At 62.7% G+C, this 57,671-nt stretch carries 40 protein-coding genes (1 of these 40 running past the window's edge); 27 read left to right on the forward strand and 13 right to left on the reverse strand.

What is annotated here, in order from left to right:
* The 3 genes from IDH44_RS12125 to IDH44_RS27380 all read left to right on the forward strand — a co-directional run.
* Positions 1 to 875: hypothetical protein (locus IDH44_RS12125; RefSeq protein ID WP_190917999.1), on the forward strand; the 875-nt coding region annotated here is incomplete at its 5' end.
* 98 nt (positions 876 to 973) lie between these two features.
* Positions 974 to 1,897 (forward strand): hypothetical protein, encoded by a 924-nt coding sequence (locus IDH44_RS12130; RefSeq protein ID WP_190918001.1) that lies wholly within the window; start codon positions 974 to 976, stop codon positions 1,895 to 1,897.
* 86 nt (positions 1,898 to 1,983) lie between these two features.
* Complete coding sequence (locus tag IDH44_RS27380; RefSeq protein WP_190918003.1) at positions 1,984 to 2,610, forward strand: copper amine oxidase N-terminal domain-containing protein; 627 nt, start codon at positions 1,984 to 1,986, stop codon at positions 2,608 to 2,610.
* Between the two features lie 79 nt (positions 2,611 to 2,689).
* Here the strand turns inward: IDH44_RS27380 and IDH44_RS12140 are convergent, their stop codons facing one another.
* Positions 2,690 to 3,775 (reverse strand): Gfo/Idh/MocA family protein, encoded by a 1,086-nt coding sequence (locus IDH44_RS12140; RefSeq protein WP_190918006.1) that lies wholly within the window; start codon positions 3,773 to 3,775, stop codon positions 2,690 to 2,692.
* Between the two features lie 265 nt (positions 3,776 to 4,040).
* Here IDH44_RS12140 and IDH44_RS12145 point away from each other — a divergent pair, with 265 nt between their 5' ends.
* Positions 4,041 to 4,919 carry a VOC family protein gene (locus tag IDH44_RS12145; protein ID WP_317890167.1) on the forward strand — a complete coding sequence of 293 codons (879 nt, stop codon included), beginning with the start codon at positions 4,041 to 4,043 and terminating at the stop codon, positions 4,917 to 4,919.
* Positions 4,920 to 5,952: 1,033 nt separating this feature from the next.
* On the opposite strand, the gene IDH44_RS12150 is transcribed toward IDH44_RS12145, so the two are convergent.
* Positions 5,953 to 7,392, reverse strand: a complete 1,440-nt coding sequence (locus IDH44_RS12150; protein ID WP_190918008.1) for a sulfatase family protein — start codon at positions 7,390 to 7,392, stop codon at positions 5,953 to 5,955.
* Entirely contained in the window at positions 7,389 to 8,486 is a 1,098-nt protein-coding gene (locus IDH44_RS12155; protein WP_190918010.1) for a zinc-dependent alcohol dehydrogenase, read from the reverse strand. The genes IDH44_RS12150 and IDH44_RS12155 overlap by 4 nt, the downstream gene beginning before the upstream one ends.
* A gap of 185 nt (positions 8,487 to 8,671) precedes the next feature.
* Between IDH44_RS12155 and IDH44_RS12160 the strand changes: the two genes are divergently transcribed.
* Positions 8,672 to 9,265, forward strand: coding sequence for an AAA family ATPase (locus IDH44_RS12160; protein WP_190918012.1), 594 nt, complete (start codon positions 8,672 to 8,674; stop codon positions 9,263 to 9,265).
* A gap of 96 nt (positions 9,266 to 9,361) precedes the next feature.
* Positions 9,362 to 9,724, forward strand: a complete 363-nt coding sequence (locus tag IDH44_RS12165; RefSeq protein WP_190918014.1) for a DUF423 domain-containing protein — start codon at positions 9,362 to 9,364, stop codon at positions 9,722 to 9,724.
* Between the two features lie 441 nt (positions 9,725 to 10,165).
* Here the strand turns inward: IDH44_RS12165 and IDH44_RS12170 are convergent, their stop codons facing one another.
* The 6 genes from IDH44_RS12170 to IDH44_RS12195 all read right to left on the reverse strand — a co-directional run bounded on the left by IDH44_RS12170 (position 10,166) and on the right by IDH44_RS12195 (position 17,682).
* On the reverse strand, positions 10,166 to 11,701 hold the full coding sequence (locus tag IDH44_RS12170) for an extracellular solute-binding protein (protein ID WP_190918015.1): 1,536 nt from the start codon (positions 11,699 to 11,701) through the stop codon (positions 10,166 to 10,168).
* A gap of 118 nt (positions 11,702 to 11,819) precedes the next feature.
* The gene (locus IDH44_RS12175; RefSeq protein ID WP_317890168.1) at positions 11,820 to 12,695 is read right to left on the reverse strand and encodes a carbohydrate ABC transporter permease; all 876 of its coding nucleotides are present in this window, start codon (positions 12,693 to 12,695) and stop codon (positions 11,820 to 11,822) included.
* A 13-nt stretch (positions 12,696 to 12,708) separates the two neighbouring features.
* Complete coding sequence (locus IDH44_RS12180; protein ID WP_190918017.1) at positions 12,709 to 13,647, reverse strand: ABC transporter permease; 939 nt, start codon at positions 13,645 to 13,647, stop codon at positions 12,709 to 12,711.
* Between the two features lie 160 nt (positions 13,648 to 13,807).
* Positions 13,808 to 16,009: a helix-turn-helix domain-containing protein gene (locus tag IDH44_RS27175; RefSeq protein WP_190918018.1), complete on the reverse strand. Its 2,202-nt coding sequence runs from the start codon at positions 16,007 to 16,009 to the stop codon at positions 13,808 to 13,810.
* Positions 16,010 to 16,168: 159 nt separating this feature from the next.
* Entirely contained in the window at positions 16,169 to 16,552 is a 384-nt protein-coding gene (locus IDH44_RS12190) for a Rieske (2Fe-2S) protein (protein WP_190918020.1), read from the reverse strand.
* Positions 16,549 to 17,682, reverse strand: coding sequence for an amidohydrolase family protein (locus IDH44_RS12195; protein WP_190918021.1), 1,134 nt, complete (start codon positions 17,680 to 17,682; stop codon positions 16,549 to 16,551). Before IDH44_RS12195 ends, IDH44_RS12190 begins: the two co-directional genes overlap by 4 nt.
* Before the next feature lie 264 nt (positions 17,683 to 17,946).
* On the opposite strand from IDH44_RS12195, the gene IDH44_RS12200 reads away from it, so the two are divergent.
* From IDH44_RS12200 to IDH44_RS12230, 7 genes are all read left to right on the forward strand, one after another.
* Positions 17,947 to 18,768, forward strand: a complete 822-nt coding sequence (locus IDH44_RS12200) for an AraC family transcriptional regulator (RefSeq protein WP_190918023.1) — start codon at positions 17,947 to 17,949, stop codon at positions 18,766 to 18,768.
* A 537-nt stretch (positions 18,769 to 19,305) separates the two neighbouring features.
* Positions 19,306 to 19,845 carry an MgtC/SapB family protein gene (locus tag IDH44_RS12205; protein ID WP_190918025.1) on the forward strand — a complete coding sequence of 180 codons (540 nt, stop codon included), beginning with the start codon at positions 19,306 to 19,308 and terminating at the stop codon, positions 19,843 to 19,845.
* Between the two features lie 523 nt (positions 19,846 to 20,368).
* Complete coding sequence (locus tag IDH44_RS12210) at positions 20,369 to 22,690, forward strand: AraC family transcriptional regulator (RefSeq protein ID WP_190918027.1); 2,322 nt, start codon at positions 20,369 to 20,371, stop codon at positions 22,688 to 22,690.
* Between the two features lie 308 nt (positions 22,691 to 22,998).
* Entirely contained in the window at positions 22,999 to 23,970 is a 972-nt protein-coding gene (locus tag IDH44_RS12215; RefSeq protein ID WP_397326768.1) for an ABC transporter permease, read from the forward strand.
* 13 nt (positions 23,971 to 23,983) lie between these two features.
* A complete protein-coding gene (locus IDH44_RS12220; protein WP_190918029.1) occupies positions 23,984 to 24,880 on the forward strand; it encodes a carbohydrate ABC transporter permease in 897 nt (298 codons plus the stop codon).
* Positions 24,881 to 24,984: 104 nt separating this feature from the next.
* On the forward strand, positions 24,985 to 26,664 hold the full coding sequence (locus tag IDH44_RS12225) for an extracellular solute-binding protein (protein ID WP_190918031.1): 1,680 nt from the start codon (positions 24,985 to 24,987) through the stop codon (positions 26,662 to 26,664).
* 19 nt (positions 26,665 to 26,683) lie between these two features.
* Positions 26,684 to 27,760, forward strand: a complete 1,077-nt coding sequence (locus tag IDH44_RS12230; protein ID WP_190918033.1) for a Gfo/Idh/MocA family protein — start codon at positions 26,684 to 26,686, stop codon at positions 27,758 to 27,760.
* 386 nt (positions 27,761 to 28,146) lie between these two features.
* Here IDH44_RS12230 and IDH44_RS12235 read toward each other — a convergent pair whose 3' ends face one another.
* Positions 28,147 to 29,022, reverse strand: a complete 876-nt coding sequence (locus IDH44_RS12235; RefSeq protein ID WP_190918035.1) for a carbohydrate ABC transporter permease — start codon at positions 29,020 to 29,022, stop codon at positions 28,147 to 28,149.
* Between the two features lie 18 nt (positions 29,023 to 29,040).
* Positions 29,041 to 29,973: an ABC transporter permease gene (locus IDH44_RS12240; RefSeq protein ID WP_190918037.1), complete on the reverse strand. Its 933-nt coding sequence runs from the start codon at positions 29,971 to 29,973 to the stop codon at positions 29,041 to 29,043.
* Between the two features lie 284 nt (positions 29,974 to 30,257).
* On the opposite strand from IDH44_RS12240, the gene IDH44_RS12245 reads away from it, so the two are divergent.
* The 13 genes from IDH44_RS12245 (at position 30,258) to IDH44_RS12305 (ending at position 55,009) form a co-directional block, all read left to right on the forward strand.
* Positions 30,258 to 32,552, forward strand: coding sequence for a helix-turn-helix domain-containing protein (locus IDH44_RS12245; protein WP_190918039.1), 2,295 nt, complete (start codon positions 30,258 to 30,260; stop codon positions 32,550 to 32,552).
* 134 nt (positions 32,553 to 32,686) lie between these two features.
* Positions 32,687 to 34,234, forward strand: a complete 1,548-nt coding sequence (locus IDH44_RS12250; RefSeq protein ID WP_190918041.1) for an extracellular solute-binding protein — start codon at positions 32,687 to 32,689, stop codon at positions 34,232 to 34,234.
* Between the two features lie 136 nt (positions 34,235 to 34,370).
* Positions 34,371 to 36,683 carry a glycoside hydrolase family 3 N-terminal domain-containing protein gene (locus tag IDH44_RS12255; protein ID WP_190918043.1) on the forward strand — a complete coding sequence of 771 codons (2,313 nt, stop codon included), beginning with the start codon at positions 34,371 to 34,373 and terminating at the stop codon, positions 36,681 to 36,683.
* Positions 36,684 to 36,736: 53 nt separating this feature from the next.
* Positions 36,737 to 38,077: a glycoside hydrolase family 125 protein gene (locus tag IDH44_RS12260; protein ID WP_190918046.1), complete on the forward strand. Its 1,341-nt coding sequence runs from the start codon at positions 36,737 to 36,739 to the stop codon at positions 38,075 to 38,077.
* A gap of 3 nt (positions 38,078 to 38,080) precedes the next feature.
* Positions 38,081 to 41,578 carry a beta-galactosidase gene (locus IDH44_RS12265; RefSeq protein WP_223869617.1) on the forward strand — a complete coding sequence of 1,166 codons (3,498 nt, stop codon included), beginning with the start codon at positions 38,081 to 38,083 and terminating at the stop codon, positions 41,576 to 41,578.
* Positions 41,579 to 42,527: 949 nt separating this feature from the next.
* A complete protein-coding gene (locus tag IDH44_RS12270; protein WP_190918048.1) occupies positions 42,528 to 43,619 on the forward strand; it encodes an alanine racemase in 1,092 nt (363 codons plus the stop codon).
* A 29-nt stretch (positions 43,620 to 43,648) separates the two neighbouring features.
* Positions 43,649 to 45,280 (forward strand): N-acyl-D-amino-acid deacylase family protein, encoded by a 1,632-nt coding sequence (locus tag IDH44_RS12275; protein WP_190918050.1) that lies wholly within the window; start codon positions 43,649 to 43,651, stop codon positions 45,278 to 45,280.
* A gap of 216 nt (positions 45,281 to 45,496) precedes the next feature.
* On the forward strand, positions 45,497 to 46,777 hold the full coding sequence (locus IDH44_RS12280) for a M20 family metallopeptidase (RefSeq protein WP_190918052.1): 1,281 nt from the start codon (positions 45,497 to 45,499) through the stop codon (positions 46,775 to 46,777).
* 808 nt (positions 46,778 to 47,585) lie between these two features.
* Positions 47,586 to 51,044 (forward strand): PAS domain S-box protein, encoded by a 3,459-nt coding sequence (locus IDH44_RS12285; RefSeq protein WP_190918054.1) that lies wholly within the window; start codon positions 47,586 to 47,588, stop codon positions 51,042 to 51,044.
* A 60-nt stretch (positions 51,045 to 51,104) separates the two neighbouring features.
* Positions 51,105 to 52,457: a sensor histidine kinase gene (locus IDH44_RS12290; RefSeq protein ID WP_190918056.1), complete on the forward strand. Its 1,353-nt coding sequence runs from the start codon at positions 51,105 to 51,107 to the stop codon at positions 52,455 to 52,457.
* A 19-nt stretch (positions 52,458 to 52,476) separates the two neighbouring features.
* Positions 52,477 to 53,079, forward strand: a complete 603-nt coding sequence (locus tag IDH44_RS12295; RefSeq protein WP_317890177.1) for a response regulator transcription factor — start codon at positions 52,477 to 52,479, stop codon at positions 53,077 to 53,079.
* 242 nt (positions 53,080 to 53,321) lie between these two features.
* Positions 53,322 to 54,335: a DoxX-like family protein gene (locus tag IDH44_RS12300; protein WP_190918057.1), complete on the forward strand. Its 1,014-nt coding sequence runs from the start codon at positions 53,322 to 53,324 to the stop codon at positions 54,333 to 54,335.
* Complete coding sequence (locus tag IDH44_RS12305) at positions 54,332 to 55,009, forward strand: DUF4166 domain-containing protein (protein WP_190918059.1); 678 nt, start codon at positions 54,332 to 54,334, stop codon at positions 55,007 to 55,009. Before IDH44_RS12300 ends, IDH44_RS12305 begins: the two co-directional genes overlap by 4 nt.
* Before the next feature lie 481 nt (positions 55,010 to 55,490).
* Here IDH44_RS12305 and IDH44_RS12310 read toward each other — a convergent pair whose 3' ends face one another.
* Both IDH44_RS12310 and IDH44_RS12315 read right to left on the reverse strand, forming a co-directional pair.
* Positions 55,491 to 56,600, reverse strand: a complete 1,110-nt coding sequence (locus tag IDH44_RS12310) for a toxic anion resistance protein (protein ID WP_190918060.1) — start codon at positions 56,598 to 56,600, stop codon at positions 55,491 to 55,493.
* Entirely contained in the window at positions 56,597 to 57,250 is a 654-nt protein-coding gene (locus IDH44_RS12315) for a 5-bromo-4-chloroindolyl phosphate hydrolysis family protein (RefSeq protein ID WP_190918062.1), read from the reverse strand. The genes IDH44_RS12310 and IDH44_RS12315 overlap by 4 nt, the downstream gene beginning before the upstream one ends.
* Before the next feature lie 256 nt (positions 57,251 to 57,506).
* On the opposite strand from IDH44_RS12315, the gene IDH44_RS12320 reads away from it, so the two are divergent.
* On the forward strand, positions 57,507 to 57,671 hold the 5' portion of the coding sequence (locus IDH44_RS12320) for a hypothetical protein (RefSeq protein ID WP_190918063.1). The gene runs 42 nt beyond the window's last position; the window shows 165 of its 207 coding nt (coding positions 1-165); its start codon is at positions 57,507 to 57,509; its stop codon lies beyond the right edge, outside the window.

Below are 57,671 nucleotides of genomic sequence, written 5' to 3' on the forward strand. Positions count from 1 at the left end.
TGGTGGAGCGCGGCGCGATGCTCGGCTGGGAGCTCACGCGGGCGCGCCGCATGTTCGTCGACCTGCCCGCGCTGGCGAGCGGCGAGACCGCGCGCGCAGCCGCCCAAGCGCTGCTGCGCGCGCTGGAGCCGCTGCGCGGCGCCGAGGCCGGCACAATCGATCCGGCCGCAGCCGCGCTCGGGCTAGATCGCTGGATGGAGGAGGCTGGCGTGGACGTCTATTTCAAGAGCTGGCCGGTCGCGCTGCGCACCGCGCCGGATCCGGCTGCGAACGGGCTGCGCACCTGCGGACTCAATGCAGCGGCCAAGTCCGGGCGCTTCGCACTGGCCGCTCCAGTCGTCGTCGACACGGATGCAGCCGCGCGGATCTCGCGGCAGTGGCTGACCGCCGCGACGCAGCCGGCAGGCGAGGAGCGAGCGGTGCATGTCATGCTATGGAGCGGGACGACGCTGGATGCGCCGACAACTGTCCGGCTGGAGCTGGGCGAGCTGAGCTGCGAGGTGCGGCTGCGGCCGACCACTTGGCCGGGGGAGGCGCATGCGGATGTAGAGCTTCGCGCGCAGGACGACGGTTCAGGCCGCGCCTGCACCGACGAGGCGGCGTTTGCGCCGCATGCGTTTGCCATCGCGGAGGCGCTGCGGCAGGCATGTCCGCCGCTGGCGGACGGCTTCGTGTCGCATCTCGGCGACGCGAGCTGGGGCGCGCCGCCGTTTGCGCTCGACCCGGTTGGAAGCGACTTGCCGCCAGGCTTCGTGCCAGCCGGGCCGTGGCTCGCGGGCGCCGGCATCCCGTATGACGACGACCATGCGGCGATTGGCGAGCTGCTGGCAGCGGGCGAGCGCGCCGCGCGCCGGGCCCTTGCTTTTGCCCCATGATTGGCCCTATCCCTGGACGGCCCGCGTTTTGGCGGCGGGTATTTGTTCTTTCCCTATGCGTTTCGCACGGACAAGATGCGGACGTCCTGACTCTGGTCATGCATCTGCGTTCGGATCACGATCTGGCGACGCGCGAGGGGGACCGGGTGTATCACGAGCTCAACACAGACTCGGCCGCGAGCGCTTACCCGATCCAGCGGCTGGGCAGGGAACGCACTGCCGGCAATGTGATCATCGACCAGGCCTACACGGAGCCGCGGATCGGCTGGTCGGCAGCCGCCCAGGCCCCGGATTATGCCTATGGCAGTCTGGTCGTGCTGTACCCGGAGGTGCGGAATTCGACGTTCTTCCAGCCCTGGTACAGCCAGCACGGGACGTATGAGGACGTATGGTTCCCGGTCAGTCAGGAGAACGGACGCTGGAACAAGACGGCGGCCCTGCAGCAGCTCCGGTTTTTCCCGCAAGGGGACAACAACGGCACAGGCGAGAATTACCTGGCCGGCTCGCGCATCGGCCTGTATCTGAACAATGCGCTTGGCGTGCGCGAGGTGATCGGTCCGGAAGGCGCGTCCTCGGTCACGCTGCAGGTGCCGGCCGGCGCGGCCGGTCTGCGTGTGCTCGTCACGGCTCGCACGAATGCCGATCGGCTTGAGGATGAGCTGCTGGTGGAGGCCAATGGCGATGCGGATGACAGTCATTATGCCGTCAGACGCGCCACGGCGCTCGATTCCACGCACGAGACGAGCGCGACCGCCGGCCGGGCATTCGGCTTGCTGCCGGGGGGCCACGGCTCCGCAATCGGTGTATGGGTGCGGCGCATTGGCCCTGCCGCAGCATGCCGCGACGGATCGGCACAAGCACATCCTGTCCGCTGTCGGCGCTTCCGGCGGCCGGATCGCAATCTGCGGCGGGGAGTGGCAGAGTACCGCAGCCGTGACACAGCTCACCTTCAAGCCCAAGTACGGCACGCGCTTCGAGCCGGGCACGGCGTTCGAATTGCTTATCGCCCGCGTGCCTGTTGATCAAGAGGATTAAAATAAGTGGTCACGCCTGACTACTTCTACTATAATAGAGATGTTTATTTATTCCTTTATAGTGGAGGTCAGGAATGATTGTGAAGAATTTACTCCCCCTTATTGTGCTAGTTGTATGTGTGCTCAGTGTAGCAAGTGTGCCGGCGGAGGCCCATCCAGGGAGGACCGATTCCAAGGGCGGGCATACATGCAGGACCAATTGTGAGAAGTGGGGGTTGGAGTACGGAGAATATCATTATCATAACAAAAACAAACAGTCGAGCTCTTCAAGCGGCGCCGCGGCCTCCAGTGGCTCAAGCTCGTCAGGAAAATCCCTATCGTCCAGCAAGCCCAAAGCGCCGGAATATACTTCTTCCGATTTAAAGGTGTATTTGGATGGTGAACGGTTGTCTCTCACGAATGGGCCTGTGCTGAAGAACGGCAGTAATTTAATTCCGTTGCGTGAGCTGGCGGAGGCGCTGGATGCCAAGGTCACCTGGTATCAAAAAACGAGCACGATCAAGGTGGAACGGGAGGAGCGGCGTGTCACGCTGACGATGTCGAGCACCACCGTCTTCTACAATGGCGAGTCCGAGACCGCGAGTGCCGCGCCGGTCATGCTTCACAATGTGACGTATATTCCCGCACAGGTCATGTTGCGCGGATTGGGTATTGCGATGACGTATGATGCAACGGCCAATGCCCTATACCTCACCACTTGATGCAGAGCACTAGAAGCCCCGCCCCTGTTACCGCAGGAGCGGGGCTTCTTCGTACTACTGCGCGCTATTAATTTAGAAACTATTCGTTCAGATAGACCGCTTGGCCCGTGCGTGCCGATTCGTAGAGCGCCTCGAGAATTTGCGAGACGACGTAGGCTTGCTTCGGCGTGACGACCGGATCGGTGTTTTGCTCGATCGCTTGATACCACAGGCGCATTTCCACGTCAGGCGCATTCTCGGAGTTGCCCTCATAGAAAGCGACGCCGCCGCCTTTGAGATCGACGTCAGTCGTGTACAAACGGCTGTGCTGCTCGCCGTTGATGCGCAGGCCGCCTTTCATGTCAGCGCCGGCTTCGGTGCCGCTCAGCGAGCATTTAGCTTCATCGATGTCCAGCGAGTTGAGCGCCCAGCTCGACTCGAGCATGATCGTTGCGCCGTTCTCCATGACGATCATGCCGAAGGCCGAGTCCTCGACGGTGAATTTCGCCGGGTCCCACGGGCCCCATGCGTTGGCCGCGTTTTCTTTTTTGGACAGCTCGTGATAAGCGGTGCCCAGCACCACCTTCGGCTTGTAGTTGTCCATCATCCACAGCGTCAGGTCGAGGGCGTGGGTGCCGATGTCGATCAGCGGGCCTCCGCCTTGCTTCTCGCCGTCCAGGAAGACGCCCCAGGTCGGTACGGCGCGGCGCCGGATCGCGTGCGCTTTGGCGTAATAGATGTGGCCCAGATCGCCGTCCTCGCACACTTTTTTCAGGTGCTGGCTGTCCGGACGGAAGCGGTTGTTGTAGCCGATCGTCAGCTTTTTGCCGGTGCGCTCGGCCGTTTCCATCATGCGCTTTGCGTCGGCGGCCGTTTTGGCCATCGGCTTCTCGCACATGACGTGCTTGTCCGATTCCAGCGCTGCGATTGCGATCTCCGCATGGGAGTCGTTCGGCGTGCAGACATGAATGACCTCGATCGAGCCGTCCTTGAGCAGCTCGCGATAATCGGTATACACCGTTGCGCCTTCGGCGCCGTATTCGGACGCGGCCTTTTGGGCGCGTTCTTCGATGATGTCGCAGAATGCCACGAGTTGGACATTCGCCAGTTTTTTCAGGCTGGGCAGATGCTTGCCGTTGGCAATGCCGCCACAGCCGATAATGCCGACACGATGAGTTTGCGTCATTTGATTTTTGCCTCCCGATTCCATTTTCATACTACCTCTTCAAATGTACCATAAGCGCTTGCAGGAAAGCACTCTAAAATGGTGAATTCCGACTGCGATTTTGCGACATGTGTCCAATTTGACTTAATAATATTAAGTAACTTGACAATTATATGTTTTCGTATATGATGAAGAGACCAAGATCCATGCATCCGGATCGATCATAAAATGACTACGATTACCGGTTGTAGTGACTAAGATTACGTGTTGTCAAGGAGGAATCGCAATGAGCTATCGGATGACATCCGAACTGAAGCTGGGCGAAGTAAAGCTGCGTGTGCGCGACCTGAAGCGTTCGCTGGCGTTCTATGAACAGGTGCTGGGCATGCAATGCGCCGCCCGCACGGCGACGACCGCCGAGCTGACGGCCGCCGGGCGCGGTGCGATGCTGGTCGTGCTGGAGGAAGTGCCCGGCGCAGTAGAGACCGATCCGCGCAGCGTCAGCGGGCTCTATCATTATGCGCTGCTCGTGCCGAGCCGACGCGATCTCGGATTGGTGCTGCGACAGCTGCTGGATCACGGCGTCCACGTCGGGCAGGGCGACCACCACGTCAGCGAGGCGCTCTATCTATCCGATCCCGACAACAACGGCATCGAAATCTATCGCGACCGGCCGCGCGAGGAGTGGACGTATGCGCCGGACGGCAGCATTCGCATGACGACCGATCCGCTCGACATCCCGGGCATTCTCGGGGCTGCGGAGGGCGAGGCTTGGCGGGGCATGCCTGCAGGTACCCGGATGGGGCATGTGCACTTTCACGTGCGCGGTCTGGCCGAGGCCAAGCGCTTCTACACCGAGACGCTCGGCTTCGACACGATGGTCGATTATGCGGCGCAGATGGGCGCGGTCTTCGTATCAGCGGGCGGCTATCACCATCATATCGGGCTCAATATCTGGGCCGGAGCGGGAGCTCCGCCCGCATCGAGTCAGGCGACCGGGCTCGCCTATTATACGATGCGGCTGCCGGGGGCCGAGCTCGAGCGGCTGCGCGCCCACCTGGAGCGCAGCGGCGTGACGCTGCGGCAGCAGGACGGCGCCTGGCTGGCGGCTGATCCGTCCGGCATCGTCATGCGCTTGCTCCAGGCCGAGCCCGTTCCGATCTGACGCCGCCGCCGCGGACCGGACGCTTGCCCGGCTTCCCTGAGCGCATGGGCCTGACTGGACCGGTCGGCTTGTCCGGACCGTTCCCTTTTTTACGAACGCATGCGCATCGAGCGATTGAATCGCCCGCTGCGCATGCGTTTTTGGCTTTTATGCTACGTCGTCCGGCAAGGCTGGCCTGCAAAAGTACAGTTGATTGAGCAGTATGTAGGCTGCAGATTAAGATGAAATGTAAAAGTACAGTTATTTTATGGCCTAGTGAGGCATTTCGGCCCGAGAGGCTTAGTTTAACTGTATTTTTGCAGTTCAAAGGCGAAAAAGCGGGCTTTCACGAATTTTAAACTGCACTTTTGCAGTTGAGCCTGGTTGCCGGCACGGAAGAGAGGGAGCGAGGGGACGCGATGGACTAAGGATCCTTCACGAAATAACCAAAGACAGCTCATCCATCAGGCGGGAAAACGGACTCACCTCAGCCAACGGTTGCCAGCGCGCTTATTTCGATCAATTTCAGGCGATTTCCAGGCTAGCGGTTGCCACAGCGCTTATTTGGCCTCAATCGCGTTTTTTCAATGGATTTCAAGAAAATAAGACCTGTGGCAACCGTTACAATTCAATCGGCGCTTTTTTGGGCGTAATAGCCGCTGTGGCAACCGTTAGGTTCGTTGGCGGATGGTGAAGGGATAATGACGGTTTCAATCGCACCGGGTTATTCTGTAATGGACACTTAGCGCCGATGTACCCGCTCAGCGGTAATGAATTCGCTCCAGACCGTCGAGGCCAAAAAGCCAGTCGCATCCCAATCCGGGAACCGACTGGCTTTTTGGCCTTGACTAAACGAAACGACTCACGCCGTCCTTCGGCGACGAGGCGAGTGCCACACGCAGTAGCGTTACTTTCTCACTCTATTGCCTTTCGGCCTCCAGCTTTCCGGTGTCGTAGCGTTACTTTTTCGCTCTATTGCAATCTCGCCTGCAATCTCGCCGTTCCACGCCGCCTGGTCCAGTCCGCGCCGTCCATGTCGGCCCGCCATGAGGGTTCACGCGCCATAGCGCTGGACGAAGGTCTCGTACGCCGCTTCCGGGAGGTGCAGCAGATCGCCCGTAGCGGCCATGTGTTCGCGCAGCTCGGCCAGCATGAGCTCGATGATCGGCCCTTTGTCCGGTTCGAGGCTGAGGTTGGTCATCTCCTGCGGGTCGCCGCCGGACGCATCGTAGAGCTCGATGTAGAGCTCGTCCTTGAACAGGTCGACGATCAGCTTGTAGCGCTCGTCCAGGATGCAGCGTTGAAAATTGCCGCGCGCGCCGTTGCCGTCGTACTGGATGAAAATATCGCGCGCCTCGGCCGGCTCGCCGCGCAGCAGCGGCATCAGCGAATGGCCGTCGAGACCTGCGGGAGCCGGGACCCCGGCGTAATCGCAGATCGTCGGCAGCACGTCGATCGCGCTTGCCGGCTGCGCGACCCGCCGCGGCGCAAGGCCCGCAGAAGCGGGGAATTTGAACCACAGCGGCGTCCGCACCGATTCCTCGTACATGCACATCTTCTGCCAAAGGCCGTGCGAGCCGAGCATCTCGCCATGATCGCTGGTGAAGACGATCAGCGTCTCGTCGTAGATGCCCTGGCGCTTCAGCTCCTCGATAATCATGCCGACGCAGTCGTCGAGCAGCGAGACGAGGCCGAGATAGACGGGCCAGATGCGTGCCCAGTCCTCGCGCGTATAGCGGCTGCCGACGAAGCCGGGCAAGTTGTACAGCTGCAGCGGCGACTGCCCCTCGGCCCACACGCCGACGTTGTCTGGCAGCCGCGCCTCGCGCACGCGCGAGTACCACGGCTCGGGCACCTCGAGCGGCGGATGCGGCGCGACGAACATGGCATTGAGCAGCAGCGGCTTGCTCGTATCGCGGTCGCGCAGCGCCTCAATAGTCCGATTGGCGATGTAGCCGTCGAAGAAATGCGCGAAGCCCTCTTCGTATATCCCGGTCATCGGGATCGAATAGCGCATGGCGCGCGTCCGGGTGCCGCGTGCCATCTCCGGCACGATACCTTGGAAGGCAGGTCCGCCGGGCTTGCGCTTGCCGTGCTCGCGCAGATGCCGATCGTAGTTGCCTGCGAGCGACAGCCAGTGGGTACGCGCATCGTCCCGCTTGTCCGGACGATCCTCGAGCAGCAGGTGCTGCTTGCCGGTGTGCCAGCTGTCCCAGTCCCCCTCTAGCAGACTGTACAGGCTGGGCGTGCCCGCCCGTACGTGCCCGTGGCGCTGCTCACTCGGTTCCCATGGGTTGATCAGGCAGCCGGTGGCGCTCGGGTAGCGGCCCGTGAAGAATGCGCCGCGCGCCGGCAAGCACAGCGGCGAGGCGCAGTACGCCCGATCCAGCGTGACGCTCTGTGCGGCGAGCGCAGACAGGTGCGGCGTATGCGCGCCGAGCGCGTCGTAGCGCAATTGATCGGCCATGATGACGACGATATGCGGCTTGCTCATACGTCCCCTCCGTCGCGCGTCTGTTCGTTCGCCGGGTTGGTTACCACGCCGCTCGCCTCGTGGTCTGTCTCCTCGCAGTCCACCATGACGTGGATCGTGCCGCCGTCATGGGCGTTGCGCAGCTCGAAGGCGCGTTTGACCTCGCGCAGTGGCACGATATGGGTGATCATTTCCTTCGTATTGACGAGGCCGTCCATGACCAGGCGCAGCCCTTCCTCGAAGAAGCGCCGGTTGTCGATATCGCGCTTGGGCTCGGTGGAGAGAATGTCGAGCCGTTTTTTGTGCACCTTGAAAAAGTCGACCGGCTCGTTGCAGGTGCCGATGCAGCCGTACATGACGATCCGGCCGTTCTGGGCGGCGGCGTCAATCGCGTCGACCATGCCCGCGCCCTCCAGCAGGCAGGGGATGACGACGTCGAACCCGTCCGGGAAGTCGGCGCCGACCGTGTCCATCGTACGGGCGCCGGCGTGCGGCAGCCTGTAGGTGTGCGTCGCCCCGTACTTGCGGGCCAGCGCCAGCTTCTCGTCATAGAGATCGGTCACGACGAGCCGGCGCGGACTGAACAGTCGGATCACCTGCGTCATGACCAGTCCGCTGACGCCCTGGCCGGTGATCAGCACGTCCTTGTGCGGGGCGAGCTCGGCCAGCTCCGCCGCATGCAGGATGCCCGGCAGCACCTCGATCAGCGAGCCCTCGATGAGCGGCAGCGATTTTGGCAGCGTTTTCAGCGAGAAGGGCGCGCAGCAGACGTATTCGGCGAAGGCGCCCCATACGTAACGCAACGCGACTTGATCGCCCGCGCGGATGCCGATGACGCCCTCGCCGACCTTGTCCACGATGCCCGCCACCTCGTGGCCCAGACGCGTCGGATAGCTGATGAATTCGGGCGAGCGCGCCCCGCGGTACACCTCGACGTCGCTGCCGCAGATGCCGACCCACTTGATCCGCACGCGCACCTCGCCTTCGCGCGGCTCGGGGATGCGAGCCCGCGCCAGCTCGATCCGGCCCACGGCCGGCAGCACGGCGCAGAGCTGCGTATCGGGTCCGTCCTCGTCCACGAGCTCCATCGGCGGGACAGTCATTTTGGTTACCATGCGTATCACTCCATTTGTCGGGATATGACTCCAGTGTAGGCCAAGTCGGCTGCGCCCACAATGCCCGATCGTCAGCAATCTCTGTCCGATACTCAGATGCCGCGGTGCGGAAGACGCCTGCGGGAGAGGACAGGCGCGCTGTCGATGAGGTATAATGCATACGAGCAATCGGAAGGAGGGAGCGCGTGGGAACACTCTTATTTGTGCTCGGACCGGCCGGCGCAGGCAAAACAACGATTGCCGCCGCACTCGCTCAGCGCCGCAAGATGGCGGTGCTGGATATGGATACGCTGTTGCGGCCGGCGGCGGAGGCGATCATGCGCGCGGCCGGGCTCGATCCCGAGGATCGCGATTCGGAGGCGTACAAGACACGCTGCCGGGACCTCGGCTATCGCATCACGATGGACGCGACGCTGGACAATCTGGCGCTCGGGCTCGACGCCTGCGTCATCGGCCCCTTCACGCAGGAGACATCGGATGCGGACTGGCTGGAGCGCGAGCTCGCGCCGCTCGGCGCCGCGCGCGGGCAGGTGCAGGTGCGGGTGCTGATGGTGCATCTGAGCGATCTGGACGCCTACCGGTCCCGGATCGAGGCGCGCGCCTCGCGCCTGGACCGCTGGAAGCTGGAGCATTGGGAGACGTTCAGCCGCTCGCTTGCCCGCCGCGAGGTGCGGTGGCCGCTGGCGCCGGGCGACGTGCTGCACTACGACAACGCGCGCCCGCTCACTGCGGACAGGGTGGCGGAGCTGGAGCGATTCCTCGGCGGAGCGTCGCAATGAACACGGTTGTTTCATTAAAGGTCGGCTGTCCCATAAGCGTCGGCTGTCCCCTAAACGTCGGTTGTCCCATTCCCAGTTAGGAGGGTTACTCGTATCATGCAGACCTTATTGCTGCTCGGCAGCATCAACATGGCACTGGCCGTGATCCTCGGCGCTTTTGGCGCGCATGCGCTCAAGAAGAGACTAACGCCGGAGCAGCTCGCCATCTACCAGACCGGCGTCCAGTACCACATCGCCCATGCGCTTGGCCTGCTGCTGCTCGGCGCGATCGCCGGCGGACCGGTCACGGTCCAAGGGGCCATGACGTCCGGCTGGCTGCTGCTGGCCGGGATCGTGCTGTTCAGCGGCAGCCTGTACGCGCTCAGCCTGAGCGGCGTGCGCAAGCTCGGCGCGATCACGCCGCTGGGCGGGCTGGCGTTCATCGCCGGCTGGCTCGCGCTCGTCTGGGCGCTGGTCTGAGCCGGGGCGGATATAAGCGTAAAAAGTGAGCTTGCACGGCGAAATCTGCTCGGAATGCTGAAATAAGCGTAAAAAGTGAGCTTGCACGGCGGAATCTGCTTGGGATGCTGAAATAAGCGTAAAAAGTGAGCTTGCACGGCGGAATCTGCTCGGAATGCTGAAATAAGCGTAAAAAGTGAGCTTGCACGGCGAAATCTGCTTGGGATACTGAAATAAGCGTAAAAAGTGAGCTTGCACGGCGAAATCTGCTTGGGATACTGAAATAAGCGTAAAAAGTGAGCTTGCACGGCGGAATCTGCTCGGAATGCTGAAATAAGCGTAAAAAGTGAGGCTGCACGGCGGAATCCCCGTGTTTGGTTTGACAAGATGAAGAAGGGGCGTCCCGAGGTCATTTATGACTTTTGGGAAAGCCCCTTCTAGCGAATCGGGCTCTTGCTCGCGCTAGCGGCTGAGCGCTTCTTGCTCGGCCGCGTAGATGGCGGTCGCCTGCTCGATCCAGTCGTCGCCGCCTTCGGCGAGATACTTGGCCTTGAAGTCTGCGTACAGGGCGTCCAGATCGCCGGTCGAGGTGATGGCGAGCGTGCGGAATTCCTTCTCCATATCGGCCAGTATCGTGCCGCGCTCCTGCTGCACCGCAGGCAGGCCGAACAGATACGCGTCCTCGATCGTCTCCTCCATCGCCATCTGCCGCGCGCCGCGCGTGAGGTCGTTGAACAACTGGTCGCGCAGGCCGCCGATGCGGTAGACGATCGTCGAATACATATAGCCGCCCGCGTCCCGCAGCTGCACGGCATCGTCGTACGGCGGGATCCATTCGAATGCGCCGTCCGCGTTCCAGCGGTGATGGACGTCCTCCAGCCCGGCCCAGGTGAGCGTATAGCCTTCGTCGCTGATGAGGTAGTCGAGCAATTGCATGGCCGCCTCGGGATGCTTTGCCTTGCTGGAGATGACGGTGAAGCTGCTGCTGTCCTCCAGCACCGGCCGCAGATGGCCGCCCTGGCCGTCCGGTCCCTTGATGACCGTATAGACGAATTCCGGCTTCGGCTCCTCGACGTAGCGGCTCAGCCAGTTCTGCGTCGTCCCGTCGGCCGCGAAGTTGTAGGCGCCGACCGTACCGTTCCACAGCTTCTCGAACGATTGCAGCGTCGGCACGGTGGCGAATTCCGGATCGATCAAGCCTTCGTGATACAGGCCGTTCATATACTTGACGGCGTCGAGATAGCCCGGCGCGAGCATCCAGGGGATAAGCTGGCCGTCGATCTCTACCTGGCGGCCCTGGGGCACGCCGAATGCGGCGAACAGATGCTCCCAGGTCTGATTCACCTCGATCGCCACGCCGAGTCCGATCGTGTCGTTGACGCCGTTGCCGTTGGGGTCGTCGCGGACGAAGGCGCGCAGTACGTCGGTATAGGCGTCCAGTGTGGTCGGCACCTCGAGGCCGAGCTTGTCGAGCCAATCCTTGCGCAGCGCCAGCGCATTGCCGGCGAACCAGCCGTCCGGCAGGCCGTAGGTCTTGCCGTCGATATAGGCGGGGCCCTTGAGATAGTCGCCCTTGTTCTCCAGGGTGTTTGGGCCATGGGAGGCGAGCAGGTCGTCGAGCGGCAGGATGACGCCGTTGTCGACCAGCTCCGGCAGCTTTGCCTTCGACACCTTGAAGATATCCGGCGTTTTGCCGCTGACGATCATCGTGTTGAGCCGGTTCTCGTAGTCCTCGCCGACGACCGATTCGACCTGCGCATCGACGCCGGATTGCTTGCGGATCTCTTGGATGACCGGATTGTCCTCGGGAAAATTGGTGGCGCGCGACATCAGCACCGTCACGGTCTGCATGTCGCCGCCGTCTGCGCCGCTCGCCGAATTGCCGGCTACCGGTGCGGGGCCGGAATTGCCGCCGCTGCAGGCGGACAAGCTCAGTGCGGCGAGCAGGATCGCTATGCCGCCGAACGCTGTTTTCGGTCGTTTATTCAGATTCACCATCGATAGACCTCCTCGTATGTCCTTCGTGTGTCCTTCATATGTCCTTCGTATGAATCGAGTCTTCGCTAAAAGTTGAGCCTGCGGGATGCGTCGATCGTGTGGCCGATCAGCGCATCAATCAGCCCTTCACCGAGCCGATCATGACGCCCTTGACGTAATACTTCTGCAGGAACGGGTAGATCATCAGCATCGGCAGCATCGAGGCGACGATCGTCGCCATCTTGACCGATTCCTCCGAGACATTGGCCATCGCCGCCGTATCCTCAAAGCCGCGCGCCGATTCCATCGCGCTGAAGTTGAGCATGCTGCGCAGGAACACCGGCAGCACCTCGCGCTCCTGCGAATGGATATAGAGCACCGCATCGAAGTACGAGTTCCAGTGGTGCACGCCGTAGAACAGCGCGATCGCCGCCAGCACCGGCAGCGAGACCGGCAGGATGATCGAGACGAGCGTGCGCATCGGCGTGGCGCCGTCGATGTTCGCCGACTCCTCGAGCTCGGGCGGCACGCTCTGGAAGTAATTTTTCATGATGAAGAAATTCCAGGCGCTGATCGCCTGCGGCACGATGAGCGCCCACAGCGAGTCGACGAGCCCGAGGCTGTTCACGAGCAGATACGTCGGGATCATGCCGCCGCCGAACAGCATCGTGAAGAAGATCAGCAGCGTCAGCGGCGTGCGCCAGAGGAAGCGGCGAATCGAGAGCGGGTACGCGAGCATCGCCGTCATGAAGACGTTGACGAACGTGCCGACCAGCAGGCGAAACAGCGAGTTGCCGTAGGCGTTCCAGATGCCCGAATTGCGGAACATCATGCCGTAGGAATCGAGCGATAGGCCCTTGGGCAGCAGGAACAGGCCGCCGCCCATCGCCTGGCGCGGATCGCTCAGCGAGTACATCAGCACATGCCAGAACGGATACAGCGTGACGACGGTGAGCAGCAGGAGCAGCAGCGTGAGGGCCCACTGGCCGGGCGTGCTTTTGCGGAGCAGGGTCACTTGCGGGCACCTCCTAGATGAGACCGCTGTCGCGGTCGATTTTTTTGGCGACGGCGTTCGTCAGCAGCACGAGCGCGAGACCGACGGTTGACTTGAACAAGCCCGAGGCGGTGGCGAGGTCGTACTTCGCTTCCTCGAAGGCGAGCTTGTAGAGGTACGTATCGAGAATTTCGGATACCTCGTACACGACCGGATTGTAGAGCGCATAGACCTGCTCGAGTCCGGCGTTGAGGAAGCTGCCGACATGGAAGATGAGCAGGATGACGATCGTCGTGCGCAGGCCGGGCAATGTCACATGCCAGAGCTGCCGCCATTTGCGGGCGCCGTCGACCGTCGCCGCCTCGTACAGATGCGGATCGATCGTGGCGATCGTCGCCAGATAGAGCACCGTGCCGAAGCCGGCCTCCTTCCAGATCGAGGAGACGATCAGCAGGCCGCGGAAGGTCTCGCGGTCACCCATGATGTTCATGACAGCGCCTTCATGACCGAACAGCGCGGCGATGTCGCGGACGATGCCCGTGGAGGGCGACAGGATGGCATACAGGATGCCGCCGATGACGACCCAGGACACGAAGTGGGGCAGATAGACGCTCGTTTGTACGAATTTTTTGAACAGCGTATGCCGCACTTCGTTGATCAGCAGCGCCAGGATGATCGGCGCGGGGAAGACGAATACGAGCTGATACAGGCTGATCACGATCGTGTTGCGCAGCGCCCGGCGAAAGCCGGACATGCCGAACAGCGTCTGAAAGTTGTCCCAGCCGGCCCAATCGCTGGCGAAGATGCCCTGGTACAGATTGTAATGCTTGAAGGCGATGACGATGCCGTACATCGGGCCGTATTGAAAGACCAGAAAAAACAGGATGCCCGGCAAGGCCATCAGATACAGCCATTTGTCCTTGCGCAGGGTGCGGATAATCGCGCCGCGCCGGGGACGTATGCTAGATTCCATGGCGATGCTCCTTTCGAATGGCTCGCTCCTTCCGTGCTATCGTTGCGCGCGCTGCAACCGCATTCACTATAGCGCGGCCTGAACCAGCCGGGCAACCTGCATCTTTCCCCGCACCCTACAGGATTCGCAAGAACCGCGCCGGGCCTGGCACGACGGCGGCTCAAGCGCGCCGGTAGTCCGCCGGCGTCACCCCGACGCTGCGCTTGAAGGCGCGCGTGAACGACAGCGCATTGGGGTAGCCGACCTGGCCGGCGATGTGGCCGATCGGCTCTGCGGACTGCTCGAGCAGCCGCTTCGCCGCTTCGAGACGGCGCTGCATGACGTAGTCGAGGAAGCCGACGCCGAAGCGGGACTTGAACTGGCGGCTGAGCGCCTTGTCGCTGAAGCCGTAGGCGTCGCCGAGCGCGGCGAGCGACAGCTCGGGATCGGCGTAGTGGCGGTCGATGTGGGCGCGCACCTCGTCCAGCGCGGTCGAGTCGCCGGCAGGCAGTCGGCTCGCGACGAGCTGCTGCGCGGCCGCGATCAAGGCGGTGCGCAGCTCGCGGCACAGCGCCTCCAGCGTCCGCTCGCCATGCAGCAGCCGCTCCACAGACGGCGCGCAGCGCTCCCTCCACTCGCGCAGCAGCGGCTCGGGCAAGCGCTGCAGCTCCAGGCCGATATGATACAGCAGACCGCGTACCAGCAGCTCGATCTCCTCGGCCGGGATGAGCAGGCCGCGCAGCCGTGTCAGCCACTCCTCGCATTGCGGATTCCAGCCGGGCCCGGCCATGCGATAGGCGGCGGCCGCCTCCGGGGTGCGGACCAGCACCGCCAGCGCGGCGGTGTCGTCGGCCAGCGCGAGCTGCTCGCTGCCGAGCACGCCGCCGATGCCCAGCGCGCGCTTGTAGCGCAGCAGCCGTTGCGCCTGGCGATAGGCGGCGTCGAGGGCGCACGGATCGATCGCGGAGGGCGCGACCGCGATCGTGACGCTGAGCCTCAGATGGGCGCCGATCCATGCTGCGGCCCGGCGCAATGCGGCGGGATCCGATGAGCCGGGCCGGGCGCCTGCATCGCCGTGCAGCACGGCAATCCGGCTAGGCGATACCCATTCCATCCACGGCTCGCCGAGCGGGGTGCCGCGGGTCGTCTCGAGCACCACGTTGTAGATCGCGAACTTGAGCAGCGCCTGATCGCGCTTGCCGTACCGCGCGACGAAGCCGTCGTAGTCGTCGATCTCCGCGAGCGCCAGCACGCAGGCGCCGTCCGGCCAGCGCCAGCCATGCGCGCGCAGCTCGCGTCTCGCCTCCTCCGGGCTGCCGGCATAGTCGCCGGCCAGCAGCGCCTCGCATAGCGAGCGGCGGCGAATCGCGGCATGCTCGCGGTGCTGCTGCTCGTACGCGGTCGCCCGCTCGATCATGCGCTCGAGCTCCTGCTCGAGGAAGCCGAATTGCTCGCGCGGGGCATGCCCGCTGCCGCGCGCGCCGGTCATGCGCTCGAGCCGCGAGAGGATCGACTGAATCGGCTCGTAGTGCCGCTTGGTCGAGCGGATCATCCACAGTGCGCCGAGCGCGGTCAGCACGCAGCCCGCTGCCACATACAGCGCGGTCAAGGTGCCGAGCAGCTCGTGCAGGATGCCCTCGCGGTACCCGAGCTGCACCGTGTACCCGGTGTGTGCCGAGGCGAAGGCGGCGTCGGTGCCGATGCCTTCCGGGCCGGAGGCGAGCAGCGGCGAGCCGTCGCCGTCGCGGATCGTGACCCGCGTACTGGAGGGATCGGACAGCCGGCCGACCAGCTCCGTCAGCGCCGCTGTGCTGACATTGAGCACGACTGCGCCGCCGGATTGCTGCAGCATCGGCAGCTCGAGCGCGATGGAGACGACGGAGGCGGGGGATTGGCCTTCGAACTCGCGGTACGCGCGCGCGGCGCTCCATTGCTGTCCGGCTGCCGGTTCGCTGAGCACGGCCTGGAGGTAAGCTGCGTCGCCGAACCGCTCCAGCGTGGAGGCGACATTGCGCGTCTGGATCGTCCGGTCGGCCTGACGGTAGACGTAGATCGAATCGATCAGCGGATGGCGCTGGGCGAGCTCCCGCAGCATCACCGAGAGCTCGTAGGTGCTGTAATAGGAATTGTGGGTCGGATTGAGACGCGCGAGCAGGAGGAAGCGGGTCTTGTCGAGCAGCTCGTGACGGACGACGCGCTCGGCCGCCGCGAGCTCGCGGTCGAGGGCCGAGCTGATGAATGTCGCCATGATCAGGCTCTCGCGCTTCAGCGTTTCCCTGGAGAGATAGCCCGACCCGGTCAGGATGAGCACGAGCAGCAGGAAGAAGACCGCGAAAAAAGCGGGCAGGGAGGAAAGCAGCAGACGGTTGGAGTTGTGGCGCACAGGTTATACCTCCTTGATAGACGTCGCCTTGGATAGCGGCCGCCCAACGCGCAATGCCCCTTCATGCAGCGGCATGAAGGGGTGTGGAGCAGAAGGGCGGCTCGGACAAGGGATTCAGCCAAAGCGTCGGGGCGTCCAGGCACCGGTGTTCTGGCGGCCTCAAGCGGGCAGATGAACGTAGATGCGGGCCTCCTGATCGACCGAGACCTCGTATTTCTCTACCGAGACGTCGTAGGTGAGCGTGCGCATGCGCGGGTCGACGACCATCTGCCCGGTCTTGATGTCGAATTCCCACTGGTGCCACGGACAGCGTACGATTTCGCCCTCGCAGGTGTAAGCGAAGTCGCCGGGCCCGCTCGAGGTGACGTAGGCCGAAGTCACGCCCTCGCACAGTCCTGCGCCCTGGTGCGGGCACAGATTGCGCAGCGCGTAGTAGACGCCGTCGATATTGTACACGCCGACGCTCTTGCCGCCGGCCTCGACGATCCGCTTGCCGCCGGGCTGCAGCTCGCCTACGGTCGCCACATAATGCTTGGCGCTCATTCGCTCGCCTCCTGTCCCGCCGGGCTCGGCAAGCCGTACAGCTCGGCCGCATTGGCGTAGAAGATCCGTTCGCGCCGCTCCGCCGACATCTTGGGGAAGGCCTTGAGCGGCGAATCGAAGTCCCAGTGCGGGTAGTCGCTGGCGAACAGCAAGTTCGTGTCGGCGAAGATCGCATTCATCATCGGCTCGAACATCGCATTGTCGGGCGGCAGCTCGAGCGGCTGCGAGGTGAAACGGACGTGCCGACGCACGTATTCGCTCGGCGGCTCGCTCACCCACGGAGTCTGGCTGCGCAGCGCCTTCCAGTCCTGATCCATGCGCCACATGTAGGGGGCGACCCACAGCATGCCGGCCTCGATCATGACGAACTTCAGCTCGGGGAAGCGGACGAATACGCCCTCGAAGATCATGCTCGCCAGATGCGCCATCATGATCTGCGTACGCGCCATCCGGTACTCGATATAATGGTTGACGTGGCCGGCGCCGGTCGGCGGGTGGTTGATGCCGATGCCCTCCATGCTGACGTGCACGGCGAAGGGCAGATTGTGCCGCACGCAGGCCTCGTAGATCGGGTAATAGAAGCGGTTGCCGTACGGCTTCTCGGCGCCGTTGGAGACGATCACCTGGACGAGGCCCGGATGGTCGCCGACGCGGTCGATCTCTTGGGCTGCGAGCAGCGGGTCCTGCTTGGGGATCATGATCGAGCTCTTGACGCGCGGATCCTGCGACACGAAGTGGTCGATGCCATAATCGTTGGAGGCCCGGCACAGCGCGGCGGCATAGTCGGGATCGGGCGTCGTGTTGATGCCATAGTCTCCGATGCCCGTCAGGATCGCATGCGCGATATTGTATTTGTCCAGATGCTCGCGGCGGAAGTGCTCGAGTATGCTCGACGTTTTGCCGTCGTTCGGGAATTGCTGCTCCTGCATGCGCCCGCCCTTGGCGCCGTTAAGATACATCGCGCCCTGCGAGGGCAGCCGCATGCCGAAGGTGTCGATCTGCTCGCGATAGTGGCGCGGCAGGTAGGCGAGCATTTCTTCCTTGACCGACGGGATATGAATGTCGCAATCGATGATGGCCGGCTTCGTGCGGCGCTTGCGCGCATCGGCGGCGATAGCGGTGCTTTCCATTTTTTGTCCTCCTTTGGACCGAACAATTGTTCACTCCCGAGCGGGCTTCCTTCTCCGAAGGCAGCTTGCTTCTCCGGACGGGAGCTTGCTTCTATCGTAGCGCCGACGCAACGCGGCGTGAATGCATTTTTTGGACCTTGATTGTCACATAATTGCGCCAAGGGCGAGGGGCGAGGATCTTGACAGCGCTGCTGTGGGGCGGTAAAGTGAAATTCGAAAGTCCTACATTCAGCGTATTAGTAAGCGCTTGCTGGAGGGTCCGATATGGAAGCATGGACGCAAATGGCGCATGCGCCGATTCAGGTGCGCCACTATATTTTTGCGGGGCCGTTCTCCGACTTCATGATGGCCGAGCAGACGACGCCGCGCGTGGCGCTGTTGACCGTGGAGAGCGGCCGTTTCACGTATGCGATCGGGGACGAGCGGGGCGAGGCCGGCTTCGGCGATCTGATTTTTTGTCCGCCCGGGGTTCCGTTTCGCCGAAGGGCGTTATCGCCGATTCGCTTTCATCATTTTCAATTCGACTGGACCGAGCAAGAGGCGGGCGGCGGACAGCGGCGCCATCCGCCGGCGAAGGTGACAGTATCCGACCCGCTGCGGCTCAAGTCGACCTTCGCCTATCTGCGCCGGCTGCAGGAGAATCGGACGGTGCCTGACTTGCAACCGCATCTGTATCGCGACCGGCTGGTTGCCGATTTGCTGCTGCAGTGCGAGTTGGACCGCGTGTTGGCCGAGGCCACGCGCAGTCCGGCCGACCCGCTCATGCGGCGTGTGCGCGAGGAGATCGACGCCCATGCGCTAGAGCCCGGCTATACGCTGCGTCAGACCGCGCGGCGTCTGCGGCTTGATCCGTCGCGCCTGACCCGCCGCTTCCAAGCGGCATATGGTCAAGCGCCGCTGGCGTATCTGACCAAGCTGCGGCTGGACGAGGCGACGACGCTGCTGGTGGAGACGGAGGACACGCTCGAGTCCATTGCCTGCCGCTGCGGCTACGACAACGGCTCCTATTTTTGCCGCGTCTTCACGGCCAAGATCGGGGTCAATCCGTCCGACTACAGGCTGCGTTATCGGTTTTCGGGAGGGTGAAGGGGGCTAGTGGCATTGGATAGGCCAAAACAAAGCGTCCACGGCCTCTGCAGCGAAGCGACCTAGCCGAATCGGACGGCGGCGCGTTGCAGAGCGTCGTGGACGCTGGGCAGCTTATGGGTTGCTTGTTCGACGAACCTTTGACGAAACTTTGTAGGAGAATCTCGAAGAATTGAGATGCTCGGAAAAATCGAGATGTTCGAACGTGAAGGACAGCCGCTTGAATGACGTTGACGTTCATAAGTATGTGCTTACTCATTAATCTCATCACGCGAATACGTATAGAAGGATCCCGCAGTGGCGAGGATGACGACAATCATGATCGGCAAGAAGAGCATATCCACGTTCATCACCTCCTTATTTTCTTTTACCCTCCCGGAGCCGTTTCGAAAAGCCTACATCGAAATTCGCCCGAAGCGCGTTCAAAATTCGCTTGACAAATTTAAAAAAATCGATATTGTTAAGAAAATGTAAACAGATATGAAAGCGATATGAAAGCGATATGAAAGCAATATGCTGGTAGGGGGAGGGAGTCGAATGGAAGATCCATTGCTCGACTGGGTCCGGACTTTTGCCGGGCCGTATGACATTTACATCCGCATCGTGCTCAGCGCGCTGCTCGGACTGCTGATCGGCTTCGACCGAACGCATAAGAACAAGCCGGCCGGCGTCAAAACGTTTACGTTCGTCGCGGTCGCCTCCACGTTGATCACGATCGTGTCGATCGAGAGCGTCGGCGTATACAGCGGCATACACGAGCACACGATGATGGACCCGATGCGTCTGGCCGCACAGATCGTGACCGGTCTTGGTTTTCTCGGGGCAGGCGTTATTATGAAGAGCGGCTTTGAGGTCAAGGGACTGACCAGCGCGGCCATGATATTTTTCGCCGGCGGCGTCGGCGTGGGCATCGGCGCCGGTTTTTACGGCATCGTCTTGTTCACGATGTTGGTCTGCTTCGTGTTTACCCGGATCGGCGGCTGGATCGAAAAGAAGGAAAGCATGCAGCGCCATTATCGCGGTCATCGCCGTAGCGGCGGCGAGTCTGTGCGTGAGCAAGACAAAGGCGAAAGGTAGCCCGAGGTAGCCCGAGATAGATTCAAAGCGTCACCTCGCGTCTCCTCCGTTCTCTAGGCTGCTGCCGGTCAATTATTGCTGCGGCGAATTGCAGCCAAAAGACGGGCGTGATATGATGAAGCTTACGTTGGGCGACACACCGATTATCGCAACGCGGACACCGTCATGCGCAAGGCTTGGTCCACGGACCTGCCCACGGCATGACGGTTTTATTTGTGCAGGAAGGCAGGCAGAGGGAGACGTGCCAGCGGGCAAGCGGCCAATGCATGCGCAAGTTGAACGGACGAGTAGAAATAAGCGTAAAATACGAGGTTGCAGGGACGAATGTGCGTCAAAAGCAGAAATAAGCGTAAATTACGAGGTTACACGGCCCGATGTGCGTCAAAAGCAGAAATAAGCGTAAAATACGAGGTTACACGGCCCGATGCGCGTCAAAAGCAGAAATAAGCGTAAATTACGAGGTTGCACGGTCGGCAGAGTTGCGATGTAAGCGCAAACAACTTTTCATACGGGAGGACGGGGCGTGCACAAGCTGATGATTCGTTTTTTTGTCCCTTATTTGCTCATCCTGATCGTCACGCACGGCATCAGCATGTACACGTATTATCACACGCTGAATGTGATGGAGCGCGACGTGCTGGAGGTGAATCGGCAAGCGCTGGAACAGACCAAAAACATTCTCGATCGGCGGCTCAGCGAGTTGGAGATGATCGTCAGCCAGCTATCCAACGCGCCGCGGGTCACCAATTATCAGACTGTGACCGAGCCCTTTGAAGGCGTCTCCACGTATCGTACGCTCGAGCTGGTGAAGGAGCTCTACGATTACAAGCAATCAAACAATTTTATCGCCGACTATTATCTCTACTATCAAGCCAGCGACATGGTCATCTCCGCCAATACGAGCTATCGGCTGCCCGCATTCTACAGCGATATATACGGCTATACGGATCTGGATGCGGCACAGTGGCGGGAGATGCTCGGCGACGGCTATCACTACAAGCGCATCCTGCCTGCCCGGGAGATGGACGTGCGCGGCAAGCGCGAGCGCATGGTGACGTATCTGCACTCGATCGGCATGCCGCATTCCTCCAAGGGAGTCGTGGTCATCCTGATCCGCGAATCGGAGATCCGCAGCCTGCTCGCTCGGCTCGTCCATGCCGAGGAGGGGCGAGCCTACCTGGCCGGCGCAGACGGCAGTGTCATCGTCTCGACCGCGCAGGAAGAGATTCCAACATCCGGGACAATGCCGATGCCCGAGTTGCCCTATGGCAGCTCCGGCCAATTCAAGCGCGAGTTGGACGGCAAGGAGGCGACGGTCAACTATACGACCTCTGCACACAGCGACTGGACCTACGTCGCGATGCAGCCGACATCGGCGGTGCTCGACACGGTCAGCGCCGTGCAGCGTACCATCTGGACGACGTTGCTCATGTCGCTGGCAGTCGGATTGCTCATCGCCGTCTACATGGCGTATCGCGGCAGCCGGCCGCTGCGCGAGCTCGTGCAGCGCGTCCGCGAACGCTTCGGCGGCGAAGCTGCGGATCATGAGGCCCGGGATGCGTACGGCCTGATCGAGGGCACGCTGGAGCGGCTCTGGGTCAACAAGGATGAGCTGGAGACCAAGATCGAGGCGCAGCTTCCGCTGCTGCGGTTCGCCTTTTTTGAGCGTCTGCTCAAGGGCGAGCTCGTCACGCAAGACGAGATTATGCGCATGCGGCAACACGCCGGAGTCGAACTGCTCGGCGGGTGCAGCGGCGTATGTGTCATTCAGCTCGATCAGCGGCCGGTAGCCGAGACCCTGCAGACGGATGCTTCGCCTGCCAGGCTGGTCCGGTTGCGTGTCTTGGCCAAGGAGGCGCTATCCGGCGCTCTGCCGGCCGGCTGCCATCTGCATGATCTGGGCGGCGACAAGCTCGCTCTGCTCTACACCACTGCGACTGATGAATTGGAGCGAGCGGCCAAAGAGATGGAGGCGCTCGTCGAGCGTATCGATCGGATCTTGCTCGAACGCCTGCAGATGCGTTGCGTATTGGCTTGCGGCGGCGTGTACGCTGCCGGCGGCGAAATTGCCCGCTCCTGCGAAGAAGCCCGCCGCATGCTGGCGACAGCCGGATATCGCGAGGAGGAAGCGCGGATCGTGAGGCATGACGGACAGCCGCGCAACGTGCTCAGTTATGCCTATACGACGGAGCAGGAGACGCGGTTGCTGCACCTGCTCAAGGCGGGCAACACCGAGGAAGCGGGGGCGCTGCTCGACCGGATTGAGCGCGACAATTTCCACGATCGCGAGCTGAGTCTGTCGCTGCTGCGTCTGCTGCTGTACAATCTTGGCGAAGTCGCCATGAGACTGGCCGAGCTGCCGGGCGGCGCCGACGGCGAGCGTCAGCGTCAGCTCGAGCACATTTTGCTGCGGCTGGACGAGCAGGGCGATCCCGCCGAGATGTTCGCCGCGCTGCGGGAGCTGCTGCTGAGCGTAGGCAGGGAGATGCACGAGCGCAAGCGCAGCCGCAACGAGGGGCTGCGCGATCGAATCGTTGATTACGTGCGCAGCTCCTATGCCAACCCGGAGCTTAGTCTGGTGCTCGTCGCTGAACGCTTTCAGCTGTCGGAGGTGTACTTGTCCCAATTTTACAAGGAACAGACCGGTCTGAACTTCTCCGACGACCTGGAGCGGCTGCGCATGAATCGCGTCCGCGAGCTGCTGGCGGTGAGCGAGCTGAGCGTCGGTGAGATTGCCCGGCAGGTCGGCTACAACACGGCAAGCTCGTTCGGTCGTGCGTTCAAACGAATTCACGGCATGAGCGCCACGGCGTATCGGAAATTGCGACTCGAAGAAAAGCTGTAGCTCCCGAGACTCTCGTTTTGCTGTAAAGGTCGCTTGCCCGCTTTTTCCTTGTCTCCGATCCAGGCCTCGTCCATCCCGACGGGGCCTTTTTCCGCGGATTGCAACGGTTCTCGAAGGTTTTTCCGAAGGCCAATCTTAACAATTGCACAAAAAAAGAAATCGGGATAAACGCCGATTATTAAAAAAAGCCGGGTAAAGTAGAGGTGGATATTTACTAAACAAACTAAAATAATCATAATGGATTTACAAGTTGTTTACGCTTTCATTTAGCGAATGCAATTTACCATTTTAGAGGGAGGTGTTTTTTGATGGCCATGGAGCAGCCTGCAAATGCACTGCATCTGAAGCCGCAGCCCCGCTCCGAGCGGCGCCGCAAAGCGCTGATCGGCATCATGCAGCGCTGGCAGCTCTACGTGCTGCTGCTGCCTACGCTGGCATACTTGTTTATCTTTCAATATTATCCGATGTACGGCGCGCAGATTGCGTTCAAGCGCTACAACGTAGTCGCAGGCATTTGGGAAAGCCCGTGGGTCGGCTTTGATCATTTCACGCGTTTTTTCAACTCGTACGATTTCTGGATGATTATGCGCAATACGATCGGACTGAGTCTGTACGAGCTGATTGCAAGCTTTCCAATGCCGATCATACTGGCGCTCAGCCTTAACTACGTGCGCACCCAGCTGATCAAGAAGTCGGTGCAGATGATTACGTACGCGCCGTATTTCATTTCGGTGGTGGTCATGGTCGGCATGCTGATGCAATTCATGGACCCGCGCACCGGGTTTATCAATCAATTGCTCGGCGCGTTCTCGATTGGACCGATCAATTTTATGGCGGAATCGAGCATGTTCAAGTCCATCTTCGTCTGGTCCGCCGTCTGGCAGAACACCGGCTTTGCCTGCATCATTTATTTGGCGGCGCTCGCCGGCATCGATCCGACGCTGCACGAGGCGGGCGTCGTGGACGGCGCGTCCAAGCTGCAGCGCATCTGGCACATCGACCTGCCGGGCATCCTGCCGATTGCCGTCGTGCTGCTCATTCTCAACACCGGCCAAATGCTCAACATCGGGTTCGAAAAGGTCTTCTTGATGCAAAACCCGCTCAATCTGAGCACCTCGGAAATTATCGACACCTATGTGTACAAGGTCGGATTGCTGTCGCAGGCGGCGAACTTCTCCTTCGCCACCGCCATCGGACTGTTCAAGTCGGTGGTCAGTCTGATCCTGCTGCTCACCGTCAACACCATCGCCAAACGGGCCGGCCAGTCCAGTCTGTGGTAGAAAGGAGGCCGCAATGCGTACAACGGCAATTAAAGATTCGTTATCGGACCGCGTATTCACGCTGCTCAACGGCGCGTTCCTGCTGCTCGTGTCCGTACTCGTCCTGTACCCGCTCCTCTACATTGTAAGCGCTTCGTTCAGCTCGCCTTCGGCCGTCTTGGCCGGCAAGGTGTGGCTGTGGCCGGTGGAGCCGACCTTGCGCGGCTACGCGGCCGTCTTCGAATACAAGCGGGTATGGAGCGGCTTTGCCAATTCGATTTTTTACACCGGCGTGGGCACGCTGATCAATGTGGCCATTACGATTACCGGAGCCTATGCGCTCTCCCGCAAGGATTTGCGCGGGCGAAGCCTGGTGATGATGCTGTGCGTGTTTACGATGCTGTTTCACGCGGGCTTGATCCCCGTCTATCTGGTCGTCAAGGATCTGGGGTTGCTCGACACGCGCTGGTCGCTCATCCTGCCGACGGCGCTGGCGGTGTGGAACCTGATCATCGCCCGCACCTTTTTTCAGGTGACGATTCCCGATGCGCTGCTCGAGGCGTCGCAGATCGACGGCTGCACGGATTTCAAATTTTTCTTCCGCATCGTGCTGCCGCTGTCGGCGCCGATCATTGCCGTCTTGTGTCTGTTCTACGCCGTCGGGCACTGGAACCAATACTTCCAGGCGATGCTCTATCTGCGCAATCCGGAGCTGTATCCGCTTCAGATGGTGCTGCGCGACATCCTGGTCCGCAACGAGGTCGACGCCTCGCTCATTACCGACGTCCGCGTCGCCGCCGAGCGGGACGGCTTGCGCCAGTTGCTCAAGTATGCGCTGATCGTCGTTGCCAGCGTGCCGGTGCTGGTCATCTATCCGTTCGTGCAAAAGCACTTCGTCAAGGGGGTGATGATCGGTTCGCTCAAGGGCTGACGGCCCGGCTCCGGCAATAAGCGGCGTACAAGCGGAATGAAGCAAGGGGATCGCAAGCAAGGAAGAATAGACCACCATAACAGGATTCGGGGAGGCGAAGCAAGATGAAAAAATGGACGCGTATGAGCATTCTGCTGCTGGCGGCGATGCTTGTCCTGGCCGCATGCAGCGGCAACAACGGCGGTAGTGCAGAGACGGAAGCGGGAGAGGGGAACGGCAGCGCAAGCGGAAGCGTGGTGCTGACCGAGCCCGGCGCTTTTCCCATCGTGGAGGAGCCGGTCGAGCTGACCGTGCTGATCGCCGGCGATTCCAATGTCGAGGATTTCCAGACGAACGCCTTCACGAAGTGGTACGAGGAGCAGACCAATGTCAAGGTGAACTTCGAGGTGGCGCCGGTCGGGGGCTCGGCGGAGACGTTGAATCTGCGGCTCGCGAGCGGCGATCTGCCGGACATCTTCCTCGGCATGGGCGTATCCAGGGCGCAGGAGATGATCTACGGCCCGCAGGGCGTCTTCCAGCCGCTCAACGACTTGATCGAGGAGCATGGTTACTATATGAAGCAGGCCTTCGAGGAGCAGCCGAAATACTACGACGCGCTGGTGACCCCGGACGGCAACATCTATAGCCTGCCGGAGATCAACGAGTGCTATCACTGCTCCATGCCGTTCAAGCTGTGGATGTATGAGCCGTTCCTGGAGGCGATCGGGATGACGATGCCGCAGTCGACGGAGGAATTCTATACGGTGCTGAAGGCCTTCAAGGAGGACGACCCGAACGGCAACGGCAAGGCCGACGAGATTCCGCTTGCAGGCGCGATACGGCCGGGCGCGTCCAAGGCGGTCGAGCTGCAGGTGGAGATGTTCCTGATGAATGCATTCGTCTACACGCCGAGCACCCGCATGTACCTGGAGGACGGCAGCGTCACGACGAGCTTCACTCAGTCCGGCTGGAAGGAGGGGCTGAAGTACCTGAACCGGCTCTATGCCGACGGCCTGATCGCGGGCGAATCGTTCACGCAGGATGAGCAGCAACTGCGTCAGCTCGGCGAACATGCCGAGGCTCCGATCCTGGGCGCCTTCCCCGGCATCTACGTCGGCAATGGCGCGGAGATCGGCGGTGCGAGCGGCCGCTGGCTCGACTACACGACTGTGCCCCCGCTGGAAGGTCCGGACGGCGTCCGCTACGCCGTGAGCAATCCGTACCAGTTCACCTCGGGCAAGGCCGTCATCACAACCGCGGCCGAGCATCCCGAAGTGGCGCTGCGCTGGCTGGACGGCTTTTTCGACGAAGACATCATGAACCGCGCGCAGATGGGCATCCCTGGCGAGGACTTCAAGGAAGCGGGGGAAGGCGCGGCAAGCATCGACGGCGGCGTCGCCCGATTCGAGTCGATCACGCCCTATGGCGGCATCACCAACAATCACTGGTACCAGAAGGCGCCGGCCTACAATAGCAGCGCAGCGCGTCTGAGCTGGTCGGCGGGAGACAGTCCGGAAGTGAATCTGGAGGTCATCTTGTACAACGAGACGCACGATAATTACGCGCCGTATCAAGCGCCGCTCGCGATGGCGATCCCGAATCTGTACTTCACCGAGGAGCAGAGCACGGAGCTCGCCGATCTGGAGAAGACGATCAAGGACTATGTCGACCAGTCGCTGGCGCGCTTCATCATCGGTGAAATGGACGTCGACGCGGAATGGGACAGCTATCTGGCCAACCTGAGCAGCATGGGACTGGAGCGGATGATCGCGATCTATCAGGAAGCGTATGACGCCGTCAACTAAGCAAGGAGGACATGCCGAAATGACCACGTATCGACTGGGCGTCGTCGGTCTGGGCGAGGGGCGCAGCATCATGTCTGCGGCCCTGGCCAGCGACCGCTGGCAACTGCACGCGATCTGCGACTTGAACGAAGACGTCTGCCGCGAGCGGGCCGAGGAGTTCGGCTTCGCGCGCTGGACGACGCGCTATAGCGAGCTGCTGGAGGATCCGGAGATCGACGTCATCGCGATCTATACGCCGGATCAGCTCCATCACGAGCATGTCCGGCTGGCGCTGGAGGCCGGCAAGCACGTCGTCTGCACGAAGCCGCTGCTCGTCTCGCTGGAGGGCGCGGAGGAACTGATCCGCCTCGCCGAGCGTAGCGGCAAGCATGTCTTCGTGGGCCAGAGCTCGCGCTTCTTCGAGCCGATGCTCCATCAGCGCCGCGACTTCGAAGCCGGCCGCCACGGCGAGCTGCAGACGGTGGAGGCGCACTACATCACCGACGGCCGCTGGTTCCTGGAGCGCGGCTGGAGCCGCCAGCAGGGCTTCAGCTGGATGTACAATTTCATGATCCACGCCGCCGACCTGGTGCGCTGGTACATGCCCGGCGAGCTGGAAGTGACCGGGTACGGCCAGTGCAGCAGCACGAGCCGGGATTACGGGGTGGAGGCGTGGGACAGCATGCGCTTCGTCGTGCGCGACGAGGTCGGGCGGATCGGCACGATCGCCGGCAGCTACACGATGCCCGGGCTGGGCCGCGACGCGGAGCCGTCGATCGGCTGCACGCTGCGCGGCACGCAGGGCAGCTCGCGGGCGGAGTATCTGAATCTGACCTATCACACGCACTTCAGCGGCGAGGGCAAGCGGCGGCAAGACTTCGCGGACAAGCATGGCTACTACTTCCGCTTCGAGGGCGAGAGTCATCATGCCGGGGAATATCAGAATTATATCGAATACTTCGCCCAATGTCTCGATCGCGGCGCCGCCCCGCTGCCCGATATCCGCGAGGGAGTGACGACGATTGCGCTGCTGGAAGCGATGCGGCGCAGCGCAGATCGCGGCGGCGAGCGCGTACGCGTCAGCGAGGTGTTGAAGGACTACGGCATCGACGGCTAGCCTCAGAGGATTGCCGCTTGACCTACAATTCGTCGACTGGACGGCTGTATCTCGCAGGCGTGCCCGGACTCGGCTTCGCTTCAGGCTGCGCTGAGGCCGCGCGGCTGCTCACCCCATAGCGAATGCCATTCCGGCGGAGACGAAGCATACGCATAGCGAATGTCTTCCCGTCGGAGGCGGGTGCACACGTAGATCGAATTCGTATTCCCGTCGAGGTGCTGCCCTCGCATTTCAAAATAACCCCCTCCAGCGGACACTTTTGTCCGTCAGAGGGGGTTTTTGGAAAACGAAACCTATCGTGTCGCGCAGTCGACCATCTAATAGACACCGGCGCACACTGACGACTGGACATGAGTGAACACCGGCGACTGGACGTATGAGGCGTTTTACCCCTTCACCGAGCCGATCAACAGCCCTTTGATGAAGTACTTCTGCAGGAACGGGTAGAACAGCACGATCGGCCCTATCGTCAGAATGGCCGTTGCCATCTTCACCGATTCGCTCGGCAGCACGGCAGAGGTGGAGACGTCCATCATGCTCTGCATTTGCTGAATCATACTGATCTCCGAATTGAGCTTGAAGAGCAGGTATTGCAGCGGGTACAGATTAGCTTTGTCGACGAGCATGATTGCATTGAACCAGTTATTCCAATACGCGATGCCGTAGAACAACGTGATCGTCGCGAGCACCGGCAGGCTGAGCGGGAAGAAGATCCGGAATGCGATGTAGATGTCGTTGGCGCCGTCGATGCGGGCAGCCTCGGTCAGCGAATCGGGAATTTCCTTCATATAGTTCCGCACGAGGAACAGGTTGAACGGGTTGAACAGCAGCGTCGGAATGATGAGCGCCCAGATCGTATTCTGCAGCCCCATCCCGGTGCTGACCAGGTACCACGGCACGATCCCCGGGTTGAAGACCATCGTGATAAAGAAGAACACCGCGAGCTGATTGCGGTACTTCAGATGGCGCGTCGAGATCGTATAGCCGGCCATGCCGGTGATGACGACGGCGACCGCCGTGCCGAGCACGGTGACGACGATGGAGATGAAGTAGCTCTGATATAGCGGCGTATTGCCGAACAGCAGCAAGTTGTAGGCGTCAAACGAAAACGTCTCGGGGAAAAATTGATACCCGTTGTTTTGAATGACCTTCTCCTCGGTGAACGACACGATGAGTATAAGCAGCATCGGCAGCGTACAGATGAGCGCGACCGCCGTGATCACAACATAATTGAAGACGTCGAACAGGCGATTTCTTGGCATGGCGTTCTTCTCCTTTCCTTAGAACAGGGCGTTGTCCGGATTAATGCGGCGTACGAGCTTGTTGCTGCCCCAGACGAGAATGAAGCCCACCACAGCCTGATACAGTCCGATCGCCATCGCTTGCGCCGGGTTGCCGATATTGCGCAGCGAGCGGAATACATATGTGTCGATGACGTCGGTCGTCGGATACAGCAGACCGTTGTCCTTGACGATCGCGTAGATCATATCGAAGCTGCCGTACATGATCTTGCCCAGCGAGAGCATCGACAGGATGATGACCGTCGGCATGAGCAGCGGCAGCGTGATGTGCCGCACGAGCTGCCAGCGGTTGGCGCCGTCGATCTGCCCGGCCTCGTAGTAGCTGCCGTCGATGCCGGTGATCGCAGCCAGGTAGATGACGAGCGAGATGCCGACATCCTTCCACACATTGGAGCTGACCAGTATGGCAGTCCAGTACTCGGGCGAGGCGTACCAATTGATGCGATCGAGTCCGATCGTATCCAGCATCCGATTGGCCAGTCCGTACTCGGTGGAGAAGATGCTGTAGATGATGTAGCTGACCACGACCCACGACAGGAAGTGGGGGAACAAGATGGTCGATTGCGTCACCTTGGAGAACCAGCGGCTGCGCAGTTCATTGAACAGAATCGCCAGGGCGAGCGCGACGAGCGTGCCGACGACGATGAACAGAAAGTTCAGCTTCAGCGTGTTAAAGGTAATCTGCCACGCGCGCGAGGACGAGAAGAAAAAGCGGAAGTTGTCCAGTCCGATCCATTCGGATCCAAAGATGCCGGTGCGGTAATTGAATTTCTGAAAGGCGATCAGCATGTAGGGCATCGTGATGTACCCAAAAATCAAGGTGTACAGGGCGGCCGGGATGACGAGCACATAGGCGGAAAAATTATTCCGCAGCTCGTTCAGCAATCCTTTTTTCTTCTTCGGTTCGTTCATGCTGCCATTCACTTCCTCTCACTAGAATTGATTTAGTCGGGGCGACTTGCAGCTCGGCTGCGGCGCTGCGGGCGCCCCTCAGGTCTAGCCTCGTGTTAGCTTACGTGTCGTTTCGGTCACATTCGCTATGAACTTCAGTGTATGGAACGAGCTAGGCGGCGGTAAACTTTGAATTGTGAAAAACCTCTATAAATCAATGGTTTTCGCATTTTGAATTTTGGCGGTTTCTTCAATTTTGCAGCATCGCCTTCTATTTCACTTCAAAGATCGGCTATAATGTAAAAATGAAAATCAGACATCGGATGCTTCGTTACTCGGTCTACCGCAACATGTTTCTAAGCTTTTTGCTGCTGACCTCGATCGTCATCGGCATCGTGTGCGCCGTCCTGTTCGGCTTGTTCTCCTGGAGCACGGCCAGGGAAGTGGGCAGCATCTCCGAATCGATGCTGCAGCAAAACAGCTTCGTCGCCAAGGTAATCAAAGACCAGGTGTACAATATCGGCAATCAGGTGCTCAACGACAAGGCGATCGTCACCGCAATGGCAGACCGCGAGCGCGATCGCATCAAAGAGTATCATGCCGCCAGCAGCTTGAATACGATTCAGGCGGCTTATCCGTTTATTCATTCGATCGGCATCTACAATCGCTCGGCCGGGCAATATATCAATACGAAGGGCGTTTCGTTCGAGGAGGAACGCGACAATTTGGGGCAGCTGGAGGATACGCGGCAGGCGTACTTCAATTTTGTGCCGCGCCAGGTGCGCGCGCCAGGCTACGGGGGCAGCGAGGCGAACGTGCTGACGTTCTTTTTGCTGCCGAGCTATTATACCCAGCTGCCGTCGGGCGGCATCATCGTCATTAATATCAACGAGCAATACGTGCAGCGTCTGATCGGCGGGTACAAAAACAACAGCTTCGATTCGCTGTTCGTGATGAACCAGGAGGGGGTCGTCATCACCCACTCCAGCAGCGGTCAATTCATGAGCAACCTGTCGGACGAGCCTTATGTGCAGCGCATTCTTGGGGCCGAGGCTGAGGAAGGCTACTTCGACATGACTGTGCGCGGCCAGCGCAATCTGGTCAGCTACGTCAAGTCGGCGGAAATGAACTGGGTGTTCGTGAACGTCAGCAAATACGAAGACCTGCTGTTCAATATGAATGCCATCAAATGGTGGACGCTGGCCATCGCGCTGATCATGTTCGCGCTGAGCTTCCTCGTCTCGGTCTGGCTGACCAATCAGACGTACAATCCGATTCGCAACCTGCTGGACAAAATGGCGGTGCAGTTCAGCGGAGGCCCCGGGCAGCGGTCGATCCGCGTCAACGAATTCGACCTGCTGCAGACGAAATTCGCCGACGATGCGGAGCGGCTAAGCGCGATGGAGTCTGCGCTTTCGGTAGCCAAGCGGGCGGAGCTGCTCAATTATTTCAAGGGCAGCCAGGTCGATCTCTCCAATCAATTCGCCATGGATTGGGAGGGACGGCATTTTGCGGTCGTGCTCATCGCGATCGATTCGCTCGAGCAATTCCGCAAGGGCAACACGGAGCAGACCCAATCGCTGGTGCATTTTTCGATCTGCAACATATCGGAGGAGCTGCTGTCGGGGCTGTTCAAGCTGAAGCTCCTTATAATAGAAGAAGGAGAAATCGGCATCCTGCTGCAGCCGGAGGAGGACCGGTTCCCGCCGCAGCTGCACGAACTGCTGCACGAGCTGAAGAGCAAGGTCGGCGCCTACTTCAAGCTGTCCCTGACGATCGGCATCGGCGGCATCGTGCCGAATATCAAGCAGATTCGGGAGTCGTATCTGACGGCCAAGTCCAGCAGCCGGCGCCGCTTTTTCGAGGGCAAGGGGCGAATCTTCGAGCCGCTGCACGAGACCGCGGATGCGGCGGCGCGCGCGGATCGCCCGTATCCGGACAAGCCGGAGAAGCGGCTGCTCGAGGCGATTCGCGCCGGGCAGCACTCCAAGGCGGCCGCCGAGATCGATCAGTTCGTCAAGGAGCTGTACGCGGCGGATTATCAGCGGGCGCTGTTTTGTCTCAATCAGCTCGCCTCGACGCTGTACAAGCAGCTCAGCGCCGGCATCGCCAAGGACGACACGGGCGCCGATTTGCTGCTGCGGTTCTTTCAGAGCCTGCCGGCCTTCGAGACGTTGGCGGAGATCAGCGAGGAGCTGCACCGGATTGTGCAGCAGCTATGCGAGCGTCAGGAAGCGGCCACGAGCAATCAGAGCAAGGCCGTGGCGGATCGGATTTGCGCGTATGTCGCAGAGCATTATGCGCGCGCCGATCTGTCGCTGGAGTGGATGGCGGGCGAGGTGGGCCTCTCGCGCGGCTACCTCGGCAAGCTGTTCAAGGCGCAGACCGGCATGTCGTTCAACGACTATCTGAATTCGGTGCGCATGGAAGAGGCGCGCGAGCTGCTGCGCACGGACGAGCCGATCGGCGCGATCAGCGAGCGGGTCGGCATTTTCAATACGACTTATTTTTATACGCTGTTCAAAAAACGGTACCAGCTCTCTCCCGCGCAATACCGGGCCCAAATGAGCAAAAATGTGAAGGACAGTGCGGATAATTGAAGTCTCCACAAATGTGCACTGGCTTCAATTCGCGATTATTAAAGTTTACGTCTGCCCGAAACGTCCCGTATCCTGAAGGAGTCGAACGGGATTGCTCGTCCGCAACATTACGGGGAAAAGGGAGTTGGTCTTACATGAAAGCAAAAAAGCTGGCGAAGATGTCACTAATGCTGACGACGGTCGCCGCCATGCTCGCCGCATGCTCGACGGGAGACAATACGAACGCCGGCAACAACGCGGGCTCGGAAGGCGCGGCCGGAAATAACGGCGCCGCATCCGGGGAGAAATTGCCGGTCCGCTATCTGCTGCCGGGCAATGCGCCCGAGGATCTGGATACGGTCGTCGCCGCGATCAACGAGAAGATGGCAGCCGACGGCGTCAACCTGACCTATGAGCCAACCTATATTCCGTGGGACGTATGGGATCAAAAAACGAATCTGATGATGTCGACCGGCGAAGAATTCGAAATGATCGCCATCATGCATGACATCAAGAGCCCGAACGTGCTCGTCGGCAACGGCGGTCTCGTGGCAATCGACGAGCTGCTGGACGAATACGGCGCCGATCTCAAGGCGGCGATGCCGGAATGGATCTGGGAATCCGCGAAGGTGAAGGGCGAGACGTACTCCGTCCCGAACTTCTGGTCGGATACGGCGTTCAACGACGGCATGATCACGATGCGCGCCGATCTGCTGGCCGAAAACGGCCTGCAGGCGCCGACCTCGCCTGCCGAGCTGCTCGACGTCACGGAGACGCTGAAGACGAATTGGCCGGAGGACGATAAGAACGTATACATCAAAATGCTCGAGGAGCCTGCTTATTACCTGCATCGCACCTACGAGACCTATCCGTTCACCGTATTCGAAAACATGGTCTACATCGACCAGGAGGGCAACGTCGAATCGTGGCTGGAGACGGACGAGTTCAAGCAGGACGTGGATTATGCCCGTGAAGCGTACGAGCGCGGCCTGATTCATCCGGACGTGCTGACGGTGCCGGACGACGTCATGAACCGCGAGGAGCTGGCGGGCCGTTACCTGTACCGCCAGGGCGACGTCGGTCTCGGCCCGGAAGCGATGCAGCGCTTCCCCGAAGCCGAGCTGGACATCTACTTCCTGAACAGCCTGGAAGAGCAGCCGCGCTTCCGCTCGTATGCGGTGCGCAATTCCAACGGCATCTCCGCGACGAGCCCGCATCCGGAAGCGGCCATCCAGTTCCTGAACTGGGTATACGGCAGCCAGGAGAACTTCGATCTTGTGCTGTACGGCGTCGAGGGCGAGCATTGGGAAGACGCCGGCGACAATCTGCGCGAGACGCTCAAGCTGGGCTCCAACGGCGGATCGGCGTACGAGCTGCCGATGTGGCTGCTCGGTCACGTCGAGATGAACCGCTATCCGACCTCGTACGACAAGGAACGGCTGGAGCGCCGCACGACGATCGCCGATCCGGCGGACGTCACCAACAGCGTGACGATCGGCTTCAACTTCGATCCGACGCAGGTGAGCTCCGAGTACGCCAACGTCGTAGCTGAGATGAAGACGAGCATCCTGCCGTTGATGTACGGCGTCGTGAGCTATGACAAAGCGTTCGCGGGCGCGCTGTCCAACATGAAAGCCGCTGGACTCGATGCGGTCGTCGCCGAATACGAGAAGCAATTCTCCGAATGGCAGGCGTCGCAATAAATCACGGCCCCGACTGCGATAAACAGCGCGCGCATGCGCGCAGGAAACAGCATACGACGAGGTTGTCCCTGGCGACAGGCGGCAGCCTCGTTTTAGAATCGGGCCCTAGAGGGCCGACAAGGAGTGAACGGACAACATGGCCGAATCAGATCAAGCAATCTATAAAGACGCGTCGCGCTCCCCGCAGGAGCGGGCGGACGACCTGCTGGCGCGCATGACCGCGGACGAGAAGATCGGGCAGACCGTGCAATTGTTCGGCTGGCAGACCTACCGTCGCGCGGGCGAGACGGTCGAGCTGGAGGCGAGCTTCGTCGAGGCGGTGCGGCGCGGCGAAATCGGCGCGCTCTACGGCACGCTGCGGGCCGATCCCTGGACCAAGGTGACGCTGGAGACCGGGCTCTCGCCTCGCGCCGGTGCGGAGGCCGTCAATCGGCTGCAGCGCTGCGCGATCGAGCAGTCGCGCCTGGGCATCCCGCTCATCATCGGCGAGGAGTGCTCGCACGGCCACATGGCGATCGGGGCGACGGTGTTCCCGGTGCCCCTGACGATCGGCTCGACCTGGAACACGGAGCTGTACGCTCGCATGTGCCGGGCCGTGGCGCTGGAGACGCGCAGCCAGGGCGGCTCGATGACGTACTCGCCGGTGCTGGACGTCGTGCGCGATCCACGCTGGGGCCGGACGGAGGAGAATTTCGCCGAGGACCCGTATCTGGTCGGCGTATTCGGCGAGACGGCGGTACGCAGTATGCAGGGCGAGCGGCTGGACGGACTTGGCAGTATCGGCGTGACGCTCAAGCACTACGTCGCCTACGGCGCGACGGAGGGCGGGCGCAACGGCGCGCCGGCCCACATCGGCATGCGCGAGCTGCACGAGATTGACCTGGAGCCGTTCCGCCGTGCCGTGCTGGCGGGGGCGATGTCGGTGATGCCGGCCTACAACGAGGTCGACGGCATCCCTTGCACGTCGAACCGTTATTTGCTGACCGACGTGCTGCGCAAGCAGTGGGGCTTCGACGGCTTCGTCATCACCGACTGCGGTGCGATCAATATGTTGCACAAGGGGCACAACGTCGCCGAGGACGGCGCGCACGCGAGCGCGCTGTCGATGCGTGCGGGCGTCGACATGGAGATGAGCGGCGTCATGTTCGCCAAGCATCTCAAGGGCGCGCTGGAACGCGGCCTGATCACGACCGCCGAGCTCGACGCGGCGGTACGGGCGATCCTGATCGCCAAGCTGCGTCTCGGTCTGTTCGAGCAGCCGTATGCCGATCCGGAGCGTGCGGCGCAGGTCATCGGCTCGGACGCGCATCGCGGTATCGCCCGCGAGGTGGCGGCCGAGGGGGCGGTGCTGCTCAAGAACGAGCGCGCGGCGCTGCCGCTGGCGCCGTCGCTGCGCAAGCTGGCGGTCATCGGTCCGAATGCCGACCGCGGCTATCATCAGCTCGGCGACTATACTTCGCCGCAGCCGCCGGGCCGAGTGGCGACTGTGCTGGACGGCCTGCGGGCGCAGCTGGAGCCGAGCGGCTGCGACGTGCGCTACGCTCCCGGCTGCCGCGTGCGCGGGCAATCGCGCGAGGGCTTCGAGCAGGCGCTCGCCTGTGCGGCGGACGCCGAAGCGATCGTGCTCGTGCTGGGCGGATCCAGCGGTCGCGACTTCGGCGAGGGCAGCATCGACCTGCGCACCGGCGCCTCGGTCGTGACCGGCAATGCCGAGCACGATATGGACTGCGGCGAAGGCATCGACCGCGCCGCGCTGGCGCTGTCCGGCGTGCAGCTGGAGCTGGCGCAAGCGATTCGCGAGCTGGACAAGCCGTTGATCGTCGTCTATATCAACGGTCGCCCGATTGTCGAGCCGTGGATCGACGCGCATGCCGATGCGATCCTCGAGGCCTGGTATCCCGGACAGGAAGGCGGCCATGCGATCGCCGATCTGCTGCTCGGCCGCGTCAATCCGTCGGGCAAGCTGACGGTCTCGATCCCGCGTCATGCCGGCCAAGTGCCGCTCGTCTACAACAACAAGCGCACGCGCGGCCGTTATCTGGAGACGGACATGTCGCCGCGCTACCCGTTCGGCCACGGACTCAGCTACACGACGTTCGAATACGGCGAGCTGCGCCTGGGCGCAGCCGAGATCGCGGCGGACGGCGTCACGGAGGCGGTCGTCGAGGTGACCAACACCGGCGCTGTGGCCGGGGCCGAGGTCGTCCAGTTGTACGTCACCGACGTCATCGCCTCGTTCGCGCGTCCCGAGCGCGAGCTCAAGGGTTTTGTCAAGGTACAGCTGCAACCGGGCGAGCGGGCGACAGTGCGCTTTGCACTCGGCGCGGAGCAATTGCAGATGCTGGACCGCGAGCTGCGTCCGGTCGTCGAGCCGGGCGAATTCGTCATCCGGGTCGGGGGCTCGTCCGCGAGCGGACGGGAAGCGGCGCTGCGCGTCAGCGCCGGCTGAATCATAGGCCGGCTGAATAATAGGAAGACAACAGAGAGGAGCGATAATGCCACATGGATTCGAGATTCAAGCTGCCTACGATTGAGATGCCCGACTTGCCGCTGCCGCCGTCGATCGCGGCGGAGCTGACTGCGGCGCGCGAGCGGCTGACGGGCCGGCCGGCGCTGCAGCGGCTGTACGCCAACTGCTTCCCCAATACGCTGCAGACGACGACGAAGCGAATGGACGACGGCACGACGTTCGTCATCACCGGCGATATCCCCGCGATGTGGCTGCGCGACTCGGTCGAGCAGGTGATGCATTATATGCCGTTCGCCCGGGAGGACGAGGCGCTGCGCAATCTGCTGCGCGGACTCGTGCGTCGTCACGCGGTCTGCCTGCTGCACGATCCGTACGCCAATGCCTTCAACGAAGCGGATAACGGCAATCACTGGGATGCCCATGACCAGACCGACATGTCCGGCTGGGTGTGGGAGCGCAAGTTCGAGCTGGACTCGCCGTGCTTCAGCGTGCGGCTCGCCTATCACTACTGGAAAGCGACGGACGACGCGTCGGTGTTCGACGAGCCGCTGCGCGCGGCGATGGGGGCTGTCGTACGGCTGTTCGGGATCGAGCAGCATCATGCCGAGCGCTCGACCTATCGCTTCATGCGCACGAACTGCCCCGCGCTCGACACGCTCGCCCACGACGGGGCAGGCACGCCGGTCGGGTATACGGGCATGGTATGGTCGGGCTTCCGTCCGAGCGACGACGCCTGCGCGTACCACTACCACATCCCGTCCAACATGATGGCCGTCGTGGCGCTGCGCCAGCTGCAGGAGATGATGCAGGCCTGGGGCGCACCAGCGGACGAGCTGGAGCGGGTGCAGACGCTGGAGCGCGAGATCGATGCGGGCATTCGCGCGTACGGCATCGTCTCGCATCCCGAATTCGGGGAGATCTACGCCTACGAGACCGACGGGCTTGGCCATCACTGTCTGCTCGACGACGCGGGCACGCCCGGTCTGCTCTCGATTCCGTACATCGGCTACGCAGGCGCGGACGACCCGATCTATCGCAATACGCGCCGCTTCGCGCTGAGCGCGGCCAACCCGTATTACTATGAGGGGCGCGCCGCCTCCGGCATCGGCAGCCCGCATACCCCGGAGCGCTACATCTGGCATATGGCGCTTTCGATGCAGGGCTTGACCGCAGAATCGCAGGAGGAGCAGCTGCGCGTGCTGGAGCTGCTGGAGCGGACCGACGCCGGCACCGGGTTCATGCACGAGGGCTTTCACGCCGACGACCCTTCCGTCTATACGCGCCCCTGGTTCGCCTGGTCCAACAGTCTGTTCGCGCGCTTCGTCCGCGAGCTGCTGGAGAGCGGCGTACTGGCACCCCGAGAGGAGACGTAACGCATGACGACAGTTATTTTTTATGATCCGACCTTCCCGTACGACGGAGAGCGCCCCGCCGAGGAGACGCTGCAGACGCTGGCGCGGCTCGGCAAGATCGTGGACGCGGACGCGCTGGCGGAGACGCTGGCAGCGGCAGACGTCCTGATCCAACTGCACGGCGCCTACTTCCCCAAGGCAGCCTGGTCCGCCATCGCCGGCCACCTCCGGCGCGGCGGCGGCTTCGTCCATCTGGGCGGGGCGCCGGTGCGCGTCCCGGTGTATCGGTCTGCGGACGGCGTCTGGCGCTGCGAGCCGGAGCAGACAGGCTATCACCAGACCCTGGGCATCCACCAGGTCGTGGAGGCGCAGGGGCGTCCGGCGGTGCGCTATCGCGCCTCGGATACGATCCCGTTGCTCGCCGGCCGCGAGCATGTGCTCGGCATCGGGCCGACCAAGAGCCTCGTCCTGCATGCGACGACGCTCGACGATCATCCGCGCGAGGGCGGGACGAGCGGTCCGATGGACGCGCACATTTACCCGCTGCTGACAGCGGTAGCGGCGGGCGGCCGCGAGGTCGCCGCCCCGGCGGTGCTGCTCGAGCACACCAAGGGCGCATACAGCGGCGGCCGCTGGATCTTCCTGCATCGCGTGCCGGAGCGCGGCTGCTGGCAATCGGGCGAGCTCGTCGAGCTGCTCGGCGACTGTGCGACGTATTGCGCCAGCGGTGTCACCGAGCTGTGGCTCAAGCCGAGCAGCGCTTGCTACGAGCCGGGCGAGCGCGCTGCGCTGACGATCCTGCTGCAGACGCTCGGGCGCACCGGCGCGCGCCGCGGCGGCGCCAAGCGCGCATGGCGCTTCGCGCTGCAGGTGCGGCGCGTCGAGTCGAGCGCGGAGACGGCCGTGGAGACGGCGTACAGCGGGGACGCGGCGACTCGCGCAGCGGCCGTAGAGGAGGCGCCGCCGCATAACGGACCGACAGCGCAGCGCGCAACGGCCGAGGCTGGCGAGCGCGCAGCGATGGGCGGGGCTGGACAGGCCGCTGCCGCAACGGCGCTCTGGTCCGGCGAAGCGCGGCTCGCGGATGCGGCGGATCAGGTCAGTGCGCAGCTCGTCGTGCCGGTCGACATCGAGCCGGGCCTGTATGCGGTCGAGTGCGTCTGCGAGGCGGCGGACGGCGAGCGCCGCGTGCTGCGTCAGGGCTACTGGGGCATGGACCGGGCGCTGCTGCAGGCGGGCGATTACCTGCGCGCGGGCCGCGATTATTTCTACCGCGACGGCAAGCCGTTCCCGATCGTCGGCATGACCTATATGACCTCCGACGTCGCGCGCAAGTTCCTGCTGCTGCCCAATGTGAACGTGTGGGAGCGCGACATGGCGCAGATGAAGGCGGCGGGCATCAATTACGTGCGGACCGGCATCTGGACGGCGTACCGGCAGATGATGTTCATCGACGGCCATCCGTACGACGAGGTGCTGCGGGCGATCGACGCCTTCTTCCTGACTGCCAAGCGGCACGGCCTCGAGGTCACCTTCACGTTCTTCTCCTTCGCGCCGGAGGCGTGGGAGGGGGCCAATCCGTACCTCGACCCGCGCAGCCGGGCGGCGCAGAAGCGCTTCTGCGCGGCGATCGTGCGGCGTCACGCCGATTCGACGCATGTGCATTGGGACCTGATCAACGAGCCGTCGCTGTTCCACCCGGACCGGATCTTCAGCGGCCCGCAGACGGTGCGCGATCCGTACGAGCGCCAGGCGTATGCCGACTGGCTGCGCGCGCGTCACGGCGACGACATCCGCGAGCTGCAGGCGCGCTGGAACATGACGCCGGAGGAGCTGCCGGACTTCGAGGCGGCGATGCCGCCGCGCGACACCGACGTCGTCTTCAAGCCGACGTCGATTCATCCCAAGAAGAATGCGGTGTGGCTCGACTACACGCTGTTCACGATGGCGATGCACAACGAGTGGGCGGCCGATCTGACGGCGACGATCCGCGCCTTCCAGCCGCGTCAGCTCGTGACGGTCGGGCAGGACGAGGGGCTGTGCAGCCAGCGTCCGACGCCGTTCTTCTACGGCGAGGCGGTCGACTATACGACGGTGCATTCGTGGTGGCAGCTCGATCATCTCGTCTGGGACAGCGCGTTCACCAAGACGCACGGTAAGCCGAACCTCGTGCAGGAGACGGGGATCATGCATGTCGAGACGCCGGAGGGCAAGTCCAAGCGCAGCGAGCAAGAGCTGCACGCGATCCTGGAGCGCAAGTACGCCTATGCCTTCGCCGTAGCCGGGGCGGGCGCGGTGCAGTGGATCTGGAATACGAACTACTATATGAACAATGTCAACGAGTCGAATATCGGCGCGCTGCGCGCCGACGGCACGGAGAAGCCGGAGGCCGAGGTGTCGTATGATTTCGGCGCCTTCATCGGCGGGATGCGCGAGTTGTTCGGTGAGCGCCGGCTGGAGGAGATCGCGGTCGTGTTCCCGTATTCCAATGACTTCTCCACGCGCAAGCTGGTCCAGGACGCGACGATGAAGCTGAGCCGCATGCTCAGCTACCGCTTCAAGCTGCCGTATCGCGCATACGGCGAGTACCAGCTGGACGAGCTGACGGCAGGGGGCAATCCGCCGCGGCTCATCCTGGTGCCGAGCCCGCACAACTTCAGCCGCGAGGCGCTGCGGACGCTGCTGAACCATGTGCGGCATAGCGGCGGCACGCTGCTCTACACCGGGCCGATCGGGCTCGATCCGTACTGGCGCGCCGACGATGCGGCAGCCGAGTTGCTCGGGCCGCTGGCGCAGCGCAATGTGCGCCGCGAGGAAGCGCTGGCGCTCGGCGATCGCACGTACACCGTCGGCTTCCCGCGCATCCGCATCTCGGAGGTCGCCAAGGAAGTGCGGCTGCAGCCTGAGGAAGTGCAAGTGCAGCCACTGGAGGTATCGGATGCTACGGCCGTCGCAGGCGAGCGTGGGCAGGCGAATGCAGGCGAGCATGGGCTTCGGGCGGCTAAAGGGCAGCAAGCGGCAGCGCCCGGCGCCGGGCAGCAAGATGCGCTGGCCGGCGGGGCGGCTGCTGGAGGCCGGCAAGAGCCGGACAGCCAATCCCATATGGCTGGCGAGATAGACTCCGAGGAAGGCCTCACCCGTCTCACAGAGCTGGAGCTGGGCAAGGGCCGTCTGATCTGGTGCCCGCTGCCGATCGAGCTGTCCGAGTCGGACGACGCGCTCGAAGCGCTGTACCGGCATGCGCTGGGCGCGGCCGGCGTGGAGCCGGAGCTGGAGTGGGAGTCCGGCGGCGAGCAGCCCGGCGTATATGGCCGCAAGCTGACGATGGCTGACGGAGCGGCATTGTTCACCTTCGTCTCGGAATCGGCGCGCCCGCATGCGATTGCCGTGCGCGATCGCGCGACCGGTCGCCGCTATGCCTTCCGCCTGCCGGCGGAGCGGGCCGTGTTGTTCGCGACCCGCGCAGACGGCGCTCTGCACAGCGTGTATCGGCCTGACGAGTCGCAGATCGACGTGGAGTAGCTCCTGGGACGGCGGTTGGTCGGCCACTTGGTGGTCGACCGATCGTGCGTCGTGGATCAGGGACTGCGCAAAGTGCGCAGTCTTGGCAAAGTGCGGAGTCTTAGCTCAATGCGCATTTTGAGCACAGCGAGCATTGTGACGCCCTTGGCGCAAGGAGGTTCGCTGCTTGACGGTGGTTGATCGGCCGTGCGTCTATCGGTGCAGGAACTGCGCGTGCAGGTGAGTTTGAAAAGGGAAATGGACGGTATGATTGGAACGTGCATAAATCTGGATTTGTCGAACATAGTCGAACAGATATGTTACAATTATATTCATAGCCAGTGCCAATGCAGCAAGTAGAGCATGTGCAGGAAGTGTCCATTACAGAATAACCTGGTGCGATTGAAACCGTCTCTATCCCTTCAGCATCCGCCAACGAACCTAACGGTTGCCACAGCGGCTATTGCGCCCAAAAAAGCGTCGATTGCATTGTAACGGTTGCCACAGGTCTTATTTTCTTGAAATCCATCGAAAAACGCGATTGAGGCCAAATAAGCGCTGTAGTAACCGCTAGCCTGGAAATCGCCTGAAATCGATCGAAATAAGCGCGCTGGCAACCGTTAGCTGAGGTGAGTCCGTTTACCCGCCTGATGGATGAGCTGACTCTGGTTATTTTCGTGGAGGATCCTAAGTGGAGCATGTGCAGCAAGTGAAGCAGGTAGAGCAAGCGAAGTAAGGGCGGCAAGGGAAGCAAGGGCAGCAAGTGAAGTAAGGACAGCAAGGGCAGCAAGGGCAGCAAGTAGAGCATGTGTAGCAATTGGAACTAGTGCAGTATGTAAAGCCAATGCTGCCATTGGAGCCAATGCCGCCAGTGATCGCTCGAAAGGTCCGCACAGTCCAATTAACATCGTACGCGCCCGGTCGGAATAAGCCCAATAGCGTGAAAAAGTAATCGGAAGGAGCTGACTTCATGAATTTGGAGACCCCGGCACTTATCATTGAAGAGGGGCAGGTGCGGCGCAATATCGCCAAGATGGCCGGCATCGCTGCAGCATGCGGCGTGGCGCTGCGGCCGCACGCGAAGACGCACAAACTGCCCGAGATCGCCAGGCTTCAAATTGGCGCTGGCAGCAAGGGCATCACGACAGCCAAGCTGGCCGAAGCCGAGATCATGGCGGAGCAGGGCATCGACGATATTTTCATCGCTTATCCCATTGTCACGGAGGCGAAGCTGGAGCGCCTGGCGACGTTGAGCAGACGCATCAATGTGATTGCCGGCGTAGACAGCCTCGAAGGCGCGACGGCGATGAACGAGACGGCCCTGCGCCGCGGCGTGCCTTTGCAGGTGCGTCTTGAAGTCGACCTCGGCTTCGGCCGCACGGGCGTGCCGTACGACCATGCGCTGGAGTTGGCGGCAGCGATCGCCAAGCTGGAGGGCCTGCAATTCCGCGGCATCTATACATTCCGCGGCTTCTTCATGAACGGGGCGCCGACCCTCGAGCTCGAAGCGGCCGGTCTGGAGGAGGGGCGCCTGATGGTCGAGCTCGCAGAGCGTATGCGAGCCGCCGGTCTAGAGGTGCGCGACGTCAGCGTCGGCTCGACCCCGACCGCTGAATATGCCGCCCGCGTGCCGGGCGTCACCGAGGTGCGTCCCGGCACCTATGTGTATTATGACCGCATGCAAGCCGTGCTCGGCTCCTGTACGCTGGACGAATGCGCCGCCGCGGTGCGCGTCACGGTCGTGAGCCGGCCGGAGCCGGGCAGGCTCGTCGTCGACGGCGGAAGCAAGACGTTCGCCACCGATGTCGGACCGGGCGCGCCGCCGCTCCATCTGATCGGCTACGGCCACATTCTCGAAGAGCCGGACGCCGTGCTGGAGCGGGTGTCGGAAGAGCACGGCATGGTGCGCGTGCCGGAGGCATCGCCTCTCAGGGTAGGCGATGTGCTGCACATTATCCCGAATCACATCTGCAGCACGGTCAATCTGCATAGCCGGGTGTATTTGCAAGACGGCGGACAGATGCGCGAGCTGCCGGTTGCGGCGCGCGGTGCGATCACCTAGACTGATCGATTGGAAGGAGAGGCGCCAACATGCTGGATCTGATTATCAAAAACGGCAAAATTGCCGACGGCTCGGGCAATCCCTGGTACTACGGGGATGTCGCGGTCAAGGACGGCAAAATCGCGGCGGTCGGCCGGATCGAGCAAGAAGCCGCACGCCGTCTCGACGCCAAGGGGCGCGTGGTGGCGCCGGGCTTCATCGACGGGCACTGCCATTCTGATCTCATGATCATGAATTACCCGGACAGCACGATCAAGCTGAGCCAGGGCGTCACGACCGAGGTCATCGGCAACTGCGGCCTCGGGCCGGCGCCGCTCGGCGCGCCGTTCGCCGCGCAATTGAAGCAGTACATACAGCCGGTGCTCGGCGAGCTGCATCGTCACGACTGGTCGTGGGAGACGCTCGCGCAGTATAGGCGCGCCGTCGAAGCGGTGCGGCCGTCCGAGAATCTGTCCACCTATGTGCCGCATGGCGCGCTGCGCATTGCCGCTATGGGCTTCGAGGATCGTCCTCCGACCAAGGCGGATATGGCGCGCATGCGCGCGATGCTGGAGGAGGGCATGCAGGCGGGGGCGATCGGCCTGTCGATCGGCCTCCTGTATGCGCCCGGCAGCTATGCGACCAAGGAGGAGCTGGCCGAGCTGTGCGAGGTGCTGCCGGCCTATGGCGGTCTGCTGTCCACCCACATCCGCGGTGAGGGCAGCCATCTGATCGCCTCGCTGCGCGAGGTCATCTGGGTCGCCGAGCGCGCGGGCGTGCCGCTTCACGTGAGTCATCTGAAGGCGGCAGGCCGCCGCAACTGGGGACTCGTCCTCGAAGCGATGGAAATCATGGCGGATGCGCGGGCGCGCGGCATGGACGTCACCTGCGACGTCTATCCGTATGCCGCCAGCTCGACGATGCTGACGACCGTGCTGCCACCCTGGACGCTGGAGGGCGGCATCGACGCCACGCTGGCGCGTTTTGGCGATCCGGCGCTGCGGGCGCGCATCATCCGCGAGCTCGGCGAGGAACAGGACGACTGGGACAACCTGGTCTGCTCCACCGGCTGGGACAAGGTGGTCATCGCTTCCGTGCAGACGGCGGCGAATCAGGCTGCGGAGGGCAGGAGCATCGCGGAGCTCAGCGCGGCGCGCGGCTGCCATCCGGTCGAATGCGTGATGGATCTGCTGACCGAAGAGGCGGGCAATGTCGCGATCGTCTATTTCCTGATGAATGAAGACGATGTGCGCCAGGTCATCCAATGGGATTATGCGCTGGTTGCCTCCGACAGCCTGCACTGCGACCTGGGCAAGCCGCATCCGCGGCTGTACGGTTCCTTCCCACGCTTGTTCGCCAAGTACGTGCGCGAGGAGCGGGCGCTCTCGCTGGAGCAGGCGGTGCGCAAGCTGACATCGTTCCCGGTGCAGCGCTTCCGGCTCGGCGAGCGCGGGCTGCTCGTGCCCGGCTACGCCGCCGATCTGGTCGTCTTCGACCCGGCGACGATCCAGGATCATGCGACGTTCGAGCAGCCCAAGCAGCTGCCCGGCGGCATCTCGCACGTCATTGTCGGGGGCGAGCTGACACTGGAGGAGGGTCGGCACACGCAGGCGGCTGCGGGTCGCTTTTTGTCCGCAAGCGGACACGTCGGCTGCGGTCATGCGGCGAATGGAGGACACTAGCGCCATCCCTTTGGGAGCGTTCCGCTGGCATCCCTGCGTAACTCGGTGCCGCCGCGATTGCTGCTGGCGCAGGCTCAGAACAGCCGTCGTAGTCGGTCCCGATACGTGTGCCGCCCATCTCCGGCGCCCCTCCTCGCGGGGAGGGACAAGGACTTGGTATACGCAGCGAGTTAGTGGCATCGGACCATCAGTTAGTGAGAGAGGGGCATATGTAGCATGAGCGATCTTCATTCCGAGCGCGAACCTGAGCGAGAATCCGAACGCGTATCCGAAAAAAGTGCAACCGAAAGAGCAACCGAACGCACAACCGAGACCGAACCCGAGCGCGTCGATCCGCGGCGTGTGGCGGACATCCTCGGCGAACTGGTGCGCCTGCCGAGCGTCAATCCTGCGCTGGGCGGGCCGGGAGAGGGCGCGGTGACGGCCTATGTCGCGCAATTTTTGCGGCGGCTCGGCCTTGCAGTCGAGGTGCAGCCGGTAGAGCCCGGCCGCGACAACGTCATCGGCACGCTGCCGGGCGCTTCGGCGCTCCATCTGTTGCTGGAGGCGCATATGGACACGGTCCAGACCGACGGCATGACGATCGAGCCGTACGGCGCCGAGCGGCGCGACGGCCGGCTCTACGGACGCGGAGCCTGCGATACCAAGGCTTCGCTGGCCGCGATGCTGGCCGCAGTGGAGACGATGGCCGAGCGTCGACTCGTGCCGGCCGCGCACGTCCACCTCGCGGCGGTCGTCGACGAGGAGACGACCTATCGCGGCATCGCGGCAATGGCGGACGAGATTGCGGACGGCCGCAGGCGCCGCTACGATGCGGCGATCGTCGGCGAGCCGACGGAGCTGCAGCTCATCGCCGCGCACAATGGCGTGGTGCGCTTCTACCTCGAGAGCGAAGGGCGGGCTGCGCACACCTCCACCCCGCAGCGCGGCGTCAATGCGATCGAAGGGCTGCTCGCCGTGCTGGGCGAGCTGCGCCGTCAATTCGAGGACGGGCGCTGGGGGGCGGCGCATCCGCTCACCGGCCCGCCGACCTTCACCGTGACCGGGATCGAGGGCGGCACAGCGCCCAATACGGTAGCCGACCGCTGCAGGGCGCGCCTGGATTGCCGGCTCACGCCCGGCATGGAGCCTCGCGAGCTGTGCGGAGCGATCGGCCGGGAGGCGGAGCGGCTGGTGCGAGAGCTGGGCCTTGAGCCTCTGCGTATTGCTGCGAGCGAGCCGTTCATCGTCGATTATGCGATGGAGGTCGATTCGACGCATCCGCTAGTCGGCGCGTTTGCGCGCATCCTGCAGACGTCGGGCCATCCCGAACGCATCCTCGGCGCACCCTACTGCAGCGACGCCAGCAAGCTCGTCCGCGTAGGCGTGCCGACGCTTGTATTCGGACCCGGCAGTATCGCCCAGGCCCATACCGCCGACGAGTGGGTGGAGCTGGAGCAGGTGAGCGCGGCCGCGGACGCGCTGCTCCAGCTTGCGCTTGACGGCTGGGAAGGCTAGTTGTACCCTTCCAAAATTTCGTTTCAGGTCTAAAAACACAATAACGAAGAGGCCGCTTGCCGTGTGACAGCAGGTTGTTTTATACGGCCCAATCCGCTCCGGCGGCGGAAATAAGCGTAAAATATGAGGCTACACAGCGGCATCCGCTCCGGCGGTGGAAATAAGCGTAAAATGTGAGGTTACACGGCGAAATATGCTCCGGCGGCGGAATTAAGCGTAAAATATGAGGTTACAGGGACGAATTCGCGCGGGAGACGGAAATAAGCGCAAAATACGAGGCTAAACGGTGGAATGGGCACCAGCGGCGGAAATAAGCGTAAAATGTGAGGCTATACGACTCGCCACCATCGCCGGCCGTACTTCAGGTCGCCACCATCGCCGGTCTGTGCGCTGCATTCGTGAGTCGTGGATCTGGTGCGCGTGTTTGCCGGCGAATGGCGATTTTTATTGAAGAGTTTTGCTCGATCCGGATACGACCGTGGTACGATTCATTAGGTAGGGAAGCAGCCCGGCCCGCGCCCCGCGCGGTGCCGGGCTTTTGGCCGTTCATCTACATGAGGCCGGCCGCGCCGTTTCGCCTTGAAATCGAGCGGGGCCTTGCGTTTCACACGCCGGACCGAGGCGCTCGATTGCTCGGAACGAAGCCAGCGCGGCCGCCAAAAGCCCGGCCGCGCCGTTTCGCCTTGCAGGGCTTTACAGCCGCAGGGGAACTGGGTATGATTTTAAGCAGCAGGGCGCGCGTTTATTTGACATGTATTCCGGGTAAATAGCGGATATGCGTCTTTTACACGGCTGTGGAGGTGGAGAGATGTCCGATTCCCACTTGCATCGTACGGCAATGCTGGATGGGTTGTACAAGCACGCGATCAACGGCATTGGCGTCATCGACCCGCATCATAATAAATTGGTGTATGCGAATCGAACTCTGCATGCGCTGCTGGGCTGCGCGCCGGGCTTGCTGCCGGGCAGCGAGCTGCCGGGGCGGCTGTATGCGCAAGAGGATGCGGCGAACTGGCTGAAGGCGGCCTGTGCGAGCTGCCTGAGCGCCGCCGCGCCGCAAGATGGACATGAGGTGGTCATGACCCGCCCGGCGGGCGGGCAGTTGCTGACTCGGCAGCGCCTGTCGCCGCTGGAGGAACCATCGCTCGGGCAAGGGCTGCTGCTGCTCGAGGTGGCGCGCGCCGAGCCTGGTGCGAGCTGGCAGCTCCCGCTGCTTGACAATCGTAATCTGCTGCTTTTATTGACTCGCAATTTTCAGGATCTGATCTCCGTCAGCACGACGGACGGCACGCTGCTCTATGTCTCGCCCTCGGCCGAACAGGTACTGGGCCTGCATCCCGAGGAGATGGTCGGGCGCAGGCGCACAGACTTTTATCATCCGGCGGATGTGCGCGAGATGGAGCAGCCGGGCATGCTGTACTCCGAGAAAAATATGTTCCGGCGGCGGGTCCGGCATACCTCGGGCCACTATTTGTGGCTGGAGATCTGGTCGCAGGTCGTCTGGGACGAGCAGGATCAGATGGAGAAGGTGCTTTCGGTCGGGCGCAATGTCACGGAGCGCAAGCGCAGCGAAGACAAGCTGGCCAAAGCGCAGCGGATCGGGCGCATCGGGACATGGGATTGGGACGCGTCGAGCCGCGAGCTGACGACTTCCGACCAGACGCGCCGCATTTTCGGGTATGCAAAGGGCGACCCGCCGCACAATGCGTTCGACTTCTTATCCTACGTGCATGCGGCCGACCGCGACCTGACGTGGCGGACGTTCCGCGATTCGGCGGAGCGTGCGGGGAGCACGGTGATCGAGCACCGGATCATTACCGATGACGGCGTCGTCCGGGTCGTGCAGAACCAATGGGAGACGATTGTCGACGAGTCCGGCCGACTGCTGCAGATGGTCGGCATCGTGCAGGACATCACCGAGCGAAAGGCGATGGAGCAGCGACTGCTGCAGAATGAACGCAACTTCAGGATCATATCCGAGAGCTCGCATGATTTTATTTCCCGTCATCGCGCAGAGCGGCCGTTCACCTTCCTGTATGCCTCGCCGGTGTGCAGGACCATACTGGGCTATGCGCCCGAGGAGCTGACCGGTACGCCGGGCACGCATTATTTGCATCCCGAGGACAAGTCGCGCGTGGCGCGCATTCTGCGGTCGCTGGCGAGGGACAGGCGCTCGGAGGCGTTTGTGTTTCGCTTTCGGCACAAAAACGGCTCGTATGTCTGGTTCGAGACGACGAGCCGATACGTCCAGGACGAAACGGGCCATTCGGGCGAGATCATCTCGATCTCCCGCGACGTGACTGATCGGCGGCAGCTGGACCTCAGTCTCCAGGAGAGCGAGCAACGCTACAAGTCGCTCTTCGAATACAATCCGGCGGCGGTCTATTCCATGGACCCCGAAGGCCGGATTCTCAGCGCCAATCGCAGTCTGCAGCAGCTCAGCGGCTACGGACAGGCGGAGCTCATCGGCCGGCCGTTCGCGGAATTGGCGAGCGATCACGATCGCAGCCGAGCGCAGCTCCATATCGCCCGCGCGTCGCAGGGGGAAGCCCAGCATTACGAGGTCAAGATGGTCCATCGCGACGGCCGCCAGCTGCAGCTGAGCGTGACGAATGTGCCGATCGTCGTCGGCGGCCAGGTCGTCGGCGTGTTCGGCATTTCCAACGATACGACCGAGCGCAAGCGCTACATGGCGCGTATTGAGAAGTTGAGTTACGAGCACAAGAGGATCCTTAATTCGCTGTCCGAGGGAATCTTTCGCCTCGATGCGGACGGCCGTTCGACCTTCATGAATACGGCGGCCGCGGCGATGCTGGGCTTCGGCTATATGGAGCCGATCCTGCCTGCGGATCTGCATCAGCTGCAACAGAGCGCCTCCGACGGCACGCCGGCTATTCTGGGACGGACGCCGATCGTTCAGGCCGTACGCGAGGGCAGGCGGCTGCGGGAGACCGAGGCGGTATTCTGGAAAAGAGACGGCTCCAGCTTCCTCGTCAATTACGAGGTAACCCCGCTGTACGACGACGGCAAGTCGATCGGCGCGGTAGTCGTCTTCCGCGACATTACCGGCGAGAAGGAAATCATTCGCGCCAAGGAATTCGCGGAAATGGCGGATCACGCCAAATCGGAATTCCTCTCGATGATGAGTCACGAGTTGCGCACGCCGATGAACGGCATGGTCGGCATGGTCGATCTGCTGCTCGATACCGAGCTCGACGACGAGCAGCGCAGCTATGCCGAGATTATCAGCCAGAGCAGCGAATCGCTGTTGCATATTCTCAACGATATTCTGGACCTGAGCAAGGTCGAGGCCGGCAAGCTGGTCATCGACGCCGAGCCGATGCGGCCGGCTGACATGCTGGAGACGGTGCGGGAGCTGTTCACCGCGCAAGCGGCGGACAAGCAGATCGCATTGCGGTGCGTGCTGGACCCGCATGTGCCGGAGCTGGTCGTATGCGATCCGGTGCGGCTTCGTCAGGTACTGGTGAACCTGGTGAGCAACGGCATCAAATTCACCGACGCCGGCAGCGTGTCCGTCTCCTGCTACATCCGATATCGCGACGAACACGAGATCATTCTGGAATTTGCGGTCCAGGATACCGGCATCGGCATCCCCGAGGACAAGCTGGACCAGTTGTTCCACTCCTTCTCGCAGCTGCATTCGGGGATGGGACGCACCTATGGAGGGACCGGGCTCGGGTTGGCCATCTGCAAGAAGCTGGTCGAGCTGATGGGCGGGTCAATCGAGGTGCAGAGCCGCCAGGGCGAAGGGTCGATCTTCCGCTTCATGCTGCCGGTCGCGCTGCCGGAGCAGGTCGCCACCCGCGAGGCCGGGCTGCTGCCGGCCGGGGTGGAGCTGCCGGCTTTGCAGGCGGCGGCGGTGGAAGCGCGCGCGACTGGGGAGGAGCGGGTTCGTATCCTGGTCGTGCAGGAGCTGCGCGTCAATCAATTCATTCTCCGGAGCGTGCTCGGCAAGCTCGGCTGCGCCGTCGACGTGGCGGAGAGCGGGGAACGCGCGCTGCAGCTGCTGGAGCGCGGCCGGTATCGCCTGATCCTGCTGGATCTGCACATGAGCGACGCCGCCGAGACCGCCGAGCGGATTCGGCGCAGCTGCGCCGGCCGTACGGAGCCGTACGTGGCGGGGCTCGCTGCCGATCGCCGGCTGGCCGACGCCGACGTCTTCGAGGCAGCGGGGATTCTGGAGTTTTTGCACAATCCGGTGCGGCGCAAGGAGATCGAAGCGCTGCTGCAGCGATTGACGCAGTGAGACGCGGGGGCCGCTAAGGCGCTATATTGCTGCAGATTCGGAAAGGAGCGGTGCCCGGCAATGCTGGCCTATGTTATTGCGCTGCTGACAGCCGCGCTGGTGCTGGCCGCCGTCAGCGGGCGCAGCGAGAGCGGCCGCTGGGCGTCGCTGTTTCTGCTGTGCGCTTCGACGGGCGGGCTGGCCGAGCTTTGGCGGTCCGGGGCGGCGACCGGCGACGCAAGGGCGGTCGAGCTGCTCGCGCTCTTCAATGTGACGTTTACGCCATACGCGGTGTTGATTTTTGCGCTCGTTTACGACCGTCTCGGCTCGTCTGGCGGCAGGCGCCTGTGGAAGGGGCTGCTCGCGGTGCCCGCGTTGCTGACTCTGGGCATCGCCTGGGCCGGGACGGCTCCCGTCCAGCCGGACTATCGGGTGCTGCTGCTGTGGGCCGGTCCTTATTATGCCGCGGCCTGCTGGCTGCTCGTGTACGCACTGCGCCGGGAGCAGGAGCCCGCCATGCGGCGCAATCGCCTGGTGACGACGACGATCATGGTGCCGACGCTGCTGGCCGTGACCGTGCTGATCTATGTCGGACGCGCGCTGGACCCCGCCTTCGATTTTTTTCCGTACGTCGCTTATTTCATCCTGTACTCGCTGAGCGTGGCGGCGCTCTGCGTGTTCGCGTACGGGGTGCTGGGCGTGCGGCTGCGTCTGGAGCGCGACCCGCTCGAGCAGGCGATGCAGGCGGCGAGCACAGGGGTGTCGGTGTTGAATCACACGATCAAAAACGAGGCCGGCAAAATCGCCATTCACGCCGAGTTGCTCAAGCGGCGGCTCCCGGCGGCGGATGCCGCGGCGAGGGATCAGCTCGGCGCGATCGCGGCCGCCTCGGACCATCTGCTGCAAATGGCGGGAAGGCTCCATGCCCGCACGCAGCGCGTCATGATGAAGCCGCGGGTCTGCGCGCTGCACGAGCTGATCGAGCAGGCGGCCGCTGCCTGGAGCGCCGAGCTGTCGCGTCGGCGCATCGAGCTGCGGCTCGCGCTTGACGGCGGGCATGCGCGGGTCCGCTGCGATCCGGCACATATGCTGGAGGTGCTCCACGTGGGCATCGGCAATGCCGTGGAGGCGATGGACGGCGGCGGCACGCTGCGCATCACGCTGCATCGAAGGCGTCGCCACGTCGAATTGACGATCGCCGATTCCGGGCACGGCATCGCCAAGTCGGCGGCGGCTCGTGTATTCGAGCCGTTTTTTACCACGCGTGGCGGCGGCCGTAATTACGGCTTGGGCCTGGCCTATGCGCACAATGTCATGCGCGCTGCCGGCGGCGCGGTCAAGCTGGTGAGCGAGCCCGGCTCGGGCACGGAGCTGCGGCTGCGGCTGCCGCTCGTGCGGAAGCCGCAGAGCGGGAAGGGAGGCGGACGGGATTGAGCCGATTCGCGTATTGATCGTGGAGGACGATCCGGATTGGATCAAGGCGATTACCGCCTATGTGAACGAGGAGCCGGACCTGCTGGTCGCGGGAGCGGCGGCCAGCGCCGCGCAGGCGGTGTCGCTCGCGCGCACCGTTCCCTTCGACGTCGTGCTGCTCGATATCCAGCTCGGCGACGGCGCAGACGGCCCGGACGGTATCGATGCCGCGCTGGCGATCGGTGAGCTGCGTCCGGCCCGGATGATCATGCTGACCGCCATGGACGACCCGCGGCTGATGACCGAGGCCTTCGCGGCCGGCGCGGTCAACTATTTGGACAAGACGCGGTTCGCCGAGCTGCCGCAAGCGATTCGCACCGCCTGCCGCCATTCGGGCCCGATGGATGCGCTGCTGCTGGAGCTGTCGCGGCTGCGGCGCGAGGAGCGTCTCTCCGTGTTGACGCCCGCGGAGCGAGAGGTGTATGAACGGATCGAGGAGGGCCGATCCCAGTCGGAGATGGAGCGGGAGCTCTACAAGTCCGAGCGCACGATCAAAAACCAGGTCGGCAAAATTTTAAAGAAACTCGGCGTGCGCAGCAGGCGCGAGGCGGTGGAATTCGTGCGGCGGGGCCGGTCGCGCTGAAGCGCAAGCCCTGACCCATGACCGGACTTAGCGTGCCAGGGGAATACGATGCCGGAGAACCGAAGGGGTACCACGAAAGGTGGTACCTTTTTTGGCGTGGCGCTATAAAAGTTGGGACTGCCCGGACGCGTGGCGTCGCAGGTACAATGACAGCAACGGGACGTGCGCTGCGGTGGCCATCTGCAACGGGATGCGCACTGCGGTTGCCGCCCGGAGCCATGTAGAAAGGGCGGAGAAGGAAGATGACAGCAAACAAAGCGATCTATGTGGAGCTGAATATGCGCACGGACCTGGAGACGCTGTGGCGGCGGACACAGGTGCCGGAGCTGCACGCGAGCTGGGATCTGCGCTTCAGCGAGATTGTGTATGTGCCGCGGCCGGACGAGGCGCGGCCGCAGCGTTTTTTGTACCGGACCCGCATCGGCTTCGGCCTGTCGATCGCCGGCACCGGCGAGACGCGCTCGGCCGGGGCGGCGGCCGGACCTCGCCTGTCGACGCTCGTGTTCGACTCGGATCATCCGTGGTCCCTGATCCGGCGCGGGGCCGGGTATTGGCGGTACGTGCCGCATGCGGACGGCACGGTGACCTTCTTGACGCGCTACGATTATGCGACGCGCTTCGGCGGCGTGGGACGCTGCTTTGACCGGCTCGTGTTCCGTCCTCTTTTTGGCTGGGCGACGGCCTGGAGCTTTGACCGGCTGCGGCTGTGGCTGGAGGAAGATAGACGCCCGAGGGAGACGCTGGAGCGTGCGCTGCTTCATTACGGGTGCCTGCTCGCATTGATTGGGGTCTGGATCTATCAAGGGGCGGTGCCGAAGCTGCTGCATGCCTCCGGAGCCGAGCTGGAGCTGCTGCGGGATGCGGGGATGACCGAGCAGGTCGCCGTGGCCGCGCTGCGCGCGCTCGGCGGGGCGGAGGCGCTGCTCGGCCTGCTCGCTTGGCCGCTGCGCCGCCGCAAATCGCTGTACGTGGTGCAGGCGGTGCTGCTGTTGCTGCTGGCCGCGGCGGCGCTGACGATCCGTCCCGGCCTTGCGGCGGAGCCATTCAATCCGGTGGCGCTCACGCTGCCGCTGCTCGGATTGTGCTTGGCCGCAGGCCTGACGAGGCTCCGTCTGCCGGATGCGAGGCGATGCATGAGGGCGCCGCGCGCGGATGGACGGCTCCATCATGCCTGCATCGTCGTCGATGGCTCTGCCGACCACGACCAGGCAGCGTCCGACCCATGTGCGGCGGACGGGACAGGAGGCGCGTCATGACGTCGATCTACGCGCAGACGCTCGGCCGCGACTTCGAGCGCTTGCATCCCCGTATCCGTGAGCGCTTCGGATGGTGCAGCGCGGACGGCGTCGCCGCGATCGGAGAGGGCGAGATGTACACGATCTGGCATGCGCCGTGGGCGGCCGCTCCGCTGGCCATCGGGGCGCGGCGGCACATCCTTTTTCCGCATAGCGGTCGCGACATTCCGTTCACGGTGGAGAATTATGCGTATCGGGACCGGTACGGGCGCGAGACCGTCACCTGGATCCGCACCTTTCGCTTCGCCGATCGGATTCGCCGCTTCGATGCGACGATGATCCGCTCGGCGCGGCGCGGCGGGATCGTCGACTATCTCGGCACGCGGCAGCATCTGGCGGTCGATCTGGAGCTGGCGGTGTCGCCGCAGGGCGGTCTCCGCATCCGTTCGGGGGAGCAGCGTGTTTACGAGGGCCGGATCGGCTTTCGCTGGCCGAATCGCTTGACCGGCGCAGCGGATGTGCACGAGTGGTATGATGAGGAACAGGACCGTTACCGAATTGAGGTGAAGGTGGCGAATCGCTGGCTGGGCCCGATTTTTTATTATTCGGGAGCGTTCCGCTCGCGCCTGATGCCGCTCGGTCTGCGGGCAGTGCCGCTGGACGCGAGGCCGCTGCGCGAGGAAGCGCGCGAATAGGGAGAGGCGCGGCCAGCAAAGGCGCTGCAAGAGCGCTGCAAGGGCGCTGTATTGGGTCAGCGCCCGGGTCAGTGAGGCTAAGGATCCTTCACGAAATAACCAAAGACAGCTCATCCATCAGGCGGGCAAAGGGACGCACCTCAGCTAACGGTTGCCGGCGCGCTTATTTCGATCGATTTCAGGCGATTTCTAGGCTAGCGGTTGCCACAGCGCTTATTTGGCCTCAATCGCGTTTTTTCGATGGATTTCAAGAAAATAAGACCTATGGCAACCGTTACAATTCAATCCGCGCTTTTTTGGGCGCAATAGCCGCTGTGGCAACCGTTAGGTTCGTTGGCGGATGGTGAAGGGATAATGACGGTTTCAATCGCACCAGGTTATTCTGTAATGGACACTAAGCCGGGCAGACTGCGCCCCCGGGGTCTGTATGCATCTCCGCAGGGCGCAGATGACGGCCCTAGGCGAGACAACTTACACGCCGCTAGGCGGTGCCGGCCCGCGGCGGCAGCTCGGCGATCTCGGCGATCCTGCGCTTCAGCTCCCGCTCCATCTCGACGAGCTCTGCTTCGGCCTCGCGGCGCTTGTCCCGCCCCTCGCCATAGATGGCCATCGTATCCTCCAGCGTCGAGACGAGCTCCTGATGCACGCTGCGCAGCGTGTCCATGCCGATCATGCCTTCCTCGCTGCGCGCGGCGATCTCCACCGACAGCTCGCGGGTGCGCTCGGCGCCGCGGCGCATCCCGGTCTCGATATGCTCCTTGACCCGATCATGCACCTCCAGGGCCCGCCCGACCCGCTCCTGGGCGAGACCGGCGACGAGGTCCATCTTCCATAGCGGGATCAGATTATAGATGACGGATTGAATCTTCTCCATCATCAGTTGCTCGCCTTGCTGGAGCAGCCGGATGCGCGGCGCCTGGGTGAGCGACAGGAAGCGTGTGCGATTGAAGTCGTCGAGCCGCACCTCCAGCCGGCGGATGAAGGCGTCGAGCTCGCCCAGCCGCTGGCCGTCCCACGGGTCGGTCCCTTCATCGGCGAGGGCGGACAGGCGCGGGCGCTCCTCGCGCTCGGCCTCGCGCAGGCGCAGCTGCACGGCCGCGATATGCAGCTCGAGCCGTCTGAAGTACTCGTGATTGCGCTTGAGCACCAGATCGAGCAGCTGGATATCCTTTTGCAGCATGATGTACGCCTCGTCCAGCCGGCCGCGTATCGTATCGACCTGCACCTCCAGCGTCTGCGTCTGCTGCAGCGCGCGCTTCGCGCCGCCGAGCCACTTGCCGACGATCGGCAGTCCGCCGAGCGCGCGCTTGCGTCCGCTGAGCTCGGCGGGCACCTGCTGCACCGCCAGGATGAGCTCGGTCACCGTCTCGCCCACCTCGCCGCTGCGTCCGCTCCGCACCTGGGCGAGGATCGAGCCGGCGAACTCGGCGATCTCCTCCTGGATGTCGTTGCCGAATCGGCTGACCGAGGCGGAATCCTCGAGGCTCAGACGCTCGGAGAGGCGGCGGGCTTCTTCCCGCTCGCGCGGGCCGAGCTGCTCGACGATCGCCGCGAGGTCGCGGCTGCCGCGGTCTTGGTTGTTCGTGGTCATGAATTCATCCTCCTCGCTTCCATCGGCTGGGCGGGCTCGCTCTCGCCCCGCATCATATGCTCCAGTGTGTTGACCTCGACTTCGACCTCGACCAGCTCGTCGTTGAGCAGCTTGCGCAGCGCCTTCAAAAAACTGCCTTGCAAGCCGACCAGCGCATGCTCGATGCGCTTGGCCTGGAACTCCATCTCCTTGGTATAGACCGGACTGCTCATGAACTGCTCGTATTGCCGCATGAGGCGATGCGCCGTCTGCAAATAATAGTCGTAGTGGCGCTGCACGAGCGGCAGGGCGGCAGGCCGCTGCCGAATCTTGTCGGTGATGCGCTCCGCAGTGTCGCACAGCTCGCCCACGCGCCGGGCGACCTCTTGGTCCGCCACCGCCGAGGCGATGCGCAGCAGCTCCTCGACCTGTTGCGCGCCGCGCGTCAGCGTACGGTTCGCCTGAGCCGTGATCGGAGGAAGGGCTTCCTTCGGCGGTGGAGCCGCCGCGGGAGCGGGGGGCTGTGCGGCGCGCGGAGCGGGCGCCCGCGCGAGGCGCTTTTGCGCCGGTCGGGCGTGTAGCCGCGGCGCTTTCGCTTCGGCGGCCCCAAGCTGCCGAATGACGTAGTACAGCGCGCCGAGGATGAGTGCCAGCAGCAGAATTTGGATCAATGCATACTCCCCTCCCGAGGGCCTTCCCATGCGGACGGCATGGCGAAACAAGCCAGGTAAAATAATGGTATATATTACCCTTCGCCGTCTATGTCGAAACACCTTCTGCACTTGCAGAAAATCCATCATTTTCAACTGGTATAGGATCGTATGTTCGGTGTATAATAGGAACAGGAGTTCTTATTCGGCGTGCAGGGCGGTCCGCTTGGATCTGCGCCGCCAGAGGACGGCGCGAGCCGTTTTGGAGGGATGAGAGATGACAACGGGCATCGAGCAGTGGACGGGACGGGTGGTGGAGATGATCTATCTCGACCGCAAGGGCGCATTCTCCAAACGGCGCGTCCGCATTATCGCAGTCCGGGACGGCCGGGTGCGGGCCTACTGCCTGCGCGCGCAAGCGCCGCGGCTGTTCGCGGCGGAG

It is taken from the genome of Paenibacillus sabuli, assembly GCF_014705605.1.
GTDB lineage: Bacteria > Bacillota > Bacilli > Paenibacillales > Paenibacillaceae > Paenibacillus_D > Paenibacillus_D sabuli.

Coding starts and splice junctions, on each gene's coding strand:
- IDH44_RS12230 (WP_190918033.1), top strand. CDS start 26,684: ATGACCACGTATCGACTGGGCGTCGTCGGTCTGGGCGAGGGGCGCAGC.
- IDH44_RS12205 (WP_190918025.1), top strand. CDS start 19,306: ATGGAAGATCCATTGCTCGACTGGGTCCGGACTTTTGCCGGGCCGTAT.
- IDH44_RS12220 (WP_190918029.1), top strand. CDS start 23,984: ATGCGTACAACGGCAATTAAAGATTCGTTATCGGACCGCGTATTCACG.
- IDH44_RS12200 (WP_190918023.1), top strand. CDS start 17,947: ATGGAAGCATGGACGCAAATGGCGCATGCGCCGATTCAGGTGCGCCAC.
- IDH44_RS27380 (WP_190918003.1), top strand. CDS start 1,984: ATGATTGTGAAGAATTTACTCCCCCTTATTGTGCTAGTTGTATGTGTG.
- IDH44_RS12280 (WP_190918052.1), top strand. CDS start 45,497: ATGAGCGATCTTCATTCCGAGCGCGAACCTGAGCGAGAATCCGAACGC.
- IDH44_RS12195 (WP_190918021.1), bottom strand. CDS start 17,682: ATGGAAAGCACCGCTATCGCCGCCGATGCGCGCAAGCGCCGCACGAAG.
- IDH44_RS12215 (WP_397326768.1), top strand. CDS start 22,999: ATGGCCATGGAGCAGCCTGCAAATGCACTGCATCTGAAGCCGCAGCCC.
- IDH44_RS12305 (WP_190918059.1), top strand. CDS start 54,332: ATGACGTCGATCTACGCGCAGACGCTCGGCCGCGACTTCGAGCGCTTG.
- IDH44_RS12245 (WP_190918039.1), top strand. CDS start 30,258: ATGAAAATCAGACATCGGATGCTTCGTTACTCGGTCTACCGCAACATG.
- IDH44_RS12170 (WP_190918015.1), bottom strand. CDS start 11,701: ATGGTGAATCTGAATAAACGACCGAAAACAGCGTTCGGCGGCATAGCG.
- IDH44_RS12165 (WP_190918014.1), top strand. CDS start 9,362: ATGCAGACCTTATTGCTGCTCGGCAGCATCAACATGGCACTGGCCGTG.
- IDH44_RS12240 (WP_190918037.1), bottom strand. CDS start 29,973: ATGAACGAACCGAAGAAGAAAAAAGGATTGCTGAACGAGCTGCGGAAT.
- IDH44_RS12155 (WP_190918010.1), bottom strand. CDS start 8,486: ATGGTAACCAAAATGACTGTCCCGCCGATGGAGCTCGTGGACGAGGAC.
- IDH44_RS12270 (WP_190918048.1), top strand. CDS start 42,528: ATGAATTTGGAGACCCCGGCACTTATCATTGAAGAGGGGCAGGTGCGG.
- IDH44_RS12300 (WP_190918057.1), top strand. CDS start 53,322: ATGACAGCAAACAAAGCGATCTATGTGGAGCTGAATATGCGCACGGAC.
- IDH44_RS12190 (WP_190918020.1), bottom strand. CDS start 16,552: ATGAGCGCCAAGCATTATGTGGCGACCGTAGGCGAGCTGCAGCCCGGC.
- IDH44_RS12290 (WP_190918056.1), top strand. CDS start 51,105: ATGCTGGCCTATGTTATTGCGCTGCTGACAGCCGCGCTGGTGCTGGCC.
- IDH44_RS12260 (WP_190918046.1), top strand. CDS start 36,737: ATGGATTCGAGATTCAAGCTGCCTACGATTGAGATGCCCGACTTGCCG.
- IDH44_RS12130 (WP_190918001.1), top strand. CDS start 974: ATGCATCTGCGTTCGGATCACGATCTGGCGACGCGCGAGGGGGACCGG.
- IDH44_RS12265 (WP_223869617.1), top strand. CDS start 38,081: ATGACGACAGTTATTTTTTATGATCCGACCTTCCCGTACGACGGAGAG.
- IDH44_RS12140 (WP_190918006.1), bottom strand. CDS start 3,775: ATGACGCAAACTCATCGTGTCGGCATTATCGGCTGTGGCGGCATTGCC.
- IDH44_RS12255 (WP_190918043.1), top strand. CDS start 34,371: ATGGCCGAATCAGATCAAGCAATCTATAAAGACGCGTCGCGCTCCCCG.
- IDH44_RS12145 (WP_317890167.1), top strand. CDS start 4,041: ATGAGCTATCGGATGACATCCGAACTGAAGCTGGGCGAAGTAAAGCTG.
- IDH44_RS12285 (WP_190918054.1), top strand. CDS start 47,586: ATGTCCGATTCCCACTTGCATCGTACGGCAATGCTGGATGGGTTGTAC.
- IDH44_RS12180 (WP_190918017.1), bottom strand. CDS start 13,647: ATGGAATCTAGCATACGTCCCCGGCGCGGCGCGATTATCCGCACCCTG.
- IDH44_RS12235 (WP_190918035.1), bottom strand. CDS start 29,022: ATGCCAAGAAATCGCCTGTTCGACGTCTTCAATTATGTTGTGATCACG.
- IDH44_RS12275 (WP_190918050.1), top strand. CDS start 43,649: ATGCTGGATCTGATTATCAAAAACGGCAAAATTGCCGACGGCTCGGGC.
- IDH44_RS12225 (WP_190918031.1), top strand. CDS start 24,985: ATGAAAAAATGGACGCGTATGAGCATTCTGCTGCTGGCGGCGATGCTT.
- IDH44_RS12150 (WP_190918008.1), bottom strand. CDS start 7,392: ATGAGCAAGCCGCATATCGTCGTCATCATGGCCGATCAATTGCGCTAC.
- IDH44_RS12310 (WP_190918060.1), bottom strand. CDS start 56,600: ATGACCACGAACAACCAAGACCGCGGCAGCCGCGACCTCGCGGCGATC.
- IDH44_RS12250 (WP_190918041.1), top strand. CDS start 32,687: ATGAAAGCAAAAAAGCTGGCGAAGATGTCACTAATGCTGACGACGGTC.